The organism is Pseudomonas sp. B16(2017) (assembly GCF_002113205.1).
Taxonomy (GTDB): domain Bacteria; phylum Pseudomonadota; class Gammaproteobacteria; order Pseudomonadales; family Pseudomonadaceae; genus Aquipseudomonas; species Aquipseudomonas pharyngis.
On sequence record NZ_NEKA01000003.1, the window covers coordinates 226,968 to 284,638 of the forward strand.

The window sequence follows — 57,671 nt, forward strand, 5'->3', positions numbered from 1 at the left end:
AACACCGCCTGTTGCATCTCCTTGCGATGGATACGGATCGAACCGCCACCCAGCTCGGTGCCGTTCAGCACCATGTCGTAGGCACGGGACAGAGCGCCCGCCGGGTTGGCTTCCAGCTCTTCCGGCGAGCACTTCGGCGCGGTGAACGGGTGGTGCAGCGCCGAGAAGCTGCCGTCATCGTTCTCTTCGAACATCGGGAAGTCGACGACCCACATCGGTGCCCACTCGCAGGTCAGCAACTTGAGGTCGTGACCGAGCTTGATACGCAGCGCGCCCAGGGCTTCGCTGACGATCTTGGCCTTGTCGGCGCCGAAGAACACGATATCGCCGTCGACTGCACCGACGCGATCGAGGATCACGTTCAAGTTGGCTTCCGGGATGTTTTTCACGATCGGCGATTGCAGACCATCAACACCGGCCGCACGCTCGTTGACCTTGATGTACGCCAGGCCCTTCGCACCATAGATGCCGACGAACTTGGTGTAGTCGTCGATCTGCTTGCGCGGCATGCTCGCCCCGCCTGGAACGCGCAGTGCGGCGATACGGCATTTCGGATCGTTGGCAGGGCCGCTGAAGACCTTGAAATCCACTTCTTTCAGCTGATCGGCCACGTCGACCAGCTCCAGCGGGTTACGCAGGTCCGGCTTGTCGGAACCGTAACGGCGCATGGCTTCTTCGAACGTCATGTGCGGGAATTCGCCGAATTCCAGACCCAGCACTTCCTTGAACAGGTTGCGGATCATGCCTTCGGTCAGGCCCATGATGTCTTTTTCGTCGAGGAAGCTGGTTTCGATGTCGATCTGAGTGAACTCAGGCTGACGGTCGGCACGCAGGTCTTCGTCGCGGAAGCACTTGGCGATCTGGTAGTAGCGGTCGAAGCCGGCGACCATCAGCAGTTGCTTGAACAGCTGTGGCGATTGCGGCAACGCGAAGAACGAACCGGCGTGGGTACGGCTCGGCACGAGGTAGTCGCGCGCGCCTTCTGGCGTGGCACGGGTCAGGATCGGTGTTTCGACGTCGAGGAAGCCGTTTTCGTCGAGGTAGCGACGGATGCTGGTGGTCATGCGCGAACGCAGACGCAGCTTCTCGGCCATTTCCGGACGACGCAGGTCCAGGAAGCGATAGCGCAGGCGGGTTTCTTCGCCGACGTCGGAGAACTCGTTCAGCGGGAACGGCGGGGTTTCCGACTCGTTCAGCACTTCCAGCTCGTAGCCCAGCACTTCGATCATGCCCGACGCCATGTTGGCGTTAGTGGCACCGGCCGGACGCAGACGCACCTTGCCGGTGATCTTCACCACGTATTCGCTGCGCACGCGATCGGCGGCGGCGAAGCTCTCGGCGCGATCCGGATCGAACACTACCTGGGCCAGACCGTCACGATCACGGATATCGAGGAAAATCACCCCGCCGTGGTCGCGACGACGGTGAACCCATCCGCAAAGGGTAATTTCCTGGCCTTCCAGGCTTTCGTTCAGTTGGCCGCAATAATGGCTGCGCATCATGGTAGTGGTTCGCTTCTCGTAATTCGAAATTCGGTGGAGATCCCGCTGCACTCAAGCACTGTGCAACTTGTGGAAACTCGCGCGTGTCGTTCGACCTGGGTCTGAACCCTAGTCAGATTTGTCGCCACCGGCCAGGTTCTTCTTCGCGCCGGTCTTGAAATCGGTTTCGTACCAGCCACTGCCGCTGAGGCGAAAGCCCGGCATGGACAGCTGCTTCTTGAGTTCCGGCGCCTGGCAGGCAGGGCAATCGACCAGTGGTGCGTCGCTGATCTTTTGAATGGCTTCCAACTGATGACCACAGGAAGCACATTGGTAATCGTACATCGGCATGGGGTTGTCTCGGCAATCAGATTGCCAGCACGCGCAGGGCTGTGCGGCGAAAGGGCGGGATTATAGCCATTAAATGCGGCCTGTGCAGCCGGAAGACTGCACAGGCCGTCTCGTCAGTGACACCCCCCGTTATTGATCCCGGGAGAATCCCGCAGGCCGTGCACCACACACACCACCCGCACCAGACCGCTGAAGTTTTTCACCCCGCCATGGCGCAGGTGCACTTCACGGTCAACGCGGGACAACAGCGTGCCGACCGAACAGCAATTGTCCTCGGCCATCCGGCCCAGAATGTTCCAGTAAACCTGCTCCAGCCGCATGCAGGTCGCGAACCCGTTCAAACGTACCGATCGGGACGACGGCCGGATCAACTCCATGTCGAATCCGCCGAGAAAGGGCTCCACGATTTTCTCTTGCTGCGAACCGCCAGCGATCTCTATTCGCCTGTCTCCACCTTCCATATCGTTGACACTCCTTTGCCATTTCTGCGCTTGTTTTCAAGGCAACATCCTGTGACCTCATTAAAAGCGCAGGCGCAAAGGCAGATCCAGATGACTTTTTGACCATCCGCGTAGGATAAGCCAACGCGATACGGAGGATCATGGAGCGGTGGGGCGTCTTCCTTGCTTCCTACATTCGCGAATGACTTTTCCGGGCAAAAAAGAGAACAGCGCACGAATGAAGTGAGTCCGTGCGCCTTCCGCCGTCAGGCCTCGAGCAGTGCGCGCAACATCCACGCGGTTTTCTCGTGAACCTGCATACGCTGAGTCAGCAGGTCGGCGGTCGGCTCATCGCTGACTTTATCCAGCAGGGGGAATATCCCCCGCGCCGTGCGAGTGACTGCCTCCTGACCCTCGACCAATTGTTTGATCATGTCCTCGGCACTCGGCACCCCCTCTTCCTCTTTAATGGAAGACAGCCGCGCATAGGTCGCGTACGCGCCCGGGGCGGGAAAACCCAGGGCCCTGATACGTTCGGCAATCGAATCCACCGCCAGGGCCAGTTCGTTGTATTGCTCCTCGAACATCAGATGCAGGGTCCGGAACATCGGCCCGGTGACGTTCCAGTGGAAGTTGTGGGTCTTCAGATACAGCACGTAGGTGTCCGACAGAAGGCGCGAGAGCCCTTCGACGATGGATTTGCGGTCTTCTTCACTGATACCGATATCGATTGCCATGTTTACCCCCTAAAGGCGATTGAATTCATCCAACAGGTGTCGCTGCACTGTAGCAAGGCCATCCCCGCCCCGCAGCCCCCGCATGACCCCGATAGACGCGACAAATCGTCCGACGCCTGCCGCTGGCCGGCGTAATTTGAGTACCCGCAGGCTTTGCTGTTAAATAGGCAGTGTGTCGCTACGCCCCGTTTTCCGGGCCTGCGCATAGGCTGATGCCGGGTACGTGTCCAACGCCTCTTTATTGTTCCGAAGCGAACCGTGCGCCTTCAGCTCTTCCTTGTGAGCCGTCATAACGTGAGTCAATAAAAATGTTGAAAATCGTCCACCTGCTAATGGGCGCAGCAGCCTTGCTGCTGTCCTTCATACCTAGCCTGAAGTCCGAAGCGGTACCTTACCTGCAACAACCCGATGCACTTTACCTGGCCTTTTTCGGCCTGTTGAACCTGATCCTTGCGCCAGTCATCCCTTACTGGAACAAAGGTCCGCGCCAGCATCTGCAAAACCTGGTCAGCGCCTTGCTGGTCCTGACCGTCGTCCTGCAAACCCTGACCCTGATCGCGCCGATGCCTGTCATCGCCGGCCAGCCAGCCGTACTGTTCAGCCTGGTGATTGCACTGATTGCCGTGGTCCTGCACCTGGCCGTCAGCTTTTATAAATCCTCACCGGCCGCCGCTACGCAAAGCTACGACATGAGCAACCGCGATACCGGCACCGTCAAGTGGTTCAACACCTCCAAGGGCTTCGGCTTTATCTCCCGGGATTCCGGCGATGATATTTTCGTGCACTTTCGCGCCATCCGTGGCGAAGGCCACCGCGTTCTGGTCGAAGGCCAGCGCGTGGAGTTCTCGGTGATGAACCGTGACAAGGGCCTGCAGGCCGAAGACGTGATCGCCGCCCTGCCGCGTCGCTGATTCACGCCTCCCGGCAATAAAAAACCGCGAACAGCCTGGCTGTTCGCGGTTTTTTAATGCGCGCTTTTTTCACGGGAGCATGCCCGAACGCCTCTCAATAGTGTGGCGGCGGCGCGTCTTCCTCAAAGGATCCGATCTGGCCGACCATCTCTTCCTGACGCTTGAGTACAGCTGCCATCTGCAATTGCAGACGCTCAACCACCCGCTGCTGCTCCACCAGCACATCGTTCAATGCCTGAATGGTGTCGTCCTGAAACGCCAGGCGACTTTCCAGCTCGGTAACACGTTGTTCGAGGCTCATGACTCAGCCCTCCAGAAAGGTGAAATCTTCGTCCAGCACCAGACGCAGGCGCTCGCGGATCGCGGCCACTTGCTCGGCACTGTAAGGCTTGGCGGGGTGCTTGCCCCAGACCGGCGCCGGCCAGGCGGCATCGTCCCGTTTACGCACGATGACATGCATATGCAGTTGGCTGACAACATTACCCAGGGTCGCGACATTCATCTTGTCGGCATCGAAGGAGTCCTTGAGCACTTCGGCCAGGGCCGTGGTTTCCTGCCACAAGCGCTGCTGGTCGGCGACATCCAACTGAAACAACTCGCTGATATCGTCGCGGCGTGGCACCAGGATGAACCACGGGTAGTTGGCATCGTTGGACAACAGCAGTCGGCAGAGCGGGAAATCGCCGATGGTCAGGGTGTCCTGTTGAAGTCGTGAATCTAAAGCAAACACTGCGCGCACTCCCGGCGGTTGACCTGTTTTCAGCTTAGCGCCCCACTGCGAAAGCAGCGCGCCAAACGACTGGACGGCAGCATACCTGCGATTGTGGAGTCCTTCACGGCGAATGCGCTACTGCAAGGATTTCCAGCGCCCCGGAATGAGCCATTTGCAGCATGAGCGCACCAGTACGGAACCTGCCAATGAACACGGCGCAAGGACCGGGTCATATCGTGGCGTTTACGGCCCTTCAACCGCTCAACTGTATGAATTCAGTACAGCCATTGAAATTTTTTGCACCAAAACCGCACAGCACGTCTACGCTCAGTGCGTCGGGCATCCGCCGAATACTCACTGACGGGGTGAACCGGTAACGTTTTTGGTTGTCGCGCTGCGACTTTCAGGGAGCAACACCATGCGAAGGATGGCGTCAAGCCTGTTCGAAAGACCCTCGAACCCCCCGGTTTTATGAGGTTTTTACAGCATCAGACGAGCACCTTGAAAAAAACCGGAACAATTCAGCGGTTTGTGCACGCTTGTTGCATTCATACCCATATGGACTATAAGCGCACCACAAGAAGTGGATGCCTTGAGCCCCATAAAAACAGTGGCAGGGTTGCCCGATGGAGATTCAAGCGTTTTGCCAAGGGACTCTTTTTTACCGATGCTCAAGCTCTGTAAAACAGCGCTGAAGTTGTCAGTCCCATTGCATTTGGACTGTAAATTTGCGACATCTACCAAGCCGTTTGCGACACGCTCGTAAAGAAGCTGAAAGGTTGGATTCGCAAGTATCGCCAACATGGTCGGCGTGATATAAGTTTGCGCCGACACAAAAAGAAAGAGCCGCCCAGATAATAAAACAGGTGGGACGGCAGTACTCTTCTAAAACCAAAGGAGCAAATCACGATGCGCGTGATGAAGTGGAGCATGATCGCACTGGCAGTTGCTGCAGCAGCCAGTACTCAAATGGCTACGGCCGCCCCGTTTGTAAGTGACCAGGCTGAAGCGAAAGGCTTCGTTGAAGACGCGAAAGCTGACTTGCTGATTCGCAACTATTACTTCAACCGTGACAACAAAGACGGTGCCCGTGACGTTAAAGACTGGACCCAGGGTATCTGGGGCAACTTCAGCTCCGGTTACACCCAAGGTACTGTTGGCGTCGGCGTTGATGCGTTCGGCTACCTGGCCATCAAACTGGACGGCGGCGCCGGCACCAGCGGCTCCGGCAACATGAGCCGCAGCAACGAATTCAATGCAAACGGTTCCCGCGACCCTGACGACAGCCAAGGCAAAGCCGGCGCTGCCATCAAGTTCCGCGTATCGAAAACCGAGCTGAAAATCGGTGACATGCAGCCTAGCACCGCTCCGGTGTTCGCTGTCGGCGGCTCCCGTATCCTTCCGCAAACTGCCAGCGGTTTCCAACTGCAGAGCAGCGAGATCAAAGACCTTGACCTCGAAGCCGGTCACTTCTACTCGGCAACCAGCCAGGACCGCAACTCCCGTGAAGGCGGTCTGTACGCGACCTACGCCGGCGTTGAAGCCAACACCATCGACTACTTCGGTGGCAAGTACGGCATCACCGAAAACCTGAGCGCATCGCTCTACGGCGCCAAACTGGAAGACATCTGGAACCAGTACTACGCCAACGTGAACCTCACCACTCCGTTCGGTGGTGACACCTCGCTGAACACCGACTTCAACATCTATCGCACCACCGACACCGGTAGCGCGAAAGCCGGTGACATCAGCAACACCGCGTTCTCCCTGGCCACCGCTCTCTCGTTCCTGAAAGCGCACACCATCACCCTGGCCTTCCAGAAGGTCAACGGCGACACTCCGTTCGACTACATCGGCGTGGGCAAGAACAACCGTGGCGGCGACTCGATCTTCCTCGCCAACTCCATCCAGTACTCTGACTTCAACGCCCCGGGCGAGAAGTCTGCCCAGATCCGTTACGACATCAAGATGGCCGAGTACGGCGTTCCAGGTCTGAGCTTCATGACCCGCTACGTTAAAGGCTGGGACATCGACGGCACCCACACTCCAGCAGGCAGCGCCTACGCTGGTCTGTATGGCGAAGATGGCAAACACAACGAAACCAACTTCGAAGCCAAATACGTAGTTCAGTCTGGCCCGGCCAAAGACCTGTCCTTCCGTATTCGTCAAGCCTGGCACTTCGCTAACGCCGACGAAGGCGAAGGCGATACCAAAGAGTTCCGTCTGATCGTCGACTACCCGCTGTCGCTTTTGTAATCGCACCGAGTTAGTTGCGGTAACAAAACAAAAAGGCCCATCTTCGGATGGGCCTTTTTTATTGCCTGTCACTTGTAATAGATGCCTGACCAATAAGTCAGGCAATTAATTAGCAACCTATCATTACACTGCCGATTCCTGAACCACACGAATCACTCGTTGTGGAAAAGGAATATCAATGCCTGCAGTCTTTAAACGATCACGCGACTGTTCGTTAAACATGAACATCACATCCCAGTAATCCGCAGTTTTAACCCATACCCGCAGGGAAACAGTGATCGAACTGTCACCCAGTGTCGAAATAACGGCCTGAGGTGCCGGATCCTGCAGAACGCGCTCATCCTTGGCCAGATCCAGCAGCACCTGACGGGCCTTTTGCAGATCGGCTTCGTAATCCACACCTACATCAAACACAACCTTGCGCGTTGGCTGACGGTTGGTGTTGGTGATGATGCCGTTCGACAGGTTGCCGTTCGGGACAATGATGGTCTTGTTGTCGCCAGTGCGCAGCACGGTGTGGAAAATCTGAATGCTGTCGACGGTACCCGCCACACCCTGAGCTTCGATCCAGTCACCGATGCGGAACGGACGGAACAGCAGAATCAGCACGCCGCCGGCGAAGTTCGCCAGGCTGCCCTGCAACGCCAGACCGATGGCCAGGCCGGCCGCACCGATTGCCGCGACGAACGAGGTAGTCTCGACGCCGATCATCGACGCCACGCTGACGATCAGCAGCACCTTGAGAATGATGTTGGCCAGGCTGCTGATGAAACCTTGCAGCGCCAGGTCGGCATTGCGCAGGGCCAGCAGGCCGCCGAGCTTTTGCGTGACCTTGTTGATCAGCCACCAGCCGATGGCCAGGGTAATCACCGCCAGCAACACACGGCTGCCGTATTCCATGATCATCGGAATCCACGCCTGGGACGCCTTGACCAGGTTGTCCACCTCAGCATTCAAATCCATCTTTTATCTCCTGATTGCCGGCTTCCCGGGCTGTAAAAAACCAGCGGCAGAAAGACCGAACCGAACAGGGCTCAATCGTTTCTGCCGTCGCTTGGGCCTCGGACGCATTAAACGCCGAGAGGTTCCCGACCGAAAAGCTTAGTCGCGGAAGTTGTTGAACTGCAGTGGCATGCCAAATTCCTTGGCACGCAGGGCCGCGATGGCTTCCTGCAGGTCGTCACGCTTCTTGCCGGTCACACGTACCTGCTCGCCCTGAATGGCGGCCTGCACCTTGAGCTTGGCTTCCTTGATGTGGCCGACGATTTTCTTCGCCAGTTCCTTGTCGATGCCTTCCTTGAGGACGGCGTCCTGCTTCATCAGCTTGCCCGAGGCGAAGGAGTCTTTGACTTCGAGGCACTGCACGTCGATCTTGCGCTTGACCAGGGCCAGCTTGAGGATCTCGATCATCGCTTCCAGCTGGAAATCGGCTTCAGCGGTCAGGTGGACGGTCAGGTCCTTTTCCTTGTATTCGAAGCTGCCCTTGCCTTTCAGGTCATAACGACGATCGAGTTCCTTCACGGCGTTCTCGACCGCGTTGGTGAGTTCGTGTTTGTCCAGTTCGGATACCACGTCGAACGACGGCATGTAAGTTCTCCAATAAAAAGGCGCGCTCGTACGGGACGCGGCGCGCTTGGCTTGCGGTTAAAATCGGGCTCATTATAACGGGTCTTTTCCCACCGACACGGCGAGCCTTGCATGCCAGTACCTTACCGAGTGAAAAACTGATGTCCACCCCCTGGCACGTCCTCGGCGCCGGAAGTCTCGGCACGCTCTGGGCCACACGCCTGGCCCGGGCCGGCCTGCCGGTTCGGTTGATCCTGCGCGACATTGACCGCTTGCACGACTATGCGACGGCGGGCGGCCTGACCCTCGTCGAGCAAGGCGTGGCCAGCAGCTACGCCATCCCTGGCGAAACCCCGGACAGCCCCGAACCGATCCGCCGCCTGCTGGTGGCCTGCAAGGCCTACGACGCCGATACGGCCGTAGCCGGGCTTGCCCATCGCCTGGCACCGGACGCCGAACTGATCCTTTTGCAGAACGGCCTCGGCAGCCAGGAAGCGGTCGCCGCGCGAGTCCCGCAGGCCCGCTGTATCAGCGCCTCCAGCACCGAAGGCGCTTTTCGCGACGGCGACTGGCGCGTGGTGTTCGCAGGCCATGGCTACACCTGGCTAGGGGACGCCGGTCATCCGGTAGCACCGATCTGGCTGGACGATCTCGAGGCGGCGAAAATCCCCCATGAATGGAGCGCCGACATCCTCACCCGTCTGTGGCGCAAGCTGGCACTCAACTGTGCAATCAATCCGCTGACGGTGCTGCACGACTGCCGCAACGGCGGCTTGCAGCAACATAACTGCGAGGTCGCCACCCTGTGCGGCGAACTGACCGAACTGCTCGAACGCTGCGGGCAACCGGCCGCGGCGGACAACCTGCAACAGGAAGTCGAACGGGTGATCCAGGCCACGGCGGCGAATTTCTCGTCCATGTACCAGGACGTGGCCAGTAAACGCCGCACCGAGATCAGTTATCTGCTCGGCCACGCCTGCAAGGTTGCAGAGCGTCATCAGTTGAACCTGCCTCATCTCAAGCAATTGCAGGAGCGCCTGAGCGCTCATCTGCACAGTCTCGGATTGCCCGTCGACTGAGCAGCGGCTACGCTGGCCACTTGTTCCTTTGCTGCGATAAACCTGATGCCATTGCGCCAGCGTCTTGAAAACCTGCCGGTCGGCCAGAAATTGTTGGCCGCCCTGCTGGTGCTGTTGACCACTGTGTTGCTGGTCGCCAACCTGACCTTTATCAGCGCCGCCTATTACATCTCCCAGGAAAGTATGGCCCCCCAGGCGTTGCAGACCATCGGCCGGCTGGTGTCGAACCCGAGCCTGGTGGCCGACGCCTTGCAGTCGCCACAAAGCGCCGAGCGTTTGCTCAAGGAGCTCGACAGCTATTCCCCGCTGCGTGCCGCCGCGCTGTATGACGGCAAGGGCGAACGCTTGGCGCAGTTGCAGCACGGCGACAAACTCAACCTGCCGGAACGCTACCGGCACATCGAAGCCTGGCAACTGACCGAGTTCCGCAGCAACCAGTTGATCACCCTGCCCCGCCCCGGCACCGCACCGGGCCACCTGTTGCTGGTGGCCAGCAGTGAACTGCCGGTGGCGTTCTACACCGGCACGCTCACCGCCAGTCTGGGGATTCTGATTTTCAGTGTGCTGCTGTGGCTGGTCATCGCCCGGCAGATCAAGCGCCTGATCACCCGGCCGATCCATCAGCTCGAAGAACTGTCCCGCCAGGTCACCCGCGAAGAGAACTACGCCCTGCGCGCCTCCCGGGGCAACCATGACGAAATCGGCAGTCTGGCCGAAGCGTTCAACACCATGCTCTCGCGCATCGAGGCCCGGGAGCAGCAACTCAAGCGCGCCCGCGATGACTCGCAAGCCGCCTACGATCAGGCCCAGGGTCTGGCTGAAGAAACCCGCCACACCAACCGCAAGCTGGAACTGGAAGTCCAGGTGCGCAGCAAGATCGAAAAAAAACTCACCGGGTTCCAGAACTACCTCAACAGCATCATCGACTCCATGCCCTCGGCGCTGATCGCCCTCGACGAACAGCTCTACGTCACCCAATGGAACCAGGAGGCCAGCGCCCTTTCCGGTACCCGGCTGGACGAAGCGCTCAACCAGCCGATCTTCCTCGCGTTCGAGCCGCTCAAGCCGTTCCTGCCGCAACTCAAGCAGACCGTCGAACAGCACACGGTGGCGAAAATCGAGCGGGTGACATGGTTCAAGGACGACGAGCCCAAGCACTACGCCCTGACCTTCTATCCGTTGATGGGCGGTGCCGGACGCGGCGTGGTGATCCGCATCGACGACATCACCCAGCGTCTGTCGCTGGAAGAAATGATGGTGCAGTCGGAGAAAATGCTGTCGGTCGGTGGCCTCGCCGCCGGCATGGCCCACGAAATCAACAATCCGCTGGGGGCGATCCTGCACAACGTGCAGAACATTCGCCGACGTCTGTCGCCAGACCTGCCGAAGAACCTCGAGCAGGCCGAGCAACTGGGCATCGAACTCGATACCGTGAACCGCTACCTGCAAGGCCGGGAAGTCCCGCAACTGCTCGACGGCATCCAGCAGGCCGGTGCGCGGGCGGCGAAAATCGTCACCCACATGCTCAGTTTCAGTCGCCGCAGCAACCGCCAGATGGCGCCGTGCGACCTGCCGGCGCTGATCGATCAAGCCGTGGAGATCGCCGGCAACGACTTTGACCTGGCCATCGGCTTCGACTTCAAGGGTCAGGCTATCATTCGCCAGTTCGACCCGGCGCTGGGCCCGGTGCCCGGCACTGCCAACGAACTCGAACAGGTGCTGCTGAACCTGCTGAAAAACGCCGCGCAGGCGATCCACCAGCGCGAAGATGACAGCGAGCCAGGGCGAATCACCCTGCGCACCCGTCTCAATCCACCATGGGCCGAGATTCAGGTCGAGGACAACGGCATCGGCATGAGCGAGAACGTGCGCAAGCGCACCTTCGAACCGTTCTTCACCACCAAGGAAATCGGCCAGGGCACGGGGCTCGGGCTGTCGGTGTCGTACTTCATCATCACCAACAACCACAAAGGGCAGATGGAAGTGCAGTCGGCGCCAGGGCAAGGCACCTGCTTCACCCTGCGCCTGCCACTGGCGCAACCGGCGCCCATCGCCGCCGAAACCAATCTACTACCGAGGTAAACCATGGGCTTTCGCTTGTCGAAGATCTACACCCGCACCGGCGACAAGGGCGAAACCGGACTGGGCGACGGCCGCCGGGTACCCAAGGATCACCCGCGCATCGAGGCCATTGGCGAGGTCGATACGCTGAACAGTCAGGTGGGCGTGCTGCTGGCCGGGTTGATCGCCGAGCGCGAAGCCTGCCCGGGGCTGAATGAGTTGATCGATGTGTTGGCGCCCTGCCAGCACCGTTTGTTCGACCTTGGCGGTGAACTGGCGATGCCGGAGTATCAGGCATTGAACACAGCAGAAATCGAACGGCTGGAAGCCGCTATTGATGTCTGGAATGAAGAATTGGGGCCGCTGGAGAATTTCATTCTGCCGGGCGGTTCGATGCTGATTGCCCAGGCCCATGTCTGTCGCAGCCTGGCGCGCAGTGCCGAGCGGCGTTGTCAGCATTTGAATGCGATCGAACCGTTGGCCGGGGTTGGCCTGGCGTATATCAATCGCTTGTCGGATCTGTTGTTTGTGGCGGCGAGGTTGATTGCGCGGCGCCAGGGTATCGTCGAGATTCTGTGGCAACCGGCGGCGAAACCTTCAGAGGTGTAGCGCCGATCAGGACGCCTTCGTCGGAACGCCGCCCGGAGCAAGCCCGCTCCCACAGTTGATCGAGTTCCTCCTGCGGCAATGCAATCAACCGTGGGAGCGGGCTTGCTCGCGAAGGGACATCAGCCTCAATAAAGAATCAGGCCTCAGGCCAGAACGCTCGAATCCCCGCCACACCCTGAGCCCCGGCATTCCACGCTTGTTCACGCTCCGCCGGTCCGACTCCGCCCAGCAGAAACACCGGCTTGCTGAAACCTTCGATCAGCGTCGACGCCTGCTCCCAGCCCAACGGCTGCGCATCCGGGTGAGTCAGGGTCGGTTGCACCGGCGACAGGGTCACGAAATCCACACCCATCTGCTCGGCCAGTGCCAGTTCTTCAGCGTTGTGGCAGGACGCCGCCAGCCAGCGCTCCGCCGGCAGCGGACGCCCCGCAGCCGCATACTTGCGCAACTGTGCCGAGGTGATGTGCCAGCCGGCGGCCGGGAAATCGCCCAGCCACTCGAACGGGCCCTTGATCATCAACTGCGCCTTGCCGGCGCACAGGCCGACCGCATCCACCGCCAGATCGCGGTACTTCGGGTCATAACCATTGGGCGCACGCAGCTGGATCAGCTTGATACCGCCGGCAATCGCCTTCTGGATACCGCGCAGCAAGGCCGGGGTTTCCAGGTCTTCCGGGGTGATCAGGTATTCAGCGGGCAGACGCGCCGCCGCGACGATCGGCTGGTTGGCCGCCGGGAATTCGTAATCCGTCAGCGCTCTGGCAGAAACCCAGGCCAAAGGCTGGCCTTCGGCGCCATGAGGTTCGCCGGTGAAGCTCGACACTTCCCAGACATCCAGCAACACCTGCTTGTCCGGATAATCGTGGCGCACTTTGATCAGCGGCCGGGCAGCGCCGACAACGATGCCCAACTCTTCGTGCAGCTCGCGGGCCAGGGCGGTCTGCACCGACTCGTCGGCTTCGACCTTGCCACCGGGAAATTCCCAGAGGCCGCCCTGATGCTGGGTATCGGCACGGCGGGCGATCAGAATTTTGCCGCTGCCATCACGAATGACGGCGGCGGCGACGTGTACGCGTTTCACGACTGCAATTCCTCCAGTCCGGCCTTTTGCCAGGCCTTTAAGGCTGGCCATTGGTAGACGGTTTCAACATAGGCTTGATCATCAGCCGGCAGCTTCACCTGATAGGTGCGCAGACGCACGGCAATCGGGGCGAAGAACGCATCGGCCAGCGACACCCGACCAAACAGGTAAGGCCCCGGTTCGGTCGCGACAGCACGGCATTCGGCCCACAGCGCGAGCATGCGCTCGACATCGACCTTCACTTCCGGCGGCACCGGATTGAGCGGCGCGTCGTGGCTCAGATTGAACGGCATGTGGTTGCGCATGGCGAAAAAGCCGCTGTGCATCTGCGCGCAGGCGGATCGCGCTTGGGCTCGGGCGAAGATATCGGTCGGCCAGAGTTGCTCGGAAGGAAACTGTTCGGCCAGGTATTCGGCAATCGCCAGAGAGTCGGCGACGGTGCCACGGGCGGTTTTCAACAGTGGCACCTTGGCGGTCGGCGAATGCGCCAGCAGCCGCTCACGGGTGTCGGGCTTGCCGAGTTTGACCAGTTCTTCGGTGTAGGGCGCGCCGGTCAGTTCAAGCGCCAGCGCCGCGCGCAGGGACCAGGAGGAAAGCAGTTTGTCGCCGATGATCAGGTGAAGGCTCATGTTCGGGTCCTTTCATGGGACAGAAGAAAAGGAGGTCCGCAGACCTCCTTCTTCGGCAGGGATCAGGTGCGGTATTCGGCGTTGATCTTCACGTACTCGTGGGACAGGTCGGTGGTCCAGATGGTTTCGCTGCAATCGCCGCGACCCAGTTCGATACGGATGGTGATTTCTTCCTGCTGCATCACTGCCGAGCCCTGGGCTTCGGTGTAAGTCGCGGCGCGGGCGCCACGGCTGGCGATGCACACCTCGCCAAGGAACACGTCGATCTTGCTCACGTCCAGATCCGGCACGCCGGCACGACCAACGGCAGCGAGGATTCGGCCCCAGTTCGGGTCGGACGCAAACAGTGCCGTCTTGATCAGCGGCGAGTGGGCCACGGTGTAGCCGACGTCCAGGCATTCCTGGTGATTGCCGCCGCCGTTGACTTCAACGGTCACGAACTTGGTCGCGCCTTCGCCGTCACGCACGATGGCCTGGGCCACGTCCATGCATACTTCGAACACAGCCTGCTTCAGCTTGGTGAACAGCTCGCCTTCGGCACGGGTGATTTCCGGCAGCGCAGCCTTGCCGGTAGCAATCAGCATGCAGCAGTCGTTGGTCGAGGTGTCGCCGTCGATGGTGATGCGGTTGAACGACTTGTTGGCGCCGTCCAGGATCAGGTTGTGCAGCACGTCGCGAGAGACTTTGGCGTCAGTGGCGATGTAACCGAGCATGGTCGCCATGTTCGGACGGATCATGCCCGCGCCCTTGCTGATGCCGGTGACGGTGATGGTCACGCCGTCATGCTGGAACTGGCGGCTGGCGCCTTTTGGCAGCGTGTCGGTGGTCATGATGCCGGTGGCGGCAGCTTCCCAGTTGTTTTCCGACAGGTCGTCCAGCGCGGCCTGCAGGGCGCCTTCGATCTTCTCGACCGGCAGCGGCTCGCCGATCACGCCAGTGGAATACGGCAGGATCTGGCTGGCATCCACGCCGGTCAGTTCAGCCAGTTTGGCGGTGGTGCGCTCGGCAGCAGCCAGGCCCGGTTCGCCGGTGCCGGCGTTGGCATTGCCGGTGTTGGTCAACAGGTAGCGCACAGCGTTCTGCACGCGTTTCTTGGCCAGGATCACCGGCGCTGCACAGAAAGCGTTCAACGTGAACACGCCCGCCACGGTGGAACCTTCGGCGCAACGCATCACGACGACATCCTTGCGCCCCGGGCGCTTGATGCCGGCCGAAGCGATACCGAGTTCAAAACCGGCAACCGGGTGCAACGTTGGCAAAGGACCAAGACCAACAGCCATGAATGCGCTCCTTACTCAATGATGTCAGCACCGCCAAGCGTAGTGACGGTGGTGTAAATGGCAAAACGCCGCGACGGCTGGTGCCGGTCGCGGCGCGGGTATTTCAGCGATTGAAACGGGTTTTACTGGATCTGCCCGTGGCAATGCTTGAATTTCTTGCCCGAACCGCAGTAGCACAGTTCGTTGCGGCCCAGCTTCTGCTCGTTGCGCACCGGGGCGGTGGCGAGTGCCACGTCGACCTCTTCACCGACCAGTGCTTCCGGTTGATCCAGACCTGGCGCTTCAGCGTGTTCGAACTGCATGCGGGCGGCCAGTGCTTCGGCTTCCTGACGCAGGCGTTGCTCTTCCTCGGCCGGATCTTCGCGGCGAACCTGAACGTGCGACAGCACACGGATCGAGTCGCGCTTGATCGAATCCAGCAGCTCGGAGAACAGCGTGAAGGACTCGCGCTTGTATTCCTGTTTGGGGTTTTTCTGCGCATAACCACGCAGGTGGATACCGTGACGCAGGTGATCCATGGTCGACAGGTGGTCTTTCCACAGGTCATCCAGAACGCGCAGCACGATCTGCTTCTCGAACGAGCGCAGGGCTTCGGCGCCAGCCTGGTCTTCTTTTTCGTTGTACGCGGCGATCAGCTCGTTCATCAGCTTTTCGCGCAGGGTTTCTTCGTACAGGTGATCGTCTTCGTCGAGCCATTGCTGGATCGGCAGCTTCACGCCGAAGTCGCTGGCGATCGACGCTTCCAGACCGGCCACGTCCCACTGTTCTGGCAGCGATTGCGGTGGAATGTGTGCGCTGACGGTGGCGTTCAGAACGTCCTGGCGGAAGTCAGCGATGGTTTCGCCGATGTTGTCCGCAGCCAGCAACGTGTTACGCATGTGATAGATCACTTTACGCTGTTCGTTGTTGACGTCGTCGAACTCGAGCAGTTGCTTGCGAATGTCGAAGTTGCGGCCTTCAACCTTGCGCTGTGCCTTCTCGATGGCGTTGGACACCATGCGGTGTTCGATCGCTTCGCCAGGCTGCATGCCCAGGGCTTTCATGAAGTTCTTCACCCGGTCGGAGGCGAAGATACGCATCAGGCTGTCTTCCAGCGACAGGTAGAAGCGGCTGGAACCGGCGTCACCCTGACGGCCGGCACGGCCACGCAGCTGGTTGTCGATACGACGGGATTCGTGACGCTCGGACGCGATTACCTGCAGACCGCCGGACTCCAGCACTTGCTGGTGACGCTTCTGCCAGTCGGCCTTGATCTGGGCGATCTGCTCAGGGGTCGGGTTTTCCAGCGACGCGACTTCAACTTCCCAGTTGCCGCCCAACAGGATGTCGGTACCACGACCGGCCATGTTGGTAGCGATGGTCAGTGCGCCCGGACGACCGGCCTGTGCGATGATTTCAGCTTCTTTTTCGTGGAACTTGGCGTTCAGAACCTTGTGTTCGATGCCTTCCTTCTCGAGCAATGCGGACATGTGCTCGGAGGTTTCGATGGTCGCAGTACCCACCAGCACCGGACGGCCGGCGGCCATGCTTTCCTTGATGTCATTGACGATCGCCGCGTATTTCTCTTCGGCGGTCAGGAACACCAGGTCGTTGTAATCCTTACGGGCCAACGGCTTGTTGGTCGGGATCACGATGACCTGCAGGCCATAGATCTGATGGAATTCGAACGCTTCGGTGTCGGCGGTACCGGTCATGCCGGACAGCTTTTCGTAGAGGCGGAAGTAGTTCTGGAACGTGGTCGATGCCAGGGTCTGGCTCTCGGCCTGGATGTTCAGGCCTTCCTTGGCTTCGATAGCCTGGTGCAGGCCCTCGGACAGACGACGACCCGGCATGGTACGACCGGTGTGTTCGTCGACCAGCACGACCTGACCGTCCTGCACGATGTATTCGACGTTGCGATGGAACAGCTTGTGCGCACGCAGACCGGCATAAACGTGAGTCAGCAGGCTCAGGTTATGCGCCGAGTACAGGCTCTCGCCTTCGGCCAGCAGACCGATGCTGGTCAGTTGGTCTTCGATGAACTGGTGACCGGCTTCGTTGAGTTCGACCTGACGGGTCTTCTCGTCGACGGTGTAATGGCCTTCCTGGGTGACTTCGCCTTCGACTTCTTCGACGTGCAGCTTGAGTTTCGGGATCAGCTTGTTGATCTCGATATACAGCTTGGAGCTGTCCTCGGCCTGACCGGAAATGATCAGCGGAGTACGCGCTTCGTCGATGAGGATGGAGTCGACTTCGTCGATCACGGCAAAGTTGAGTTCGCGCTGGAATTTCTCTTCCATGCTGAACGCCATGTTGTCGCGCAGGTAGTCGAACCCGAATTCGTTGTTGGTACCGTAGGTGATGTCGGCAGCGTAGGCGGCGCGCTTCTCTTCCGGCGGCTGGAACGGCGTCACGATACCGACGCTCAGACCGAGGAATTCATACAGCGGACGCATCCAGTTGGCGTCGCGGCGGGCCAGGTAATCGTTCACGGTCACAACGTGCACGCCCTTGCCGGACAGCGCGTTGAGGTAAACGCCCAGGGTACCCACCAGGGTCTTGCCTTCACCGGTGCGCATTTCGGCAATCTTGCCTTCGTGCAGGGTCATGCCGCCGATCAGCTGGACGTCGAAGTGGCGCATGCCCATGACACGCTTGCCGGCTTCGCGGGCGACCGCAAAGGCTTCCGGCAACAGCTTGTCGAGGGTCTCCCCCTTGGCAATGCGGTCCTTGAACTCTGCGGTCTTGGCGCGCAGTTGATCGTCCGAGAGGGCGACCATCTTCTCTTCGAAGGCATTGACGAGCTGCACCGTCTTGAGCATGCGTTTGACTTCACGCTCGTTCTTGCTTCCAAAAAGTTTCTTTAACAAAGGCGCAAACATATCGGCAGGATCTTCCACACTAAAGGGATGGAGGGCGGCCCCGTGAGTCGCCCGTGCAGCCCTCATGGCCGCATGCGAACGAGCATTCTACCCGGAAACGGTGGTGAGGAAAGTGGGGATATTCCACGATGCTGGCACTGCGCTTTGACGGGGCTCACTTAAAATAGGGGCGTTTTGCTCAACTTCAAGCCGTACAGGGAAGAAGTTAGTCGTTGATTTAATGGGCAAAGCAGGGACAAAAGCAATGGGCGAGTGAAATGGGTGCCATCTGCTACCATGGCGCCTCTGTCACTTCAGGTCCTAGATCATGGCATTTCGCCCTCTCACAGCCAGAGCGCCCGCCGTTCTGCTACGCGAAGCCAGGCCGTTGAAAGCCATCCTCGGTCATGCCCAGCGTCTGGCCCATCTGCAACGTCTGCTCGAAAGCCAGCTGCAACCTGCCGCCCGCGCGCACTGCCACGTGGCCAAGTGGCGCGAAGGCGAGCTGCTGCTGATCGTCACCGACGGCCATTGGGCTACGCGCCTGCGCTATCAGCAGAAACGCCTGCAACGGCAACTGCAGATGTTCGATGAGTTCGCCAATCTGACACGGATCAAATTCGCCGTGCGGCCACCGACCCTCCAGCGCGAGGCGAACGGGCCGACGATCGACCTGTCGACGGATGCGGCGGCGACCATCCAGGCCACCGCCGACGGGATCAGCGATCCGAATCTGCGAGCGGCACTGGAACGACTGGCCGCCCACGCCAAACCTAAACCCTGAGCCTTGGTTGATCAGCGGCGTTTGCTGCCCCCGAGCAATGACCCCATCAGACCGCGCACCAACTGTTTACCCAGCGAATTCGCCGCCTGGCGCATCGCAGACTTGAGCGCCTGCCCCGCGGCCGTACCAAGGAACTCCCCAGCCTTGTCCGCCAGGCTCGGCTCCTCAATCGCCGGTTTGCCCGGCGCCGCTTCCGCCTCCGGTCCCAGCCCCTTGCGGCCCATCAGAATTTCATAGGCCGACTCCCGGTCGATCGGCTTGTCATAACGCCCCTTGAACGGCGAACCGGCAATCAACACCGTGCGTTCGGTCTCGGTCAACGGTCCGATCCGCGATTGCGGCGGTGCCACCAGCACCCGCTGCACCATTTCCGGCGTGCCCTTCTCTTGCAGCGTGCCGACCAAAGCCTCGCCGATCCCGAGTTCGGTGAGCACCGTTAACGTGTCGAACGCCGGATTCGGCCGGAAGCCATCCGCCACCGCCCGCAGGGATTTCTGTTCCTTGGCGGTAAATGCGCGCAACCCATGCTGAATCCGCAGCCCCAGTTGCGCCAGCACGTCGTCCGGCAGGTCGCCCGGCGACTGGGTGACGAAATACACGCCCACGCCTTTCGAGCGAATCAGCCGCACAACTTGTTCCAGGCGCTCCTGCAAGGCCTTGGGCGTGTCGCCGAACAACAAATGCGCCTCATCAAAAAACAATGCCAGTAGCGGTTTGTCGGCATCGCCGCGTTCCGGCAATTGCTCGAACAGCTCGGCCAGCAGCCACAACAGGAAGGTCGCGTAGACCTTCGGCGCCTCATGCACCAGACGACTGGCGTCGAGCAGATGAATGCGGCCGCGACCATCGGCGGTCGGCTGCAGAATGTCCTCCAGTTGCAGCGCCGGCTCGCCGAACAACGCCTCGGCGCCCTGCTGCTCCAGCGTGGCCAGACGCCGCAACAGCGCCTGGCTGGAGCCGGTGGTGAACAGCGCCGCGTCTTCGCCCAACAGCTGCGGATTGTCCTTGAGGTGATTGAGCAGCGCTTTCAGGTCTTTGAGATCCAGCAGCAACAGGCCTTCGCGATCCGCCACCTTGAAAGCGGCGTACAGCGCCGATTGCTGGCTGTCGGTCAGCTCCAGCAGGGCGCCGATCAGCAGCGGGCCCATTTCGCTCAGCGTGGTGCGCAACGGATGACCGGACTGACCGTGAATGTCCCACAAGGTCACGGGATACGCTTGAGGCTTGTGATTGAGCCACGGCATGCCGGCGATGCGCTCGGCAATCTTGCCCTGGGGATTGCCGGCAGCACCGAGGCCGCACAGGTCGCCCTTGACGTCGGCGGCGAACACCGCGACGCCGGCGTCGCTGAACGCCTCGGCCAGACGCTGCAAGGTGACGGTCTTGCCGGTACCGGTGGCCCCGGCCACCAGCCCGTGACGGTTGGCCAGGCGCATGGCCTGGGCGATGGGTTGCCCGGCGAGGTCGGCGCCGATTACGAGTTGCAAGGAGTCAGGCATTTGGTCACCCAATGGTTAATCTTTGTCGAGCATGGCCGATAGCTAAAGGTGACAGATGCGACTGACATCCGCATCGGAGATTTCCCTAAGGAGAAGCGGAAATACCTGCTTGTACTCATCAAGCCCACCTAGCGAGCATCTATAGAAGCACGCCCTGAATAATAAGACCTTAGCGGAACCCCAAGCCATGAACAAAAATCTGCGTTTCAGCCATAAAATTTTGCTTGCCGCCGCCCTCATCGTCATTGCCGCCTTCGCCTCGTTCACGCTGTACAACGACTGGTTGCAACGCAATGCGATCCGCGAGGACCTGGACAATTACCTCAACGAGATGGGCGAGGTCACAGCCGACAACATCCAGACCTGGCTCAGCGGGCGCATCCTGCTGATCGAGAACGCTGCCCAGAACATCGCCATCAATCCCGAGCCTGCCGCCGTCGCCAGCCTGCTGGAACAGAAAGCTCTGACCTCGACCTTCATGGCGTCCTACCTCGGCGATGCCACCGGGCACTTCACCATCCGCCCGGATGCGAAGATGCCGGACGGTTTCGATCCGCGCGTTCGCCCCTGGTATAAAGGTGCGGAAAGCAGCAGCACCTCGACCCTGACCGAACCGTACATCGACGCCGCCACCGGCCAGACCATCATTTCCATCGCCACTGCCGCGAAAAAGGCCGGCCAGAGCGTGGGCGTGGTGGGCGGCGATCTGAGCCTGCAAACCCTGATCAACACCCTCAGCGCCCGGGACTTCTCCGGCATGGGCTACGCGTTCCTGGTCAGCGCCGACGGCAAGATCCTGGTGCACCCGGACAAGGCCCTGGTGATGAAATCACTGAAGGAAGCCTATCCGCAGGACACCCCGCGCATCAGCAGTGACTTCACTGAAGTCACCGTCGACGGCAAGACCCGCATCGTCAACTTCACCCCGATCAAAGGCCTGCCGTCGGTGAACTGGTACATCGGCCTGTCGGTGGACAAAGACAAAGCCTTCTCGATGCTCAGCGAATTCCGCACCTCGGCCGTGATCGCGACCGTGATTGCAGTGGCGATCATCATTGCCCTGCTCGGCATGCTGATCCGCATCCTGATCCAGCCGCTGCATGTCATGACCCGCGCCATGGAAGACATCGCCGACGGCGAAGGCGACCTGACCAAGCGCCTGACCATTCAGAACCAGGACGAATTCGGCGTGCTCGGCACGGCGTTCAACCGTTTCGTCGAACGTATCCACGGCTCGATCCGCGAAGTGTCGTCGGCCACCGGCCAGGTCAACGAAGTCGCCCTGCGGGTAGTCGCGGCCTCGAACTCGTCGATGTACAACTCCGACCAGCAAGCCTCGCGCACCAACAGCGTGGCGGCGGCGATCAACCAGCTCGGCGCCGCCGCCCAGGAAATCGCTCGCAACGCCGCACAAGCCTCGACCCAGGCCAGCGACGCCCGTGGCCTGGCTGAAGACGGCCAGCAAGTGGTGGAGCGCAGCATCAAGGCAATGAATCAACTGTCGAGCATGCTCAGCGCATCCAGCAGCAATATCGAATCGCTGAACAGCAAAACCGTGAACATCGGCCAGATTCTGGAAGTGATCACCAGCATTTCCCAGCAGACCAACCTGCTGGCGCTCAACGCGGCCATCGAGGCAGCACGTGCCGGTGAAGCCGGGCGCGGATTTGCGGTGGTGGCGGACGAGGTGCGCAACCTCGCCCACCGCACCCAGGAATCGGCGCAACAGGTGCAGACCATGATCGAGGAACTGCAAGTCGGCGCCCGCGAATCCGTCAGCACCATGAGCGACAGCCAGCGACACAGCCAGGACAGCGTGGACATCGCCAACCTCGCCGGCGAGCGCCTGAACAGCGTGACCCAGCGCATTGGTGAAATCGACGGGATGAACCAGTCGGTGGCGACCGCGACCGAGGAACAGACTGCCGTGGTCGAGTCGATCAACGTGGATATTACCGAGATCAATACGCTGAACCAGGAAGGTGTCGAGAACTTGCAGGCGACGTTGCGTGCCTGCTCGGATCTGGAGCAGCAGGCTTCGCGCTTGAAGCAACTGGTTGGCAGCTTCCGCATTTAAAGCCGTTCTGCCGGTCGTCTTCGTCGGTTCATTGCCATCCGACGAAGACGACCGGCAATCCCTCCGAAACCGACCTTGCGCCCCACCGCGAAACCCCGACCGAACATCTATTCTTGATAAAGGTCAACCAAGGGAGATCACTGCGGAGGGACGTTCACCGTGCATATCGCTGACATCACCATGTTCTACGCCCCGGCCAGCGGCGGCGTGCGCACCTATCTGGATGCCAAGCACCGTCGGCTGGGGGTCAAGCCCGGCATCCGCCACAGCCTGCTGATCCCCGGGGCGGATTTTGGTGAGTCTGATGGCGTTTATACGGTTCCCGCCCCTGCCCTGCCCTTCGGCAAGGGCTATCGCTTTCCCCTGCGCCTGGCCCCTTGGCGAAACGTTCTGCAGGATCTGCAACCCGATCTGATCGAAGTCGGCGACCCGTACCTCACCGCCTGGGCCGCGCTCGATGCACGGCGACAACTGGATGTGCCGGTGATCGGTTTCTACCACTCGGACCTGCCGCTGCTGGTGGGCAACCGCATGGGCCATTGGGTCACGCCAAATGTCGATGCGTATGTGCGCAAGTTGTACGGCAATTTCGACCGGGTGCTGGCGCCCAGCCAGGTCATGGCCGACAAGCTCAGCAGGCTGGGGGTACGCAACGTATATGTGCAGCCCCTGGGCGTTGACCTTCAGACCTTCCACCCGGATGCCCGCGACGCTGGATTACGCGCCGAGCTGGGGATCGCCGAGGACACGCGCCTGCTGATCTTTGCCGGTCGCGGTTCCAAAGAGAAAAACCTGCCGGTGCTGCTCGATTGCATGAAACGCCTGGGGCCGCGTTATCACCTGCTGCTGGTCGGCTCGTCGATGCCGGCGTCCGTCCCGGACAATGTCAGCGTGATCGATCGGTTCTGCCCGGCCGCCCAGGTCGCGCGGTTGATGGCCAGCGCCGACGCGCTGATCCATGCCGGCGATCAGGAAACCTTCGGTTTGGTGATCTTGGAGGCCATGGCTTGTGGCATTCCGGTGGTGGCGGTGGCGGCAGGAGCGTTCGAGGAAATCGTCAGCGAATCCTGCGGCCTGCTCTGCGCGCCGAACAATGCGCAAGCCATGGCCAATGCCGTGCGCGAACTGTTCAGTCGCGGGACTGACGTACTCGGTCGACAGGCACGCCAACATGTCGAACGGTATTACGCCTGGGACACGGTGGTCGACAGCCTGCTGAGCCATTACCACGCGGTACTCGGCGATTCGGTTCCTCGGGTGGCCAATGGCTGAATTTCACGAACGTCCGGCGGTAATGCTGGTGCTGCATGACGTAGCACCCTCCACATGGGCCGATTATCGAGCCTTCGTCGAAGCCGTTGACCGGTTGGGCAATGTCCCGATGACGTGGCTGGTGGTCCCGGACTTCCATCGCCACGATGCCCTTGAGGTCCACCCCGAGTTCTGTCGAATGCTCGACCAGCGCGTCGCACGCGGCGATGAACTGGCCCTGCACGGCCACTTTCATGAGGACACCGAGCCCGGCCCGCGTACTGCTCGCGACTGGTTCATGCGCCGGGTCTACACCCATGAAGGCGAGTTCTATCAGTTGTCCCGTGAAGCCGCCCTCGCCCGCCTGCGCCCGGGCATCGATCTGTTTCGACGCCACGGCTGGCCGCTGCACGGTTTCGTGGCCCCGGCCTGGTTGATGAGCGCCGGCACCCGTCAGGCACTGCGCGAATTGCCGCTGCGCTACACCAGCGATCCACAGCATCTTTATCACTTGCCGGATTTCGCGGCGGTCGAGGCCCCCGGACTGGTGTGGAGCGCGCGCAGTGCCTGGCGTCGCGGGGTGTCGAAGATTGTCAGCGAACAGCGAGAGCAGCGCTGGCGTCAGGCGCCGGTGATTCGTCTAGGCTTGCACCCGGTGGACATGCGTCACCGCTTTTCCCGGGATTACTGGTGGCGCACCCTTGAACGACTGCTGGCGGACGGACGCGTGCCCATGACCAAAATCGACTGGCTGACACGCCAGCGCACTCAAGCCGAGCGTGCCGCTTGAGCCGCGGCATTCTGCTGATGATCGGCCTGTTGGTGGCCGTGGCGGTGCCCGTCCTGCTCGGCGGCGGTGAGACCTGGGAGCGCTTGCAGGCTTTTCCGCTGAATTGGCTGTTGATCATGTTCGCCATGGTGCTGCTGTGCTGGGGCATCAACACCTTGCGCCTGCGGCTGCTGCTCGGCGATCAGCGTGACAGGGTCACGCCCGTGAAAAGCCTCGGGGTGGTGATGGCGGCCGAATTCGCCTGGTGCGCCACGCCCGGCGGCAGCGGAGGGCCGTTGACGATCATGGCGCTGCTGGCGCGCAGCGGCGTGCGCCCGGCCCGGGGCAGCGCCGTGTTTGCGATGGATCAGTTGAGCGATCTGCTGTTTTTTCTCTGCGCCCTGAGCGGAATTCTGATCTACGCGCTGTTCCAGCATCTGAGTGATCGTATGGAATGGCTGCTGATTGTCAGCGCCGTGTCATTGTCCGGGGGCTTACTGAGCTGCATATTGGTCGCGCGCTATCACCGCCGTTTGATCCGCTTGAGCGGACGACTGCTGGCCGGGATGAACATCGAACCGCGAACTCGACGGCGCTGGGCGCGGCAGTTACTGCACTTTCTGGCAGCTTTCACCGATGCGCTGAAGTTGCCCTGGGCGACATTGATCAAGGTGTTCGTCCTGACCTGCGTGCATTGGTCGCTGCGATACAGCGTGCTGTATCTGGCGTTGCGCGGGCTGGGGACGGATGTGCAGTGGGCCTGGACTTTTCTGATCCAGATGCTTTCGCTGGGAGCGGGGCAATTCAGCCTGTTGCCGGGCGGTGCCGGTGCAGCGGAATTGACCTCGGCGGCGCTGCTGGCGCCGATGGTCGGCAAGTCCACCGCGGCGGCGGCGATCCTGATCTGGCGGGTGGTGACGTATTACTTCTATCTGCTGGTGGGTGGCCCGGTGTTTCTATTGATGCTGGGCCGGCCGTTGCTGAAAAAGCTGCTGAGCGTCAGACAGGCTTCTTGAGGTCATCCTCTTCGTCCTTGAGCTGTTCCCACAGTTCGGCAGCACCGGGAAACTCCGTGCCGTCCTCCGGGCTCAGGTCATCCGGGTCATAACGACTCAGGCAGCCTTCGCCCAGGGTGGCGGGTGCCTTGGAAGTGGCTTTGTCCAGTGGATCGCTCATCGGTCATTCCTCACGGTCCATGGATCGCTCCCACGCTCTGCGTGGGAGCGAACCTGAATCAGAACACCACGGTCTTGTTGCCGTGCACCAGCACGCGGTCTTCCAGGTGATAGCGCAGGCCACGGGCCAGCACCATCTTCTCGACGTCACGGCCGAAACGCACCATGTCTTCAATACTGTCGCTGTGGCTGACACGCACCACGTCCTGCTCGATGATCGGGCCGGCATCCAGCTCTTCGGTCACGTAGTGGCAGGTCGCACCGATCAGCTTCACGCCGCGCATCGAAGCCTGATGGTACGGCTTGGCACCGACGAACGACGGCAGGAAGCTGTGGTGAATGTTGATGACCTTGTGCGCGTATTCGCGGCACATGTCCGGCGGCAGGATCTGCATGTAGCGCGCCAGCACCACCACTTCGGCGTCGTGCTGCTTGACCAGACGCGACACTTCGTCGAAGGCCGGTTGCTTGTCCTGCGGATTGACCGGCACGTGGTAATAAGGAATGCCGTGCCACTCGACCATGCTGCGCAGGTCGTCGTGGTTGGAAATCACGCAGGATATCTCGCAATCCAGCTCGTCGCTGTGCCAGCGGTGCAGCAGATCAGCCAGGCAGTGGGATTCGCGGCTGGCCATCAGCACCACGCGTTTTTTCTGCTCGGTGTCGGTGATGCGCCAGTCCATCGAGAACTCTTCGGCGATCGGTGCAAACTTCTCGCGCAACACCTCGATACCGAAAGGCAGGGAATCGGCACGGATTTCGTGACGCATGAAGAACCAGCCGACCTGGTTATCCGAGTGGTGGCTCGCTTCAGTGATCCAGCCATTGTGGGCCGCCAGAAAGTTACTGACTTTGGCAACGATGCCAACGCGGTCCGGGCAAGAAATCACCAACCGAAAAGTGCGCATGAGGGGGAAACTCCAGAACTTCGCAAAGGCCGCCATTCTAGCGACTGCGCGGGAAAACTGCAGTATTGATGACCCACGGAGCCTCACCGCAGCCCGTCGCAGCTTTTTTGACGCGTGTAAACGCCAGAATGATGGCGTTGCAATAGCCATGCTTGAACAGAGCTGTGTGAATATCTGTGAAGACTCCATCACAATATTTAACTGAACATTCAATTCAGGGCTTTTCAACGTAACTAATTCAAATAAAAACCCCGGTTAAATGTTTACTTGATGAAACAGCCTGACTATTATTGCCGCACTGTCCCCTGCCATCGCGCACTCCCACATAAGGTAGTAATCATGTCCTTGATCAACGAATATCGTGCCACCGAAGAAGCTATCAAAGAGCTGCAAGCCCGTTTGAAGAACCTGTCGCAAGACGACAAACTGCAAGCCGAGCTGGAATTCGAAGGCAAACTGCGCACACTGATGGGCGAATATTCCAAATCCCTGCGCGACATCATCGCGCTGCTGGATCCAGAGTCCAAAACCAAGGCTCCACGTGGCGGCGCAGCCAAAACTACCGGCACCAAGCGTGCTCGCAAAGTTAAGCAATACAAGAACCCGCACAACGGCGAAGTCATCGAAACCAAAGGTGGCAACCACAAAACTCTGAAAGAGTGGAAAGCCAAGTGGGGCGGTGACGTGGTTGAAGGCTGGGCTACCCTGCTGGGCTAAGCCGCAACCCTTGTCGCAGAGCGCTTCTGTGATACAAAAAACGCCAGCGAACGCTGGCGTTTTTTTATGCCCGACATTCAAGCGCCGGACATGTTCGATTTCAAAGATTCAAACGTTTGCGCAATGCCTGGACATAGTTCTGCCATTCAACCAGCACCTCGGCCTGCATCGGCGCAGCACTAACCCGCCATTGCTCCATGGCCTCGGCAAAAGATTGCAAGGTATTAGGCGCCCCCCACTCCGGCTCGGACAGGCGTTGCCGACGAAAGATTTTCCAGCGCTCTTGCTCTTCGAAATTCAACGTATCGGGAAAGTTACGTGCTCGATATCGAAACAACAATTCAGGCAAACGTTCGTCATCGAACGGCCATTGCTCTCGCGCCAATTGAGCAGGATCGGTCGCCCTCACTTGCTCACATAAACGACGATCGCGATCACCGATAAATCCGTCGTACAACTGTTGTTCGGGATCTTCACTCGAGGTGAAATCTTCGCTGGCATAAATCGCCGAGACTTTATCTTTCCAAACTTGTTGTGCGTCACTTAGTCGCAAGGCACGTGCCTGATACAACGCCATGTCCAGACCCAGACGCTGTTGATCTTCAGCACGCAGCACCGCCAACGGCGCCACCACCGGGCACTTGTTGATGTGAATAAGTTTGAGCGGCACCGGCAACTCGTCTTCGGCCAGCTCGTCACGCCGGGTATACAGGCGCTGACGCAAAGTTTCGGCATCCAGGTCGAGCAGCCCCTGCGGATCCAGGTGCAGATCACAAACGATCAACGCGTTCTTGTTGCGTGGGTGCCAGGCCAGCGGCAGCACCACGCCGATATAACTGCGCGCGGCCGAGAAGCGGCCGGAAATGTGCACCATCGGCTGCAACAGGCGAATCTGGTCCATGACCTTCTGTTTGCTGCGCAACTGGAACAGCCAGTCATACAGCCTCGGCTGCTTCTGGCGGATCAACCGGGCCAGGGCAATCGTGGCGCGAACATCCGACAATGCTTCGTGAGCATTGCCGTGATCGATGCCATTGGCGGCGGTCAGGCGTTCGAGCTTGAGCGTCACCCGGCCTTCATCATCGGTCGGCCAGACCAGACCATCGGGGCGCAATGCGTAGGCGGCGCGCACCACATCGATCAAGTCCCAGCGACTGTTACCGCCCTGCCATTCACGGGCGTAGGGATCGAAAAAGTTGCGGTACAGGCTGTAGCGGGTCATCTCGTCGTCGAAACGCAGGGTGTTGTACCCGGCGCCGCAGGTGCCGGGAGCCGCGAGCTGGGCGTGGACCCGGGTCATGAAGTCGGCTTCGCTCAAGCCTTGCTCGGCGAGACGACTCGGCGTGATGCCGGTGATCGCGCACGCCGCCGGGTGCGGCAGGATGTCTTCGCTGGGCTGGCAGTAGAGATTGACCGGCGCATCGATTTCGTTGAGTTCATGGTCGGTGCGGATCCCGGCCACCTGCAACGGGCGGTCGCATCGGGGATTGATGCCGGTGGTTTCGTAGTCGTACCAGAAGATGGAAGTCACGGGCGGTTCCTGAACTGAAGATCGGCAAAGTCTAGGCGTTCGACCGCCGTCGCGGCCAGCACCGCATCATTCAGTCACCTTTGGTTGAAGGATGTGTATGACATAGTTATGTCGTTTCCCCCCGAGAGGCTGCTAGCATCGGACGCACTTGCATCCCGATCCGGCAACATCAGGTAGCCCATGCTCGAGACCACAGCACCGCCAAGGAAAGCACCGCTGGCCCCGCCACTGGACACGCGGCACCAGGTCGAAACGCCGGAAGGCATCGACCTGCCGCTGCGTCCCGCCGGCCTGATGGTGCGCGCCGTGGCGTTCACCATTGATCTGGGGTTGCGCGGGCTGATCCTGGGCCTGCTGCTCATGTTGCTGGCGCTGCTCGGCAAGCTTGGCATCGGCCTGGGCTCACTGCTGCTGTTCGTGGTGAGCTGGTGGTACATGGTGTTGTTCGAAGTACTGCGTCAAGGCCGTTCGCCGGGCAAGCAATGGATGGGCTTGCGAGTGGTGCACGACGATGGCACGCCGGTCGGCTGGTCGGCTTCGCTGCTGCGCAACCTGCTGCGTTTTGTCGACCTGATGCCGTTCGGCTATTTCCTCGGTGCGATCAGTTGCCTGCAACACCCGACCTTCAAACGCCTCGGCGACATCGCGGCCGGCACGCTGGTGATCTACAGCGAACGCCCTCTCAAGCGTCCGCACTTGCCCGATGCCGAACCCCGTCGTTCGCCGATCCCGCTGACCCTGACTGAACAACGCGCCCTGCTCGCCTTCGCCGAGCGCCAGGCCGAACTGTCGACGGCGCGGGTCAACGAACTCGCTGCCTTGCTGGCCCAGCCGCTGCACATCAGTGCGCCGAAAGCAGTCGGTGAACTCAACGGCATCGCTCGCGGCCTGTTGGGGCCGACATGAAGCAAAGCCTTTTCGAATCCCGCCACAAGGCCGAATGGGAGCGTTTCAGCCTCGCCCTCGAACGTCTGGAACGGGGCAAGGACACCTCGCAGGTCGCGGAATTTCCCAAGGCTTATCGCCGACTCTGCCAGCATCTGGCCCTGGCGCAGGACCGTGGCTACAGCAGTTTTCTCGTCGACTCCCTGCAACAGCAAGTACTGCGCGGCCATCAACAGCTCTACCGTCATCGCAGCCAGCTCGGCGCTAACGTGCTGGGTTTCATCCTGGCCGGTTTTCCACGATTAGTCCGCGCAGAATGGCGCTTCGTGCTGGCCGCCGCCCTGCTGTTCTTCGGCAGCCTGATCGGTTTCGGGATGCTGGTGTATCTGAGTCCCGAATTGATCTACAACCTGATTCCCGCCGATCAGGTGCGCGAGATGCAGAGCATGTACGACCCCGCCGCTGGCCATCTCGGGCGTTCGGCCGAACGCGCGGCGAGCGAAGACTGGGTGATGTTCGGCTACTACATCATGCACAACATCGGCATCGCCTTTCAGACCTTCGCCAGCGGTTTGCTGCTGGGAGTGGGCAGTGCGTTTTTCCTGTTCTACAACGGGTTGATCATCGGCGCGGTGGCCGGACACTTGAGCGAGATTGGCTTCGGCCAGACCTTCTGGTCATTCGTGATCGGACACGGTGCGTTCGAACTCAGCGCCATCGCCCTGGCCGGTGCGGCAGGACTGAAACTGGGTTGGGCGTTGATCGCGCCGGGACGCCTGACACGAATCGAAGCCCTGCAGATTGCGGCGCGCCAGAGCATCCTGCTGATCTGCGGCGTGATGCTGTTTCTGTTGATCGCGGCGTTTATCGAAGCCTATTGGTCATCGCGCACCGGGGTTTCGCCGCAGACCAAATACCTGGTCGGCGCCGGGCTCTGGCTGTGCGTGGCGCTCTATCTGCTGTTCGCCGGAAGGTCCCGCCATGCGCCTGAGTGACGCAACCGTGGCGATCCGTCCGCGTACCACCTGGGAGGCGATGGACCTGGGCGTGCTCATGAGTCAGCAGCACCGGCGTCTGCTGATGACCAGTTGGGCGATCGTCACCCTGCCGCTGTTCGCGGTGCTCAGCCTGTTGCTGTGGGATTCACCGTCACTTGCCGTGTTCATCTTCTGGTGGCTGAAACCGGCGTACGAGCGTTTGCCGCTGTACATCCTGTCCAAGGCACTGTTCGGCGAAACACCCACCTTGAAACAGACCTTGCGCCAATGGCCGCGCCTGCTCAAGCCGCAACTGCTCGCCAGCCTGACCTGGCGTCGCTTCAGCCTGAGCCGCAGCTTCCTGCTGCCCGTGCTGCAACTCGAAGGCCTCGACGGCACCGCTCGCCAACAGCGTTTACAGGTGCTGCTGCAACGCAATGCCGGCGCCGCGCAATGGCTGACGATCATCGGCGTGCATCTGGAAACGGCGCTGTGGATCGGCCTGATGGTGTTGTTCTATCTGCTGCTGCCGCAACAGGTCGAAACCGATTGGGACTGGCAAAGCCTGATCTTCGCGGCCGACTACGAATGGCGCTGGCTGGAGCATCTGACCAATGCGTTCTATGCGTTGATCCTGGTGATCTGGGGACCGGTGTATGTCGCCTGCGGGTTCAGCCTGTATCTGAACCGCCGCACCGTCCTCGAAGCGTGGGACATCGAACTGGTGTTCCGCCGCTTGCGCCAGCGTTTGAACAGCAGCGCAATCGGCTTGCTGCTGGCGGTGTGTCTGCTGTTGCCGGGGTTGCCATCAGCCTGGGCTGCCGAGCCTGCCAAAGCTCCGGATGCACCGCGTCTGTTGAACCAGCCACTGACCAGCGAGGCATCACGCGACAGCATCAAGGCCTTGCTCGAACAACCGCCGTTCAAGAACAAGGAAACCGTCACCCGTTATCGCTTCGGCGAAGATCCCGCTGCTGCCGAAAAAACCAGGGAAGGCGAGGCACCGCAATGGTTGAAAACCCTGCTTGGCTGGCTGGACGGCCGACACCTCGACGGCCTGGCCAAGGCGATCGAAGTCGTGCTGTGGGGCGCGGTGATCGCCGGACTCGGTTGGCTGGTCTGGCGTTATCGGGATCTTCTGCAAACGTTCGTCGGCCGTCGTCCGCGCTTGCCCGAACCGAACAAAAGACCCTTGCCGCAACAGGCCTTCGGTCTGGACCTGCAAAAGGAAAGCCTGCCAGATGACATCGCCAGCCACGCGGAACAACTCTGGAAAACCGAGCCGCGCGCGGCACTGGGTCTGCTGTACCGGGCATTGCTCAGTCATCTATTGCACGACTTCAACCTGAGCTTGAAACCCGCCGACACCGAAAGCGAAGTGCTGGCCCGGATCGAACAGTTGCAGCGCCCGGATCTGCTCACTTATAGCCGTCACCTCACCGCTCACTGGCAGAACATGGCCTACGGGCACCGCGTACCGGCGGCACATCTGCAACAGGAATTGTGTGATGGCTGGCGGTCCCTGTTCGGCCACGGAGTTGCCCGTTGAACCGGCGCGCACTCTGGCTTTTGGGCGGCGCGTTGATCGTCGCCCTGCTCGGTGCGCTGGGCATTTATCTGTACCTCAAGGCCACGCCGTACCAGGCCGAAGTCGATCACGGCCCGTCCCCCGCCGCACAAGCCAATCCTTATCTGGCGGCGGAGATGTTTCTGCGCGAGCGCGGGATCGACGTCAGTCATGCCGAAAGCCTCGCCGTATTGCCCGGCATCGATCCCCGCCAGCACACGCTGCTGATGTTCAACGACCGCTCGAAAATGACTCCACGTCAGGTCGACCAGGTTCTGAACTGGGCCCGGGCCGGCGGAAGGCTGGTGTTTGTCGCCGAGTCGATCTGGGATGAAAAGACCGGCCAGAGCAACGACCTGCTGCTCGACCGCGTGCAACTGCATCAACTCTTCAGCAAGGATCTCAAGGATCCGCCGCCGGATAACGCCGAAGACCCCTTCCCGAATCTGACCAAACTCTATCTGGAAGACGAGGACGCACCCGCCTACGCCGGATTCGACACCGCCTTCCATCTCGAGGACCCGAAAAACCTCGCCCAGGCCTGGGCCAACAGCGCGAAAGCCACGCACATGATGCAACTGGCTTTCGGCCTCGGCACGATCACCGTGGTCACCGATGCCGATCTGTGGAAAACCCCGGCCATTGCGCAACACGACAATGCCTGGCTGCTCTGGTATTTGAGCGCCGACACGGCCGTGACCTTGTTGTACAACACTGAACACGACAGTCTGCTGACCCTGCTCTGGCGTTATTTCCCGCAAGCCATCGTCGCCCTGCTGGCGTTGATCGGTCTGTGGCTGTGGCATGTCGGCGTGCGTCACGGCCCGGTGCAGGCGCCGTCTCCGAGTGGTCGTCGTCAGTTGATGGAACACCTGCGCGCCAGTGCCGATTTCATCCTGCGTCACAACGGCCAGCAGACCTTGCTGCAAGCGTTGCAGCAGGACGTTCTGCGCCGCGCCCGTCATCGACATCCCGGTTTCGACCAACTGAATGTCGCCGAACAATGGCTGGTGCTGTCGCGCCTGACCCGCCAACCGACCCGTGCCATCAGCCAGGCCCTGAGCCCGGCACCGAAGCGGCGCCTGTCCAGCGCCGAATTCTGCCGTCAGGTCGCCCACCTGCAAGCCTTGAGGAACACGCTATGACCGAACACATCGAACCCGGCTCGCCCAGCCACGTGGCCCAGCAACGCCAGCGCGCCAGCCAGTTGGCCCAGGCCGTGCGCGGCGAATTGCAAAAAGCGCTGATCGGCCAGAACCCGGTGATCGACGATGTGCTGACCGCGCTGATCGCCGGCGGCCATGTGCTGCTCGAAGGCGTTCCTGGCCTCGGCAAAACCCTGTTGGTACGCGCCCTGGCGAAGTGCTTCGGCGGCGAGTTCGCGCGCATTCAGTTCACCCCGGACCTGATGCCCAGCGACGTCACCGGCCACGCGGTCTACGACCTGCAAACCGAGCAGTTCAAACTGCGCAAGGGCCCGCTGTTCACCAACCTGCTGCTGGCCGACGAGATCAACCGCGCCCCGGCCAAGACCCAAGCCGCCCTGCTCGAAGCGATGCAGGAACGTCAGGTCACCCTCGAAGGCCGGGCCCTGCCGATTGCCCAGCCATTCATGGTGCTCGCCACGCAGAACCCGATCGAACAGGAAGGCACCTATCCGCTGCCGGAAGCCGAGCTTGATCGCTTCATGCTCAAGGTGCGCATGGATTACCCCGACGCCGATCAGGAGCTGGACATGGTGCGGCAGGTCAGCCGCTCGACCCGTGCCGACATGCTCGATGTGCAACCGCTGCGCACCGTGTTGCAGGCCAAGGACGTGCAAGCCCTGCAACGCATCGCCAGCGATTTGCCGCTGGACGATCAGGTGCTCGATTACGCCGTGCGTCTGGCGCGCAGCACCCGCACCTGGCCGGGGCTGAGCCTAGGCGCCGGGCCACGCGCCTCCATTGCACTGGTGCGCTGTGCCCGCGCCCGGGCCTTGCTGCGCGGTGGTGAATTCGTGATTCCCGACGACATCAAGGGCTGCGCACTGGCGGTGTTGCGCCACCGCGTACGCCTCGCGCCAGAGCTGGACATCGAAGGCCTGCAAGTCGATCAAGTCCTTCAGCAACTGCTTGACCAGATCCCGGCGCCGCGCCTGTGAAACCCTCGCGCCTGCTGTTGGTCTGGCTGGCGATCCTGCTGGCCATCGGCATTGTGCTGGGCGCGTTGCAGGCGCTGGATGTGGAAGTGCCATCGAGCCTGTTGTCGATCAACTGGGGTTTGTTGCTGGCGCTGTTTGCGCTGAGCCTGCTGGACGCGCTGCGTCTCAAGCGTCTGCCCTCGCCCCGCGTGCAACGACAGGTGCCCGGCAGCCTGGCCCTCGGTCGCTGGAGCGATATCCGGCTGGAAGTCGAACACGAGCTCGACCAGCCACTGGCCATTCAAATCTTCGACCACGTACCCGACAGCCTCGGCTACGAAAACCTGCCGCTCTCCACCGAGCTGCAACCCGGCCAGCGCAGCCTGATCGGCTATCGCCTGCGCCCGCTCAAACGCGGCCACTACACCTTCGAAACCTGCGAACTCAACCTGCCGAGCCCCTTCGGCCTGTGGTCCGGCAAACGCCTGCTGACCATCACCGACCACACCCGCGTCTACCCCGACTTCGCCCGCCTCTACGGCGGCCAGTTGCTGGCGGTCGACAACTGGCTCAGCCAGCTCGGCGTGCGTCAGCGCCAGCGTCGTGGCCTGGGAATGGAATTCCATCAGCTCAGGGAATTTCGCGAAGGCGACAGCCTGCGTCAGATCGACTGGAAAGCCACCGCCCGCCACCGCACACCGATTGCCCGGGAGTACGAAGACGAGCGCGATCAACAGATCATTTTCATGCTCGATTGCGGGCGACAGATGCGCAGTCAGGATGGGGAGCTGTCGCACTTCGACCATGCACTGAATGCGTGTCTGCTGTTGAGTTATGTGGCCTTGCGACAGGGGGATGCGGTGGGCTTGTCCACCTTCGCCAGCGATCAGCCGCGGTTCATTGCACCGGTCAAAGGTGCGGGGCAGCTCAAGGTGTTGCTCAACGGTGTTTATGACCTGGATAGCACGCGGCGTTCGGCGGATTATCCGGCGGCGGTAAATCAGTTGCTGGCGAGGCAGAAGCGTCGGGCGCTGGTGGTGTTGGTGACGAATGTGCGGGATAAGGATGATGAGGAATTGCTGAACGCCGTCAGACAATTAAGCCAACAGCATCAAGTACTCGTGGCCAGCCTGCGTGAAAGCACGCTTGAAGATAGACGGCATTCGCAGGTGCAAACGATTGAGCAAGCGCTTGAATACTGCGCAACAGTGGATTACCTGAACGCCCGATCGGTGCTCCATGAAAAATTGAGTGCCCAAGGAGTGCAAGTGATAGATGCCCCCCCAAGTGAATTGAGTACAGACGTAATTTCGCGGTATCTGAGCTGGAAAAAATCTGGAGCACTCTGCTAACACATTGTGAAATTCACACGGGAAGGCCAGATTAAAACTACGAAAAATCAAAAGCTCTAAACAATAAGCTGGCTCAGTTCACCCGAGGAGCATCACAAGCTGATGCATCTCACCAGTCGAGTAGAAATCGCTAGCCAACTAACACTCGCAGATGCCACTGCTATGCTTGTTTTTTTGCAAAAAGGAGCCTAAGAATGGCCGTTCAATACTCTCTATCAGACGTGTTGGAAAGGATGTATCAGAATCAACTCGGCTTGGAAGCCGCTCTAATGGAATTAGTACTCCTGGTCGAAGCACAGGGAATGGTGGATACCGGAAACAACGTCCGAGAAGCACTTTTTACAATCGGAGAAAACGCTGGCTTCATCAATCAAGGTTTGGCCAAGCTGAAAGGAAAACGTCCCAGCTAAAGCTTTCGGACTTTCGCCTATGTCTCCAAGATCTTTCGATGTATTTCTTCTACGGTTCGTGTCCTCTAGAACCAATAATTAACTGGGGGTTTTCTTACAGCTCGGTTCTCAAGAAAACTCCCTTTGCCTACGACTACACTAGCTCTGCCCCACGTGCAAAAACCTTCAAAAGAGATGCAAAACTGTTGTTCTCTCACTTTTTGTGGACAACAAAAAAACGGTGGAATTGAGGCTACAACACGTGACGCTTTTGCCTACATGTAAGCGCGAATCCGCCGGCTTGTGCACCTTGGCGTTGCCCCGTAACTTGATCCCCGTCGCTGCCAATCAGCGGCCGGGTTTAGTCGCCCGAGGTAAGATAGGTTTGCAAACGCATCGTCCAGTCGGGTATTCCCTATCCCTGCACTCGATGGTGGCTGTGAGCAGGGTGCCCCCGGGCACGCCGGAAAAGCCTACTTCCCCGGTCGACTAACCTGCTTACAGCTGCCACCCCCTCGTTTAGTCGCGAAGCGGTAACAGCCCAACTTATTAGGAAGTTAGGTATGTTCAAAGCTACACCAAATCCGCCTTCGGATATCGATCCAACTGACAAGACTGATCAAACCGATCCGGTCTCCCCCTACGCCTCCGTCGATTCAAAAAAACTCCACGACGCGGCCCATCGGGCCCTCGACTTTTACCTCAACCCCAAAGCTGAAAAATCACGCAACTCCGTGGATCGTGGCATGCAGATGTTCAAAGTCGATCCGGACATCAACCCGGAAGCCATCGCCATCCAGACCTACGAAACCTTTTCCTCGGTCAGCATTCTGTTGCTGGATCTGGCCGACAGCCTGGACGACAAGCCGCGGCATCTGGCGATGGCGATCTATCAGTTGAGTGAATTGGGGTTGTTGCTGGTGGAGAAGACACTGGATAACGAACGGGCGATTGCGATAAACGAGTAAGAAAAAGGGCCACAACCTTCGGCAGGTTGTGGCCCTTTTGGTTTTCAAGCCGAGGCCGGCAACGGCTGAAAGCTGAAGTACTGCTTCAACGCCTCGACCAGTTGCCCATACTCGGGCGGCGTCCGGTACAGGCTGAAGCCGGCGTCGTAGTGTCGGGGGGTCGCGTCTTCGTGGCACCACAGGCAGCACGCGGTGAGGTCGATGACCTGCTGACAGCCCTCGCCCAAGGGAATTTTCAGGCGCAGGTTGAACTCGGCACCGATCATCATCGGCAACTGGCTGATGAGCATCAAACCGTCTTCGGACACGTTGCCCAGAAAGCCGATGGGTTTGTCGGTGACGCTGTTGAATACTCGCAGAAAATACGGCAGCTGATGCCGTTCGATTCGACGGTCGGTAAACATAAGCAATTCGCCATGCAAGGCTCCATTACAGAGCCGCACTCTCGCTTCGGAACGGACCTGTGCGTCAGGTTCGCTCTCCCCGCACCCGGTGTGGCGCTCGCTACGCGCATCTCATGCCAGTCGCAGGTGTTGCGCCGGTACAGATATCGATCTGCACCGGTGTCATTCGACTATAGCTCACCCTATACAAGCAGCCAGCTTTTGTATGGCAACCGCCATCAGAACCGGGTTGGACGTACCACGGCGGCAGCGCTGCGCGTCGGGTAGTGACCCAAGCTCTGCAGGGTTTCCAGACGCGCGCGGGCGCGGTAGGCGTATTCGCTGTTGGGGTACGAGGCGATGATGAACTGATAGGTCTGCGCCGCATCGACGAACATTTTCTGCCGTTCGAGGCACTGGCCGCGCATCATCGACACTTCCGGCCACACATAAGGGCGGGCGCGGCTGGCGCGTTCGACCTTGGACAGTTCAAGCATCACCTGCTCGCAATTGCCCCGGTCATAGGCGCTGTAGGCGTTGTTCAAATGATGGTTCATCGACCAACGGGTGCAGCCCGAAGCGGCGAGGACGCTGAGGGCAAGGGCGGCAATGGGCACGAATCGCATGGGGGTTCTCCTGTCTTGTGCTCTGTATCGACCCCTGGTCGGAAATCTTCAGGCGCGTTTGTCCCAAAGTTGCCGTGTTCAATAAAGAAAGTATTAAGTAGTGCAAACGAACAATGACTACACCCTTCGAGCATAGTAGCCTTCGCTGGCGCTTGAACCTGAGGAGTCTTTGCATGTCCGTCCGTCGTACCAAAATCGTCGCTACCCTTGGCCCGGCCAGTAACTCGCCGGAAGTTCTCGAACAGCTGATTCTGGCTGGCCTGGACGTCGCCCGTCTGAACTTCTCCCACGGCACCCCCGACGAGCACAAGGCTCGCGCGAAGCTGGTGCGTGACCTCGCGGCCAAGCACGGTCGCTTCGTCGCCCTGCTGGGTGACCTGCAAGGCCCGAAAATCCGTATCGCCAAATTCGCCAACAAGCGCATCGAGCTGAAGATCGGTGACCAGTTCACCTTCTCCACCAGCCATCCGCTGACCGAAGGCAACCAGCAAGTGGTCGGCATCGACTACCCGGACCTGGTCAAGGACTGCGGCGTGGGCGACGAGCTGCTGCTCGACGACGGCCGCGTGGTGATGCGCGTTGAAACCGCCACCGCGACCGAGCTTAACTGCGTCGTGACCATCGGCGGCCCGCTGTCCGACCACAAAGGCATCAACCGTCGCGGTGGCGGCCTGACCGCGCCGGCCCTGACTGAAAAAGACAAGGCCGACATCAAGCTCGCCGCTGAAATGGAAGTCGACTACCTCGCCGTGTCCTTCCCGCGTGACGCCGCCGACATGAACTACGCCCGTCAACTGCGCGACGAAGCCGGCGGCACCGCCTGGCTGGTGGCGAAGATCGAACGCGCCGAAGCCGTGGCCGACGACGAAACCCTCGACGGTCTGATCAAGGCTTCCGACGCAGTGATGGTTGCCCGTGGTGACCTCGGTGTGGAAATCGGCGACGCCGAGCTGGTGGGCATCCAGAAGAAAATCATTCTGCACGCACGCCGCCACAACAAGGCGGTGATCGTGGCGACCCAGATGATGGAGTCGATGATCCAGAACCCGATGCCGACCCGCGCCGAAGTGTCCGACGTGGCCAACGCCGTGCTCGACTACACCGACGCCGTGATGCTGTCTGCCGAGTCCGCTGCCGGCGCTTATCCGCTGGAAGCCGTGCAGGCGATGGCGCGCATCTGTGTCGGCGCTGAAAAGCACCCGACCAGCAAGACCTCCAGCCACCGTATCGGCAAGGAATTCGAGCGCTGCGACGAAAGCATCGCGCTGGCGACCATGTACACCGCCAACCACTTCCCGGGCGTCAAGGCGATCATCGCACTGACCGAAAGCGGCTACACCCCGCTGATCATGTCGCGTATCCGCTCCTCGGTGCCGATCTACTGCTTCACCCCGCACCGAGAAGCCCAGGCTCGCGCGGCAATGTTCCGTGGCGTGTACACCGTACCGTTCGACCCGGCTTCGCTGGCACCGAACGAAGTCAGCCAGAAAGCCATCGACGAACTGGTCAAGCGCGGCGTAGTGGAGAAAGGCGACTGGGTCATCCTGACCAAGGGCGACAGCTACCACACCACCGGCGGCACCAACGGCATGAAGATCCTGCATGTGGGCGATCCGCAGGTCTGAGTGACCGGCTGCTGAAAACGAAAAGCCCCGCCATTTGAATGGCGGGGCTTTTTCATTTCAGGAGTGTTGATCGTTACTACGTTGATCGTTCCCACGCTCTGCGTGGGAATGCCTCAATGGACGCTCCGCGTCCGCTTCGGCATGGGACGTGGAGCGTCCCGGGCTGCATTCCCACGCGGAGCGTGGGAACGATCGGTGCGCGGAGTGCGGCGGCGGTCCGTGCGCGCAGTGTGGCCGCGGTCGATGCGCGGAGTGCGGGGGCGATCGATGCGCGGAGCGGTCGGCGGATATCTCAATGCCGTTTGATGAACCCGGTCAACGCCGCCAACGCCTCCGGCGAGCGCAGTTGCTGGGTGAACAGTGCGCCCTCCTCCTCGATCACTTTGCGAATCAACTCGCGATCCGGCGCGCGCATCAATTGCTTGCTGATGCGCACCGCCTCGGCCGGCAGCTCGTCAAACCGCAACGCCATCTCCCGCGCCTTGGCCAACGCGGCTTCGCCACTGCCCAGCGCCTCGGTTGCGATGCCCCATTGCGCCGCTTGCTCACCCGTAAAGCTCTCACCGAGCAGCAGCAACTCCGAGGCTTTGGCCTGCCCGAGCAAGCGCGGCAGGATCAGGCTGGAGCCAAACTCGGGGCACAACCCTAGATTGACGAACGGCATGCGCAACCGCGCATCCCGCGCCACATACACCAGATCACAATGCAGCAACAGCGTCGTGCCGATCCCCACCGCCGCCCCGGCCACGGCAGCGATCACCGGTTTACGGCATTCAAGCAAGTTGAGCATGAAGTGAAACACCGGGCTATCGAGGTCGCTCGGTGGTTGCTGGATGAAGTCGGCGATGTCGTTGCCGGCGGTGAAGCACTCGGCGCTGCCGGTGATCAGCACGGCGTTGATTTCGGGATCGTGATTGGCTTGCTTGAGCGCTTCGGCCAACTGGCTGTACATGGCCCGGGTCAGGGCGTTTTTCTTGTCCGGGCGGTTGAGGCGCAGGGTCAGCAAACCGCGTTCGCGGTGCAGCAGGATGGCGTCGGTCATGGTGTGTCTCGCGTCTGAAGAATCAGCGCTCAACCACGGCTCAGGAAGACATCGGCCAGCAGTTGATTGCGCGGCAGTCCGGCCAGGAACAGACGCTTGGCAAACGCGTCGACGCTGGCCGTCGAGCCGCAGACTAAGGCCAGGGTTTGCCGGGAAACAAGGCGCAGTTGCGCCAAAGCGCCCGGCAACTCGGCCGCCGTCCACAGCTCGACGCTGAGGTTTTCCCGCTGCGCGGCCAGTGCCTCAAGGGGTTTGGCCAGGTAATGCCCGGCGGCATCATGGGCCAGGTGAATGACGCGGATGGCGCCCCGATGATCGTGACGCAAGGCCTCACGCAACACGCCGAACAACGGGCCGAGCCCGGTGCCGGCGGCCAGCAGCCACAGCGGCCGGTCGTGCCAGTCCGGGTCGTAATGCAGCGCGCCGCCACGCAGTTCGCCGAGGCGGATCGGATCACCGATCTGCATGCGCCGCGCGGCATCGCTGAATTCACCGGGCTGGCGGCAATCGAGATGGAATTCAAGAAAACGGTCTTCTTCCGGCAGGCTCGCCAGCGAATACGGCCGCGCAATGTGGCCTGCCCACAGCACCAGATGCTGTCCGGCGCTGTAGCGCAACGGCCGCTGGGTTATCAGGCGCAAACGCAACACGCTGTCGCCGAGCCAGTCCAGCGCCTCGACCGTGGCCGGGCGACCATCAGTGACGGGATCGAAGGTGTGCACCTGCAAATCCTCGATCACCTGGCACTGACAGGCCAGCCGCCAACCCTGATCACGCTGCTCGGCGCTCAGGGCATCGGGGCGACTGTCGGCGGGCAAACCCTGCACGCATTGCACCAGACACGCATGGCAACTGCCGGCGCGACAGCTATAAGGCACCGCCACGCCGTTCTGATTGAGGGCATCAAGCAGGTTGCTGCCCGCCGCCACCGACCACTGTTGTTCACCGACCCGCAGTTCAGGCATCAATGTTCTCCCACGCGGCGGCGCAACGGTTACGCCCGTCACGCTTGGCCCGGTACAGCGCCTGATCGGCGCGCTGCAAGGCGTCGTCCAGATCATCGCCCAGTTCCAGCAGGGTCATGCCGGCGGACAGGCTCAGGTTTTTCACATTCAGGCCCACCAGTTCAACGTCCGTGAAGGCGATGCGCAGGCGTTCGCAACAGGCAGTCAGACTTTCAGCGTTGCAATCGGGCAGCAGCACCACGAATTCTTCACCACCATAACGCGCCAGCACGTCGCCGTCGCGCAGGCAGGCCCCGGCGACTCCGGCGAAGGCTTGCAACACCTGATCGCCAGCGGCGTGGCCGTGAATGTCGTTGATGCGTTTGAAGTGGTCGAGGTCGATCAGTGCCAGACCGTGCACCACGTCGGGCTCCATCGCATTCAACTCGCGGGTGGCCAGACGCAGGAAATGCCGGCGATTGAACAGCCCGGTCAGCTCGTCGGTGGCAACAAGGTCTTCGAGTTGGCGCATCATCCCGCGCAGGGTGTCCTGATGCGCCTGCAGGGCGAACCGGCGCTGACGCATGCGTTGGCGCGAGGTCTGGACGAAACGCGCATAGATCACCAGCCAGGCCAGCACGATCAGCAGGATGCAGGCCTGCAACGCGGAAAGCGCCGGATCGTGCAGACGGAAGTGGTAACCGTCCCACAGCGTGATGGCACAAAAACTGAAGAACACCAGCATCGCGCAGCGTACGAACGCCCGCTGTGACAGATGGAACAGGCCGAACAGCAGGACCAGCACATAGAAAACCAGAAACTCGCCCCGGGCCTCCTCCAGATGAGCAATCAGCCACGTCTGCCAGCCAAGGCCCAGCAGCACTTGGGCTTCGGTCAGGCTAGGGTCGGAAAAGCGCAGGTTGCAGCCGGAAAAGAACAGGGCGAACAGGACCGCCTGACTGATCACCACCAGGGCACTGCCGACGGCGACGCCGGCCAGTGAATCGTTGTAGTGACCGGTGAAATACGCCAGCCACAGCAGCAGCAAAGCCAATCCGTAGGTGGCTGCAGCGAGGGCGAAGCGTTTGAGCAAAAGACGTTGAATGGCGTTATGGGTCAATCGTTGACTCACCGTGCGATAAGAGGCTGACCGAGTGTCCTACCCTACAGACCGGCTGCCACTTTAGTGGCGCAGGCGATAAATGACCATTGATTTTCGGGCCGGGTATTTGGCGTCAAAAACCTGCAGCCATGCGACCAACGAATGACTCCCGGCAGATGTGCCCGCCCCCGAGGCGCGGTATACTGCCGCGCCTTTTTAGCGTCGCGCCAGCAGCCCCGGCGTGCCTTGAAAGGTGTCTGCGACCGACCGATGCACCCAAGCCGCAGGCACCTTATTGAATGTTCCCGTCTTTTAGAGGAGCGCGACTCATGACCGTGATCAAGCAAGACGACCTGATTCAGAGCGTTGCCGACGCCCTGCAGTTCATTTCCTATTACCACCCCGTGGACTTCATCCAGGCGATGCACGAAGCCTACCTGCGCGAAGAATCGCCAGCGGCCCGTGACTCGATGGCGCAGATCCTGATCAACTCGCGCATGTGCGCCACCGGCCACCGGCCGATCTGCCAGGACACCGGCATCGTGACCGTGTTCGTGCGGGTGGGCATGGACGTGCGTTGGGATGGCGCGACCATGAGCCTGGACGACATGATCAACGAAGGCGTGCGCCGCGCCTACAACCTGCCGGAAAACGTCCTGCGTGCCTCGATCCTGGCCGACCCGGCCGGTGCGCGTAAAAACACCAAGGACAACACCCCGGCAGTCATCCACTACTCCATCGTTCCGGGTAACACCGTGGAAGTGGACGTGGCGGCCAAGGGTGGCGGTTCCGAGAACAAGTCGAAAATGGCCATGCTCAACCCGTCCGACTCGATCGTCGACTGGGTACTCAAGACCGTTCCGACCATGGGCGCCGGCTGGTGCCCACCGGGCATGCTGGGCATCGGCATCGGCGGTACCGCCGAGAAAGCCGCCGTCATGGCAAAAGAAGTGTTGATGGAATCCATCGACATTCACGAGCTCAAGGCCCGTGGCCCACAGAACCGCATCGAAGAAATGCGTCTGGAGCTGTTCGAGAAGGTCAACCAGCTGGGCATCGGCGCCCAGGGCCTCGGTGGCCTGACCACCGTGCTCGACGTGAAGATCATGGACTACCCGACTCACGCCGCTTCCTTGCCGGTGTGCATGATCCCGAACTGCGCCGCCACCCGTCACGCGCACTTCGTGCTCGACGGTTCCGGCCCTGCTTCGCTGGAGGCGCCACCGCTGGACGCCTACCCGGAAATCGTCTGGGAAGCCGGCCCTTCGGCCCGTCGCGTCAACCTCGACACTCTGACCCCGGAAGACGTGCAGAGCTGGAAGCCGGGCGAAACCGTCCTGCTCAACGGCAAGATGCTCACCGGTCGCGACGCCGCGCACAAGCGCATGGTCGAGATGCTGAACAAGGGCGAAACCCTGCCGGTGGACCTCAAGGGTCGCTTCATCTACTACGTCGGCCCGGTTGACCCGGTCGGTGACGAAGTGGTGGGCCCGGCGGGTCCGACCACCGCCACGCGGATGGACAAGTTCACCCGTCAGATCCTTGAGCAAACCGGTCTGCTGGGTATGATCGGCAAGTCCGAGCGCGGCCCGACCGCGATCGACGCGATCAAGGACAACAAGGCCGTGTACCTGATGGCCGTCGGCGGTGCCGCTTACCTGGTGGCGCAAGCGATCAAGAAGTCCAAGGTCCTGGCGTTCGCCGAGCTGGGCATGGAAGCGATCTACGAGTTCGAGGTCAAGGACATGCCGGTCACCGTTGCGGTGGACAGCAAAGGTGAGTCGGTACACATCACCGGTCCTGCGATCTGGCAACAGAAGATCAGCGAAAGCCTGGCGGTAGAAGTGCAGTAAGCGCTTCATCGGCTTCGGAAAAAACGGGCGGTCAGCAATGACCGCCCGTTTTTTTTGCCTGCCGTCAGTCGGCACCTGTCAGATCTGACAGGTGTCACGCCCGATGCCCTCTGTTAGCGTGGAACCTCGACGTTTACAGGTTGCGCTGCCATGGTCCCTGATGCAGATGCGCTCGTCACTCCTCCCTCCATCGCCAGGACTGCGTCCATTGCCACCAACGGACGCAGTTGGGGGGAGATCGGTGTCACCGGGCAACGGTCTTACACGCTGCCGTTGCCGACCCTGGACGCGCGCAGCCTCAATCCCGAGTTGCAACTGGTCTACGACGGCAATGCGGGCAACGGGACGTGCGGCCTCGGCTGGGATCTGCCGCTGGCGGCCATCTCGCGCAAGACCAGCAAAGGCGTACCGAAATATGAAGACGCCGACATCATGCAGGCCGACGGCACGGATCTGCGACCCGAACTGACGGCTGACGACAAGATCCTGTCGACCCGACGCACCCTCGGTATTGGGAGGCGGGCCAGAGAGTTTTCGGTGGTTCGCTACATTCCTCGCCTGCAAAGTACGTTCGACCTCTACCACTTCTGTACACCTGACGATGGCAACCCCTTCTGGATAATCGCGCGTGCCGACGGCTCGCAACAGTGCTATGGCATCACGCCGGATTCGTGCATCTACGATCCTGAAATCCCGGGCCACATCGCCGCGTGGCTGCTGGTGGAAATCCGCAATGCGGTGGGAGAAAACATCTTTTTCGAGTACAAGCGCGACGACAACGAAGTTGACCCACGCTTTGATTATCGGGCCCAGCGCTACCTGCGGCAGGTCTGCTACTGCAACAAGACCGCCAGTGCCGACCTGCTGTGCCTGGACCACGCGCAACCGCAGGATCTGGAGTGGCTGTTCCGGCTGATCGTGGACTACGGAGAACGTGACACCGGGCTCGATGCGGTTCCGCCGTTCAAGGCACCGGACGAACACGCCTGGCCACTGCGCTCAGACCCTTTTCGCATGCATCGCTATGGCTTCGAGGTCGGTAGCCGACGGTTGTGCAGGCAGTTCCTGTTGTTCAACAACACGGGCCCGGAGAAGGTGCTGGTCAATCGCCTGCTGCTGGAGCATCAGGCCACGGCGTTGCTCTATAACCATCTGAGCGCCGCGCACTACATGAATTACGACGCGCAGGGGCATATCAAACACTTTCCCCCGCTGGAGTACTTCTATGAACTGTTCAAGCCCAATCCATTTCCCCAGGCCTTTCTGGCACTCGACACGATGCCAGGCCTCAATGACGGTCAGCCTTACCATTGCGTCGATCTTTACGGCGAAGGCCTGCCCGGTTTTCTCTGCCGGTACGACGGTGGCTGGTACTACCGCGAACCCTTGCGCGGCATGCCCGGCACAGACGAAATCGTCTACGGCCCCTGGACCCTGCTGCCGCTGATCCCGAATGCCGACAGCAGCAAACAGGTGGTGCAGATTCTTACCGATCTCACCGGTGACGGCCGTCTGGACTGGATCGTTGCCCAGCCCGGTGGCAGTGGGTATTACACGCTCGACCCGGATGGCAGCTGGTCATTGTTCAAACCGTTCAGCCAGTTCCCCGTGGAATATTTCCATCAACTGGCCCAGATGGGCGACTTGAGCGGCGCCGGTCTGGACGACATTGCGCTGATCGGCCCGAACAGCGTACGGGTGTACGCCAATGTGCGGGAAAAAGGATTCGCGCCCGGCAAGGATGTACCGCATACCCCGACCCCGGATTGCTTGCCGCTGTTCGGCCCAGCCCTCACCGAACTGGTGATGTTCGCCAACCTGCACGCCAGCGACCGCTCGGGACTGTGCAGGGTTCGCCACGACAAGATCGAAGCGTGGGCCAATCTGGGTCATGGCAGATTCGGCAAGGGTGTCGAGATCAGCGCTCTGCCTTTCGAATACAAGCACTTCAATGCCGATCACATTCGTTTCGCCGATCTCGACGGTTCCGGCGCGCCTGCGTTGATCAAGCTCTGTTCCGATCACTTCGAGATCTACTGGAATTACGGTGGCAACGCCTTTGCGCAAGTCCCGGAAGTCGTCCAGTGGCCCAGGGGCGTGCGCTACGACAACCTCTGCCAGGTGACCTTCGCCGATCTGCAAGGCATTGGCTGCGCCAGCCTGCTGTTTACCAAGCCGCACATGAAACCGCAGCACTGGGTGTATCACTTCGTCAATGCAAGGCCATACCTGCTCACCGGTTGCAACAACAACATGGGCTACAGCGCTACGCTGCAACATCGCAGCAGTGCGCAATTCTGGCTGGACGAGAAACGCCTGGAGTTGATGGCGCTCAGACGTCCGGTGTGCCGGTTGCCGTTTCCGCAGACGGTGCTCCGCTGCTTGCAACAACTGGACGAAATCACCGGCAATCAGCTGAGTCAGCAATTCGAGTATTTCGAGGGTAACTACGACGGTAGGGAACGTGAATTTCGCGGCTTCGGCCGGGTCTGTCAGATCGACAGCGAGCTGGAACCGGGCACGGCCGAAAGCGGCCATACGGCGCCGATGCGCGTAACGCAGTGGTTTCATACCGGCCAATACATCGATCTGCCCCTCAAGAACATCTGTGAGCTGGATCCGCAAACCACTCCCTTGGGTGCCACCGTGTATTCGCGTTTCGACGCCGTCGAAGGCACTGAGGTGACCCGCAAGCCCTACCCGGTCGACGAAAATGAAGTTGCCTATGCCCTCAGCGGCCGACTACTGCGCAGCGAAGTGTCCCAGGCTGACGACCCCGAGCCCACGCGGTTGTTTTCCCTGACCGAACATCGCTATCGGGTCCGGCAAGTCCTGGACAAACCTTCCAGCCTGCTGGTGCTGGAACAGGAAACCCGCAGCCATCAATACGAGCGCGTCATGGACGACCCGCTCTGCCAGCATGTGGTCAATATGGAGTGGGACGAGTACGGCCAGTTGACTCACGGTTTTACTGTCGCCTGCGCGCGTCGCCGCACCGAAACCGACGAACCGCCCTTCGACCAGGAGGATCAACGGCAAGCCTGGATGGATAGCCACGATGAGCAACAGCGGTGTTTCTATCTGACGGAAACCCGTGCCGGGTTCAAGCATTTGACTGAAGACGGCCATCGCCTGCTCGGCTTGCCCTGGCGCCAGCGCAGCAACGCGCTGAAGCTGCCCAAGGGTACGCTGCCGGGCGGACTGCGCCCGGAGGACATCAGTTTTGAAAGCTTCACGCGACATATGGACAGCGCCCAGTGGACAGCCGCCCGTGAACTGACTTCGCTCTCGCAGCAAACGTATCTGGAGGCCGGCGGCAAGTTCCATTTCCCGCCGCTGGCCGGGCCGACGGAACAGGCCGTATTCGACAAGAAGGCATTGTCGGCATACGACAACATCCCGCCGCCATTTGCCATTCGCACAGAATTGCAGACGATCGGATACAGGCCCATGAATGTGTTTTTTCCCGATGACCCGGTGGAGGACGGCCGGAAAAACCTGTGGTCAGCCGACCGCGGATTTTTCACCTACACCGGCGCCAACGGTTTTTACCACGTCACCGATGTGCAACAGACCGCCAGCCATGCCGTGACGCACATCACCCGGGACGAAAACCACCTGCTGACCATTGCCATTACCCTGCCGGATGGCTGCACGACGACAATCAGTCATGACCTTCACACGCTCCAGCCCCTGAGCATCACGGACGCCAACGACAACATTCATGAAGTGCTTTACGAGCCAGGTGGCCAGCCCATGGCGCACAGTTTTCATGGTACGGAAGACGGCAAACCGGCCGGCTTCCAACCATTGGCGGAGTACCCCGAGCAGACAGATCTGAGCGTCGAGTACGCCCTCGCCCATCCAAAAGAAGTGCTGGCATCCGCCGCCAGTGTGGTGCGTACAGAACTGCACAGCTGGATGCCATTGCTACCGCCCGGAACGCTGCCGCTCAAAAGAAACGAATGGATCGCCAAAGGGCTGATCCTGCCCGACGGCCATATTCGCGCCTCGGCCCTGCGCTGGCTGAACCAGCGGGAAAAGTGCACAGCCAGCGAACAGACACTGTTCGAGATCATCCGCACGGCCAAGCGGCAACCGGTGCACAGTCTCAATCTGGTTGCCGACCGCTACCACACCGACCCGCTGCAATTGATTCAGATGGTCATCGCTTACATCGACGGCTTCGGCCGCGAATTGCAAAGCAAACAACTCGTCCCGCCGGGCGATGCCTTCGTGGCCACGCATGAGGACAACCTCGAGACGGGCGCCGATGGCAGGCCGCTCGAAATGCCGGCCGTTCAACGCTGGCGCGTACAAGGTCGTGTGGAATACAACCACAAAGGCGAAACCATCCGCGTTTACCGCCCCTATTTCCTCAACACCCATCGCTACATCAATGACAGCGCGATGCGTGAGCACGGCTACCACGACCGGATGTTCTACGACGCCCTGGGGCGGCCGATCAAGACCATCAATGCCCTCGGCCATCTGGCGTTCGATATCCTGCACCCATGGTTCAAGCTCAGCTATGACTTCAACGACACCGACGACACACCGGCGAAGAAGGTCAAGCCATGAACGCCAGTGTGCATTGGCACACGCCATCGCTGGCCGTCATCGGCCCGCGCGGCGAGGCCGTCAGACAGGTCGACTACCTGCGCAGGGTGGCCGGCGAGGATGTGCAGGCGCTCATTGCCCGACAGCAATATGACGTTGCCGGCCGACTGGTTGCGCTGCGCGATCCGCGTCTGCCCACGCCCAATAGCACCATGGTTCACAGGCTGGACGGCATGGCGGTCAAAACTCATAACGTCGACGCTGGCAACGACACTGTGCTGCCAGGTCCCGGCGGTCAACTTCTGCACCATTGGGATGCCAACGACAATCACCGGGAAATGACCTACGACCCACTACTGCGTCTGCTGGCCGTCACAGAAAACGGTGCAGCGAACTTTGAAACCTTTCGCTACCTCGACGCATCGGCCGACCCGACGCTCAATCTGCGCGGGCAAATGACGGCACTGAGCGATCCATCGGGCACCCTCGCCCTCAACAGCTTCGGCATGCACGGACAGACGCTGGAAGAAACCCGCACCTTCAAGGACGGCAAAACCTTTACCAGCCGTCATGTCTTGAGTGCCGTCGGTGCACTGTTGCAAACCACTGACGCTGGCGGGCACCTGCAACAGTCGACCTATGACATCGCCGGGCAACTCGTCCAGGTGCAACTGCAACTCAACGGACAAACCTTCCAGCCGGTTTTGAAAGGTACGGATTACAACGCCGCCGGCCAGATCATCGAACAACAGCTCGGCAACGACGTGACCAACCACTGGCACTACAGAGAGGCCGACGGACGCCTGCTTCGACAGTACGCGCAAAAAGCTTCAGAGCCGGCGATTCAGAATTTCGGGTATGAATACGATTTGGTCGGCAACGTTACGCGCATTGTTGACCACACCTACACACCGACGTTTTTCCGCAACCAGCGGGTCGACGGCCAGCGCACGTTTGGCTATGACTCGACTTATGAGCTGATCCGCGCCACCGGATACAGCGACGCCCCGCCCAGAGACAACCCGGGCCGGCCTCAGCCAACCGACCCACGGGACCGGCGCAACCATGTCGAGACTTTCGAATACGACAAAGGCAAAAACCTGACCAGACTCACCCATGTCCGCGACGGCAGTTCCCATACCGCCGAAATGTTCATCGACCCGGACAACAACCGCGGTGTGCGCTGGAAAACGGGCGACCCGGCTCCCGTCTTTCCCGAATGGTTCGACCGCGCCGGCAATCAGCTAGCCCTGCAGCGGGGTCAACCCATGCAGTGGAACAGCCGCAATCAATTGGAGTCACTGACCCTGGTGGAACATGCCAGCGGTCCACCTGACCAGGAGCTGTACCAATACAGCCAGAAGGTCAGAGTCTACAAACGCCTCGAAACCCACACCCGCAAGGTCAGCCATGTCGAGCAAGTGCACTACGTGGGCAATCTGCAAATCCGCAGTAAAAGCTCGGGTGAAGAGCTGCACCGGATCACCGTAGCCATCGGCGTCGGCGAAGTGACATGCCTGCATTGGGTCGCTGGCAAACCGCCCGGCATCGACGACGATCAGATGCGTTATTGCCTGACGGATCTTCTGGGTTCAAGCGTGACCGAGCTCGATCAACTGGCACGGCTGATCAGCCAGGAAGGTTATTTCGCCTACGGCGCAACCGCATGGATGGTCGCAGAAAAACGCGTGGAAGCGGATTACAAGTTCATCCGCTACTCGGGCAAGGAAATGGATGTCACCGGCCTTTATTACTATGGCGCCCGGTATTACGCGCCGTGGCTGTGTCGCTGGATCAGCTGCGATCCTGCGGGAGATAACGACGGGCTGAACCGGTATGCGTTTGTCGGGAACAATCCGATCACTTATTTCGATAACGGTGGCACCCAAAGAAAACCCTCAGAGCAACGTCAGATGATCAATGACCAAGTAGCTTATTTATCCACTGCGCAACAGAGCCTGGACGAGGTAAACCAACAGTTTGGCGATCTGACTTCGCCGGCAAAGTTTCGATTGAAGGTACTCAAAAATTTCATTTATCTCGCTGGCCGGGCTACCGTTGGTTTCTTCTCTGGCTGGGCAGTAACCGGTCATGCGTTCAAAGAAAGTACAACTCCTGGCGAACTGCAAGGGCTGTCATTGGGAAACTTCACGGCTGACAGCGCCGTCGGGGCTTACGAAAAAATAATGGCCCCACTCAAGATGAACGCACCGATTTTGCCAAGGCATGCGAATCTGGAACCTGGCTCTATCCGGGATCAAAGCAGCGGAACGTCTCCCGGACCACTTGATGGATTCACAGTCAATCCGGAAACGTGGGAAGAACGGTCGGAGAATATCAGGACTTTGTTCAGCATCGTTCGAGACTCCGGAGGCGGTGCGATATTGCCTGGGGTATCAGAAATTTTCGAACTCATGCGCGTAGCCAAGGACGCAACCAAGGCCGAACAGCAATTGACCGCGATAGAGTTGGATGCCTATGACTCGTTACTCGACAACCTCGAAAAATCGATTGTTCAAGCGGCAGACATCGCCGAGGCCATATTTAACGAAATGGGCGTCGGGCAATTTTATGCGAACGGTCTGGATTACTTGATTGATATCGGTCTCGGCAAAGTGGGGGCAACCGATAGCAGAGCGGTCAGTCGATCCGATATAAAAAAATATCGGGAAAAGGCACTGAACAGCCTTCACGAAACCCGTACTACCGTCAAACGGTACCGCCAGTATGCGAGTATAAATTTATCCCATCGCGCTCCAAGCAACAAAGTAGTCCACTGGTGGAACAATGGCGGCAGATAGCTCAATCCACCGAAACACCCCTTCGCTCACCGTGAATGACGGACGAGGCCTGCCCGTGCGCCAGGTCGCCTATCTGCGCACGGTCGCCGACGTCCCCGTGGAAACGCTCATCACCCGCCTGCGCCACGACAACGCCGGGCGCCTGATCGAACAGCAGGACCCGCGATTGTCGGTACCCAACCTCGTGAATGTATTCGGCTTGAGTGAGCAGCCTCTCAAGGTCGACAGCGTCGATGCCGGCCCGAGCCTGACCCTGCCAGGGCTTGCCGGGGAAGAGCTGAGGCGCTGGGATGCGCGGGGCAATCTCTGGTGCACAACCTTCGATGATCAATTGCGGGCGGTGAGGCTCGATGTAAACGCGATGGCCGGCGTAGAAAAGATGACTTACGCCGATGCCACGCAGGATCCCGGTCACAACCTGCGCGGACAGATGATCGAGCTGGAGGACTCATCGGGCTCGGTGAAGTTTCACAGCTTCGCACTGACCGGCCCGGCACTGCGAGAAACCCGCACCTTTCACGATGGCAAAGCGTTTGTCAGCCGTCACAGTTACAGCCCGCTGGGCGCGGAATTGATGCAGACCGATGCCGGCGAACATCAGCGACTGTCGACATACGACGTGACCGGCCAACTCAATCGGGTGCAGTTGCAAATCAACGGACAGACCACCTGGCAAACCGTGTTGCAGGATGCGCAGTACAGCGCCTCCGGGCAGATCATCGAACAACAGGCCGGCAACGGTGTGACCAGCCACTGGCATTACCACGCCGCCGACGGGCGCCTGCATCGCCACTGCGCGCAGAAGGGCTCGGGACCGGTGTTTCTGGATTTCGAGTATGAATACGATCCGATGGGCAATATCGTCCGCATTCTCGATCACGCCTACACGCCGACCTACTTCAGCAATCAACGGGTCGATGGTCATCAGGAATTCGACTACGACACGCTGTACCGACTGATTCGCGCCACCGGCTACAGCGACGCCCCGCCCTCGGACAACATCGGACCGCCACAACCGACCGACCCCGCCGACCGGCGCAATTACGTCGAGCACTACAAATACGACCACGGCGACAATCTCGTCAAAACCACCCACGTGCGCGACGGCACCAGCCACACCTTCGAGATGTTCATCGACCCCGTCAGCAACCGCGGCGTGCGCTGGAAACCCGGCGATCCGCCGCCGGATTTCAGCCTACTGTTCGACCGTGCCGGCAATCTGCAGGCCCTGCAACCCGGCGTGCCGATGCACTGGAACGCCCGCGGCGAACTGGACAAGGTGACGCTCGTCGATCGCAATGGCGGCAGCGCAAACGACGAAGAGTATTACCGCTACAGCCAGGGCCAGCGGGTCTACAAACGCCACGACACCCACACAACGAAAGTCAGTCACTTTCATGAAGTGCGCTATTTGCCGGGGCTGGAGATCCGCACCAAGCACAACGGCGAGGAGTTGCACGTCATCACGCTCGACATCGGACCTGGCGGAGCGCGCTGCCTGCACTGGAAGAAAGATCCGGCAAACATCGGCGCCGACCAGCTGCGATTCACGCTACCGGACCACCTGGGTTCGGCTGTCAGGGAACTCGATGCACAGGCGCGACTGATTACCGACGAGCGCTACCTGCCCTTCGGCGGCACCGCTGTTTATATCCGGCAATCCGCCGTGGAGGTCGATTACAAGACCGTCCGTTACTCGGGCAAGGAAATGGATGTCACCCGGCTGTATTACTACGGCTCCCGCTACTACGCCGACTGGCTGGGGCGCTGGGTCAGTGCCGATCCGGCGGGCACTGTCGACGGACTGAATCTCTATGCGTTCGTGGGGAACAATCCGATTATCCATGTCGACAAAACGGGCAATGCGAAGGCGTTGTTTGACGTGGCGAAAGGCTTTATCGGCGTGCTCGACAAAGCGGCAACCGCAGCAAGTCAGTTGGACAACCTTGCGAGAGAATTCGACGGCCTTGTTCCCGAAGACGCCGACATCAATGAACTGCGCGAAAGCATCACTTTTGGCACATTCATGAAGTCCCGGCACGGGATCAAATCTGCCCTCTACGGCGCGATAAAAGGTGCAGGTGTCGGCGGGCTTCTGGGCACCGCTGCACCGGGTATTGGCAACCTGATCGGCACAGCCGTGGGCATGCTCGTCGGGGCCATCGCTTTTCCGCTGTTGCGTTACCACTTTTTCAAAAAAAGCCTGAAGGCCGTGGAAACCCTGCGCACACGGGAAATCGCCGCGGGAGTGACAGCTGTCGCCGATACCGCAGCCAATGTTGTGGAAGGGACGAAGAACCTGATCAACGGTGCAGGTGAACTCCAGCAGAGGATCAAGGCTGCAGCTGACAATCTCGGTTCTTATCCGCAACGGCTTCAGGAAATGTTCTATCGTCAGCTGGATGACCTGATGGGCGATCAACAACGCGAAGTCATGAAACTGCTCAAAACCGGGCTCGATCCGTTTGACGCCATTGATCAGGTATTGAGTACCGCGCACCAGCTTGTCGACTCCCCGAGCGAAGCAGACGGGGTAACGGCACGCCTGGCCGAACTTGCCCAATCGGCACAGCAAGTCAGTCATCAGCCACTGAAAAAGCCGATCCCCAAACCCAGGACAAAAATGCAGCCGCAAGTGCAACGCAGGATGAGCGAAACGTACGTCTGAGTCGCTTCGACAATACGCCGTACCGGGCGGGCACATGCTATCGTGCCCGCCCGTCCTGCCACCCCTTTGACCCAGCATGCTGCCGACTTCCCGTACCCTGCGTCTGTCGTTGTATACCCTGCTGATCATCGCTGGCGCCGCCTTCGCCGCGACGCTTGCGATCCGCCACGCCGAGCGCCAGGCACTGGAAGAAGACGCGACCCGGGCCAATCAGCAACTGGCGCTGTACGCCAACTCGTTGCATACCCTGATCGACCGCTATCGCGCCTTGCCCGCCGTGCTCGCACTGGACCCGCAATTACGGGCGGCGCTGGCCGGTCCCGTGAGCGCCGAACAGCAAACGGCGCTCAACCTGAAGCTGGAAAAGATCAACGGTGCCGCCCAATCCTCGACCCTTGAACTGCTCGACCGCACCGGCCTCGCGGTAGCCGCCAGCAACTGGCGCCTGCCCAGCAGTTACGTCGGTCACAACTACGGCTTTCGCCCCTATTTCAGTCAGACCCGCACCCAGGGCACCGGGCGTTTCTACGCGGTCGGCGTGACCAGCGGGATTCCCGGTTACTTCCTGTCCAGCGCGGTACTCGGCGACAACGGCGATTTTCTCGGGGCGATGGTGGTCAAGCTCGAATTCCCCGAACTCGAACGCGAATGGAGCCAGGGCAGCGACACCCTGCTGGTCAGCGATGCGCGCGGGATCATCTTCATCGCCAACCAGCCCGGCTGGCGCTATCGCCTGCTGCACCCGCTGAGCCCGGCCGATTACCGCGAGATCAAGGCCACCCGCCAATACGACAAACAGTCGCTGGTGCCGCTGACGCACCTGGCGCTGCGCAGTTTCGACGACAACAGTGATCTGCGCCGCGTCGAAGGCCCGCAGGGCACGGCGGATTACCTGTGGGAATCGCTGCCGCTGACCGCCGAAGGCTGGACCTTGCACCTGCTGCGCCGCCCGCAATTGTCCTTTGAAGACCAGCGCAATGCCGGGCTCGCCGCTGCCGGGGTATGGCTGGCACTGGTGTTCCTGTTGCTGTTCCTCAACCAGCGCTGGCGTCTGGCGAAGATGCGCCAGCGTAGCCGCGAAGAGCTTGAGCAACTGGTCGAGGAACGCACCCGGGATTTGCGCACCGCCCAGGACGGTCTGGTGCAGTCGGCAAAACTCGCCGCACTGGGGCAGATGTCCGCCGCGCTGGCCCACGAAATCAATCAGCCGCTGACCGCCCAGCGCATGCAGCTTGCAACTCTGAGACTGCTGCTCGATCACGGTCGGGTCGATGACGCCTACAAGGCGCTCAAACCGGTGGATGAAATGCTCACGCGCATGGCCGCCCTCACCGGCCACCTGAAAACCTTCGCCCGCAAGAGCCCCAGCGGCTTGCGCGAACGGCTGGACCTGGCGACGGTGGTTGATCAGGCCCTGCAACTGCTCGATGCGCGCCTGCGCGATGAACAGGTCAGTCTGGTGCTGCACCTGACTCGGCCGGCCTGGGTGCGCGGCGATGCGATCCGTCTGGAACAGGTGCTGATCAACCTGCTGCGCAATGCCCTCGATGCCATGCAGGGCAAGCCCTGCAAGCGTCTGGAGATCCGCCTGGAAACCGACGAGCAACTGTGGCGCCTGAGCGTCATCGACAACGGCGGCGGCATCGCCGAAGAACATCTGGGTCAGGTGTTCGATCCGTTCTTCACCACTAAACCTGTGGGTGACGGGCTGGGTCTGGGGCTGGCAGTATCGTTCGCCATCGTCCATGAATCCGGCGGGCGCCTGTGCGCCGAGAATGGCGACAACGGCGCGGTGTTCAGCCTGACTTTGCCAATCGATCTGGAGGCGCACATCTGATGCTCAACGCGGTGATGGTGGTCGATGACGAAAGCAGCATTCGCAATGCCGTCGAACAATGGCTGAGCCTGTCCGGGTTCGAGGTGCAGCTGTTCAGCCGTGCCGAGGAATGTCTGGCGGCGCTGCCCAAGCACTTTGCCGGGGTGATCCTCAGCGATGTGCGCATGCCGGGCCTCAGCGGTCTTGAGCTGCTGGCCGAAGTGCAGCGCCGGGATCCCGATCTGCCGGTGATTCTGCTGACCGGCCACGGCGATGTGCCGATGGCGGTCGAAGCCATGCGCGACGGCGCTTACGATTTCCTGGAAAAACCCTTCAGCCCCGAGACCCTGCTCGGCAGCCTGCGCCGGGCGCTGGACAAGCGTCGGCTGGTGCTGGAAAACCGCGCCCTGCACGAGCAGGCCGACAACCGCGCCAAACTCGATGCAACGCTATTGGGCGTGTCCCGTGGTTTGCAGACCTTGCGCCGACAGGTGCTGGACCTGGCGACGCTGCCGGTCAACGTGCTGATCCGTGGCGAGACCGGCAGCGGCAAGGAACTGGTTGCCCGTTGCCTGCACGACTTCGGCCCGCGTGCCGACAAGCCGTTTGTGGCGCTGAACTGCGCGGCGATCCCCGAGCAACTGTTCGAAGCCGAGTTGTTCGGGCATGAGAGCGGCGCGTTCACCGGCGCCTCCGGCAAGCGTATCGGCAAGCTGGAATACGCCGATGGCGGCACGCTGTTTCTCGATGAAATCGAAAGCATGCCGCTGGCCCAGCAGGTGAAACTGCTGCGGGTGTTGCAGGAACAGAAACTGGAACGGCTGGGGTCAAACCAGAGCATTCGCGTGGACTTGCGGATCGTCGCCGCGACCAAACCCGATTTGCTCGACGAAGCGCGGGCCGGGCGTTTTCGCGAGGATCTGGCGTATCGCCTGAACGTCGCCGAATTGCGCCTGCCGCCATTGCGTGATCGTCGTGAAGACATCCCGCTGTTGTTCGAATCCTTCGCCCAGAGCGCCGCCCAGCGTTTGGGCCGGACTTTTCCGCCGCTCAGTGGCGCACAGTTGAGCCACCTGCTCAGCCATGACTGGCCGGGTAATGTGCGCGAGTTGGCGAACGTCGCCGAACGTCAGGTGCTGGGGCTGGATGAACCGATGCAGGGGATTGATCCGGGCCAGTCGCTGGCGGCGCAGCAGGAGGCGTTTGAGGCGCAGTGTCTGCGGGCCGCTTTGACACGGCACAAGGGC

At 60.6% G+C, this 57,671-nt stretch carries 48 protein-coding genes and 1 pseudogene (2 of these 49 cut by a window edge); 27 read left to right on the plus strand and 22 right to left on the minus strand.

The genetic code is table 11. The features are described 5' to 3' along the window. The 4 genes from aspS to CAG25_RS06370 form a co-directional block, all read right to left on the minus strand. On the minus strand, positions 1-1,502 hold the 5' portion of the coding sequence (aspS, locus tag CAG25_RS06355) for an aspartate--tRNA ligase (RefSeq protein ID WP_064599001.1). The gene continues 274 nt to the left of window position 1, outside the view; the window shows 1,502 of its 1,776 coding nt (coding positions 1-1,502); its start codon is at positions 1,500-1,502; the stop codon falls past the left edge of the window. 108 nt (positions 1,503-1,610) lie between these two features. Beyond that, on the minus strand, positions 1,611-1,832 hold the full coding sequence (locus CAG25_RS06360) for an FmdB family zinc ribbon protein (protein WP_007951210.1): 222 nt from the start codon (positions 1,830-1,832) through the stop codon (positions 1,611-1,613). 113 nt (positions 1,833-1,945) lie between these two features. Continuing rightward, a complete protein-coding gene (locus CAG25_RS06365; RefSeq protein WP_085610809.1) occupies positions 1,946-2,293 on the minus strand; it encodes a ribbon-helix-helix domain-containing protein in 348 nt (115 codons plus the stop codon). A 245-nt stretch (positions 2,294-2,538) separates the two neighbouring features. Then, the gene (locus CAG25_RS06370) at positions 2,539-3,009 is read right to left on the minus strand and encodes a Dps family protein (protein WP_007951212.1); all 471 of its coding nucleotides are present in this window, start codon (positions 3,007-3,009) and stop codon (positions 2,539-2,541) included. Positions 3,010-3,317: 308 nt separating this feature from the next. Here CAG25_RS06370 and CAG25_RS28980 point away from each other — a divergent pair, with 308 nt between their 5' ends. Continuing rightward, on the plus strand, positions 3,318-3,920 hold the full coding sequence (locus tag CAG25_RS28980; protein ID WP_064599005.1) for a cold-shock protein: 603 nt from the start codon (positions 3,318-3,320) through the stop codon (positions 3,918-3,920). A gap of 94 nt (positions 3,921-4,014) precedes the next feature. On the opposite strand, the gene CAG25_RS06380 is transcribed toward CAG25_RS28980, so the two are convergent. From CAG25_RS06380 to CAG25_RS28250, 3 genes are all read right to left on the minus strand, one after another. After that, positions 4,015-4,221 (minus strand): SlyX family protein, encoded by a 207-nt coding sequence (locus tag CAG25_RS06380; protein WP_039766003.1) that lies wholly within the window; start codon positions 4,219-4,221, stop codon positions 4,015-4,017. A gap of 3 nt (positions 4,222-4,224) precedes the next feature. Further along, the gene (locus tag CAG25_RS06385) at positions 4,225-4,650 is read right to left on the minus strand and encodes an HIT domain-containing protein (protein WP_041475414.1); all 426 of its coding nucleotides are present in this window, start codon (positions 4,648-4,650) and stop codon (positions 4,225-4,227) included. Between the two features lie 462 nt (positions 4,651-5,112). Beyond that, on the minus strand, positions 5,113-5,466 hold the full coding sequence (locus tag CAG25_RS28250; protein WP_143492867.1) for a hypothetical protein: 354 nt from the start codon (positions 5,464-5,466) through the stop codon (positions 5,113-5,115). A gap of 75 nt (positions 5,467-5,541) precedes the next feature. Between CAG25_RS28250 and CAG25_RS06390 the strand changes: the two genes are divergently transcribed. Beyond that, positions 5,542-6,888 (plus strand): OprD family porin, encoded by a 1,347-nt coding sequence (locus CAG25_RS06390; protein ID WP_085606620.1) that lies wholly within the window; start codon positions 5,542-5,544, stop codon positions 6,886-6,888. 123 nt (positions 6,889-7,011) lie between these two features. Here CAG25_RS06390 and CAG25_RS06395 read toward each other — a convergent pair whose 3' ends face one another. Together CAG25_RS06395 and CAG25_RS06400 are read right to left on the minus strand one after the other, a co-directional pair. Next, positions 7,012-7,851 (minus strand): mechanosensitive ion channel family protein, encoded by an 840-nt coding sequence (locus tag CAG25_RS06395; RefSeq protein WP_064599011.1) that lies wholly within the window; start codon positions 7,849-7,851, stop codon positions 7,012-7,014. Between the two features lie 138 nt (positions 7,852-7,989). Further along, the gene (locus tag CAG25_RS06400) at positions 7,990-8,475 is read right to left on the minus strand and encodes a YajQ family cyclic di-GMP-binding protein (RefSeq protein ID WP_011335651.1); all 486 of its coding nucleotides are present in this window, start codon (positions 8,473-8,475) and stop codon (positions 7,990-7,992) included. 140 nt (positions 8,476-8,615) lie between these two features. Between CAG25_RS06400 and CAG25_RS06405 the strand changes: the two genes are divergently transcribed. The 3 genes from CAG25_RS06405 to CAG25_RS06415 are packed head-to-tail and all read left to right on the plus strand — an operon-like array spanning position 8,616 to position 12,203. Beyond that, positions 8,616-9,533: a putative 2-dehydropantoate 2-reductase gene (locus CAG25_RS06405; protein ID WP_085610810.1), complete on the plus strand. Its 918-nt coding sequence runs from the start codon at positions 8,616-8,618 to the stop codon at positions 9,531-9,533. A gap of 45 nt (positions 9,534-9,578) precedes the next feature. Next, positions 9,579-11,615 carry a HAMP domain-containing sensor histidine kinase gene (locus tag CAG25_RS06410; protein WP_085610811.1) on the plus strand — a complete coding sequence of 679 codons (2,037 nt, stop codon included), beginning with the start codon at positions 9,579-9,581 and terminating at the stop codon, positions 11,613-11,615. Positions 11,616-11,618: 3 nt separating this feature from the next. Beyond that, a complete protein-coding gene (locus tag CAG25_RS06415) occupies positions 11,619-12,203 on the plus strand; it encodes a cob(I)yrinic acid a,c-diamide adenosyltransferase (protein ID WP_085610812.1) in 585 nt (194 codons plus the stop codon). 136 nt (positions 12,204-12,339) lie between these two features. Here CAG25_RS06415 and CAG25_RS06420 read toward each other — a convergent pair whose 3' ends face one another. The 4 genes from CAG25_RS06420 to secA all read right to left on the minus strand — a co-directional run bounded on the left by CAG25_RS06420 (position 12,340) and on the right by secA (position 18,054). Further along, the gene (locus CAG25_RS06420; RefSeq protein WP_085610813.1) at positions 12,340-13,284 is read right to left on the minus strand and encodes a Nudix family hydrolase; all 945 of its coding nucleotides are present in this window, start codon (positions 13,282-13,284) and stop codon (positions 12,340-12,342) included. Next, entirely contained in the window at positions 13,281-13,913 is a 633-nt protein-coding gene (locus CAG25_RS06425) for a glutathione S-transferase family protein (protein WP_085610814.1), read from the minus strand. Before CAG25_RS06425 ends, CAG25_RS06420 begins: the two co-directional genes overlap by 4 nt. Positions 13,914-13,975: 62 nt before the next feature. After that, a complete protein-coding gene (gene argJ / locus CAG25_RS06430; RefSeq protein WP_039765981.1) occupies positions 13,976-15,193 on the minus strand; it encodes a bifunctional glutamate N-acetyltransferase/amino-acid acetyltransferase ArgJ in 1,218 nt (405 codons plus the stop codon). A 122-nt stretch (positions 15,194-15,315) separates the two neighbouring features. Continuing rightward, complete coding sequence (gene secA / locus CAG25_RS06435; protein WP_085610815.1) at positions 15,316-18,054, minus strand: preprotein translocase subunit SecA; 2,739 nt, start codon at positions 18,052-18,054, stop codon at positions 15,316-15,318. A 307-nt stretch (positions 18,055-18,361) separates the two neighbouring features. Here secA and CAG25_RS06440 point away from each other — a divergent pair, with 307 nt between their 5' ends. After that, positions 18,362-18,817, plus strand: a complete 456-nt coding sequence (locus CAG25_RS06440) for a DUF721 domain-containing protein (protein WP_085610816.1) — start codon at positions 18,362-18,364, stop codon at positions 18,815-18,817. Between the two features lie 11 nt (positions 18,818-18,828). Here CAG25_RS06440 and CAG25_RS06445 read toward each other — a convergent pair whose 3' ends face one another. Then, entirely contained in the window at positions 18,829-20,316 is a 1,488-nt protein-coding gene (locus CAG25_RS06445; RefSeq protein ID WP_085610976.1) for a helicase HerA-like domain-containing protein, read from the minus strand. A 187-nt stretch (positions 20,317-20,503) separates the two neighbouring features. Here CAG25_RS06445 and CAG25_RS29070 point away from each other — a divergent pair. The 5 genes and pseudogenes from CAG25_RS29070 to CAG25_RS06465 all read left to right on the plus strand — a co-directional run. Continuing rightward, positions 20,504-21,535: pseudogene (locus CAG25_RS29070) on the plus strand (cache domain-containing protein); the annotation flags it as partial. A gap of 93 nt (positions 21,536-21,628) precedes the next feature. Further along, entirely contained in the window at positions 21,629-22,393 is a 765-nt protein-coding gene (locus CAG25_RS29075) for a methyl-accepting chemotaxis protein (RefSeq protein ID WP_371855245.1), read from the plus strand. Between the two features lie 159 nt (positions 22,394-22,552). Then, on the plus strand, positions 22,553-23,665 hold the full coding sequence (locus CAG25_RS06455; protein WP_085610818.1) for a glycosyltransferase family 1 protein: 1,113 nt from the start codon (positions 22,553-22,555) through the stop codon (positions 23,663-23,665). Further along, the gene (locus CAG25_RS06460) at positions 23,658-24,434 is read left to right on the plus strand and encodes a DUF2334 domain-containing protein (RefSeq protein ID WP_085610819.1); all 777 of its coding nucleotides are present in this window, start codon (positions 23,658-23,660) and stop codon (positions 24,432-24,434) included. The genes CAG25_RS06455 and CAG25_RS06460 overlap by 8 nt, the downstream gene beginning before the upstream one ends. Then, on the plus strand, positions 24,431-25,429 hold the full coding sequence (locus CAG25_RS06465; protein WP_085610820.1) for a lysylphosphatidylglycerol synthase transmembrane domain-containing protein: 999 nt from the start codon (positions 24,431-24,433) through the stop codon (positions 25,427-25,429). The genes CAG25_RS06460 and CAG25_RS06465 overlap by 4 nt, the downstream gene beginning before the upstream one ends. On the opposite strand, the gene CAG25_RS28605 is transcribed toward CAG25_RS06465, so the two are convergent. Both CAG25_RS28605 and purU read right to left on the minus strand, forming a co-directional pair. Further along, positions 25,413-25,589, minus strand: coding sequence for a hypothetical protein (locus CAG25_RS28605; RefSeq protein WP_007951232.1), 177 nt, complete (start codon positions 25,587-25,589; stop codon positions 25,413-25,415). The two genes, CAG25_RS06465 and CAG25_RS28605, sit on opposite strands and share 17 nt — an antisense overlap. A 58-nt stretch (positions 25,590-25,647) precedes the next feature. Next, positions 25,648-26,496 (minus strand): formyltetrahydrofolate deformylase, encoded by an 849-nt coding sequence (gene purU, locus CAG25_RS06470; protein ID WP_011335666.1) that lies wholly within the window; start codon positions 26,494-26,496, stop codon positions 25,648-25,650. Between the two features lie 339 nt (positions 26,497-26,835). On the opposite strand from purU, the gene mvaT reads away from it, so the two are divergent. Beyond that, positions 26,836-27,213 carry a histone-like nucleoid-structuring protein MvaT gene (gene mvaT / locus CAG25_RS06480; RefSeq protein WP_007951234.1) on the plus strand — a complete coding sequence of 126 codons (378 nt, stop codon included), beginning with the start codon at positions 26,836-26,838 and terminating at the stop codon, positions 27,211-27,213. A gap of 100 nt (positions 27,214-27,313) precedes the next feature. On the opposite strand, the gene sbcB is transcribed toward mvaT, so the two are convergent. Continuing rightward, positions 27,314-28,744: an exodeoxyribonuclease I gene (gene sbcB / locus CAG25_RS06485; RefSeq protein WP_085610822.1), complete on the minus strand. Its 1,431-nt coding sequence runs from the start codon at positions 28,742-28,744 to the stop codon at positions 27,314-27,316. 180 nt (positions 28,745-28,924) lie between these two features. Between sbcB and CAG25_RS06490 the strand changes: the two genes are divergently transcribed. The 8 genes from CAG25_RS06490 to CAG25_RS06525 all read left to right on the plus strand — a co-directional run bounded on the left by CAG25_RS06490 (position 28,925) and on the right by CAG25_RS06525 (position 37,004). Further along, the gene (locus tag CAG25_RS06490; protein WP_085610823.1) at positions 28,925-29,650 is read left to right on the plus strand and encodes an RDD family protein; all 726 of its coding nucleotides are present in this window, start codon (positions 28,925-28,927) and stop codon (positions 29,648-29,650) included. Beyond that, positions 29,647-30,624: a stage II sporulation protein M gene (locus tag CAG25_RS06495; protein WP_085610977.1), complete on the plus strand. Its 978-nt coding sequence runs from the start codon at positions 29,647-29,649 to the stop codon at positions 30,622-30,624. The genes CAG25_RS06490 and CAG25_RS06495 overlap by 4 nt, the downstream gene beginning before the upstream one ends. After that, on the plus strand, positions 30,611-32,155 hold the full coding sequence (locus tag CAG25_RS06500) for a DUF4129 domain-containing protein (protein ID WP_085610824.1): 1,545 nt from the start codon (positions 30,611-30,613) through the stop codon (positions 32,153-32,155). The genes CAG25_RS06495 and CAG25_RS06500 overlap by 14 nt, the downstream gene beginning before the upstream one ends. Continuing rightward, complete coding sequence (locus CAG25_RS06505; RefSeq protein ID WP_085610825.1) at positions 32,152-33,318, plus strand: DUF4350 domain-containing protein; 1,167 nt, start codon at positions 32,152-32,154, stop codon at positions 33,316-33,318. Before CAG25_RS06500 ends, CAG25_RS06505 begins: the two co-directional genes overlap by 4 nt. After that, positions 33,315-34,316 carry a MoxR family ATPase gene (locus CAG25_RS06510; protein WP_085610826.1) on the plus strand — a complete coding sequence of 334 codons (1,002 nt, stop codon included), beginning with the start codon at positions 33,315-33,317 and terminating at the stop codon, positions 34,314-34,316. The genes CAG25_RS06505 and CAG25_RS06510 overlap by 4 nt, the downstream gene beginning before the upstream one ends. Then, complete coding sequence (locus tag CAG25_RS06515) at positions 34,313-35,647, plus strand: DUF58 domain-containing protein (protein ID WP_085610827.1); 1,335 nt, start codon at positions 34,313-34,315, stop codon at positions 35,645-35,647. The genes CAG25_RS06510 and CAG25_RS06515 overlap by 4 nt, the downstream gene beginning before the upstream one ends. Positions 35,648-35,841: 194 nt before the next feature. Further along, positions 35,842-36,057 (plus strand): hypothetical protein, encoded by a 216-nt coding sequence (locus CAG25_RS06520; RefSeq protein ID WP_041475416.1) that lies wholly within the window; start codon positions 35,842-35,844, stop codon positions 36,055-36,057. Positions 36,058-36,599: 542 nt separating this feature from the next. Further along, on the plus strand, positions 36,600-37,004 hold the full coding sequence (locus CAG25_RS06525; protein WP_011335674.1) for a DUF6124 family protein: 405 nt from the start codon (positions 36,600-36,602) through the stop codon (positions 37,002-37,004). 44 nt (positions 37,005-37,048) lie between these two features. Here the strand turns inward: CAG25_RS06525 and CAG25_RS06530 are convergent, their stop codons facing one another. Continuing rightward, positions 37,049-37,408, minus strand: coding sequence for a PilZ domain-containing protein (locus CAG25_RS06530; protein WP_007951248.1), 360 nt, complete (start codon positions 37,406-37,408; stop codon positions 37,049-37,051). Between the two features lie 218 nt (positions 37,409-37,626). Further along, complete coding sequence (locus CAG25_RS06535; protein ID WP_011335675.1) at positions 37,627-38,013, minus strand: tol-pal system YbgF family protein; 387 nt, start codon at positions 38,011-38,013, stop codon at positions 37,627-37,629. Positions 38,014-38,186: 173 nt separating this feature from the next. On the opposite strand from CAG25_RS06535, the gene pyk reads away from it, so the two are divergent. After that, entirely contained in the window at positions 38,187-39,638 is a 1,452-nt protein-coding gene (gene pyk / locus CAG25_RS06540; protein ID WP_007951250.1) for a pyruvate kinase, read from the plus strand. Between the two features lie 292 nt (positions 39,639-39,930). On the opposite strand, the gene CAG25_RS06545 is transcribed toward pyk, so the two are convergent. Genes CAG25_RS06545 through CAG25_RS06555 form a run of 3 tightly spaced genes read right to left on the minus strand, consistent with a single transcriptional unit; the run spans position 39,931 to position 42,744 of the window. Beyond that, a complete protein-coding gene (locus CAG25_RS06545) occupies positions 39,931-40,680 on the minus strand; it encodes an enoyl-CoA hydratase-related protein (protein ID WP_085610828.1) in 750 nt (249 codons plus the stop codon). 29 nt (positions 40,681-40,709) lie between these two features. Then, positions 40,710-41,645, minus strand: a complete 936-nt coding sequence (locus CAG25_RS06550; RefSeq protein ID WP_085610829.1) for an iron-sulfur-binding ferredoxin reductase — start codon at positions 41,643-41,645, stop codon at positions 40,710-40,712. Continuing rightward, positions 41,638-42,744, minus strand: coding sequence for a diguanylate cyclase (locus CAG25_RS06555; protein ID WP_085610830.1), 1,107 nt, complete (start codon positions 42,742-42,744; stop codon positions 41,638-41,640). Before CAG25_RS06555 ends, CAG25_RS06550 begins: the two co-directional genes overlap by 8 nt. A 311-nt stretch (positions 42,745-43,055) precedes the next feature. Here CAG25_RS06555 and CAG25_RS06560 point away from each other — a divergent pair, with 311 nt between their 5' ends. The 6 genes from CAG25_RS06560 to CAG25_RS06585 form a co-directional block, all read left to right on the plus strand. Further along, positions 43,056-44,579: a fumarate hydratase gene (locus tag CAG25_RS06560; RefSeq protein WP_007960181.1), complete on the plus strand. Its 1,524-nt coding sequence runs from the start codon at positions 43,056-43,058 to the stop codon at positions 44,577-44,579. 150 nt (positions 44,580-44,729) lie between these two features. After that, on the plus strand, positions 44,730-49,160 hold the full coding sequence (locus CAG25_RS06565; RefSeq protein ID WP_085610831.1) for a SpvB/TcaC N-terminal domain-containing protein: 4,431 nt from the start codon (positions 44,730-44,732) through the stop codon (positions 49,158-49,160). Next, complete coding sequence (locus CAG25_RS06570) at positions 49,157-51,940, plus strand: RHS repeat-associated core domain-containing protein (RefSeq protein ID WP_085610832.1); 2,784 nt, start codon at positions 49,157-49,159, stop codon at positions 51,938-51,940. The genes CAG25_RS06565 and CAG25_RS06570 overlap by 4 nt, the downstream gene beginning before the upstream one ends. Positions 51,941-51,995: 55 nt before the next feature. Next, positions 51,996-54,608 carry an RHS repeat-associated core domain-containing protein gene (locus tag CAG25_RS06575; RefSeq protein WP_256575314.1) on the plus strand — a complete coding sequence of 871 codons (2,613 nt, stop codon included), beginning with the start codon at positions 51,996-51,998 and terminating at the stop codon, positions 54,606-54,608. A gap of 76 nt (positions 54,609-54,684) precedes the next feature. Then, entirely contained in the window at positions 54,685-56,445 is a 1,761-nt protein-coding gene (locus CAG25_RS06580) for an ATP-binding protein (RefSeq protein WP_085610834.1), read from the plus strand. Beyond that, positions 56,445-57,671, plus strand: partial view of a sigma-54 dependent transcriptional regulator gene (locus tag CAG25_RS06585; RefSeq protein ID WP_085610835.1) — the 5' portion only. It continues 102 nt past the right edge of the window; 1,227 of the gene's 1,329 nt are visible here — the first part of the coding sequence; its start codon is at positions 56,445-56,447; its stop codon lies off the right edge, out of view. The genes CAG25_RS06580 and CAG25_RS06585 overlap by 1 nt, the downstream gene beginning before the upstream one ends.

Bases quoted from the DNA above. Each gene is read 5' to 3' on its own strand.
- CAG25_RS06360 (WP_007951210.1), bottom strand. From the start codon at position 1,832: ATGCCGATGTACGATTACCAATGTGCTTCCTGTGGTCATCAGTTGGAA.
- CAG25_RS06365 (WP_085610809.1), bottom strand. From the start codon at position 2,293: ATGGAAGGTGGAGACAGGCGAATAGAGATCGCTGGCGGTTCGCAGCAA.
- CAG25_RS06370 (WP_007951212.1), bottom strand. From the start codon at position 3,009: ATGGCAATCGATATCGGTATCAGTGAAGAAGACCGCAAATCCATCGTC.
- CAG25_RS28980 (WP_064599005.1), top strand. From the start codon at position 3,318: ATGTTGAAAATCGTCCACCTGCTAATGGGCGCAGCAGCCTTGCTGCTG.
- CAG25_RS06380 (WP_039766003.1), bottom strand. From the start codon at position 4,221: ATGAGCCTCGAACAACGTGTTACCGAGCTGGAAAGTCGCCTGGCGTTT.
- CAG25_RS06390 (WP_085606620.1), top strand. From the start codon at position 5,542: ATGCGCGTGATGAAGTGGAGCATGATCGCACTGGCAGTTGCTGCAGCA.
- CAG25_RS06395 (WP_064599011.1), bottom strand. From the start codon at position 7,851: ATGGATTTGAATGCTGAGGTGGACAACCTGGTCAAGGCGTCCCAGGCG.
- CAG25_RS06400 (WP_011335651.1), bottom strand. From the start codon at position 8,475: ATGCCGTCGTTCGACGTGGTATCCGAACTGGACAAACACGAACTCACC.
- CAG25_RS06405 (WP_085610810.1), top strand. From the start codon at position 8,616: ATGTCCACCCCCTGGCACGTCCTCGGCGCCGGAAGTCTCGGCACGCTC.
- CAG25_RS06410 (WP_085610811.1), top strand. From the start codon at position 9,579: ATGCCATTGCGCCAGCGTCTTGAAAACCTGCCGGTCGGCCAGAAATTG.
- CAG25_RS06415 (WP_085610812.1), top strand. From the start codon at position 11,619: ATGGGCTTTCGCTTGTCGAAGATCTACACCCGCACCGGCGACAAGGGC.
- CAG25_RS06425 (WP_085610814.1), bottom strand. From the start codon at position 13,913: ATGAGCCTTCACCTGATCATCGGCGACAAACTGCTTTCCTCCTGGTCC.
- argJ (WP_039765981.1), bottom strand. From the start codon at position 15,193: ATGGCTGTTGGTCTTGGTCCTTTGCCAACGTTGCACCCGGTTGCCGGT.
- secA (WP_085610815.1), bottom strand. From the start codon at position 18,054: ATGTTTGCGCCTTTGTTAAAGAAACTTTTTGGAAGCAAGAACGAGCGT.
- CAG25_RS06440 (WP_085610816.1), top strand. From the start codon at position 18,362: ATGGCATTTCGCCCTCTCACAGCCAGAGCGCCCGCCGTTCTGCTACGC.
- CAG25_RS06445 (WP_085610976.1), bottom strand. From the start codon at position 20,316: ATGCCTGACTCCTTGCAACTCGTAATCGGCGCCGACCTCGCCGGGCAA.
- CAG25_RS29075 (WP_371855245.1), top strand. From the start codon at position 21,629: ATGTACAACTCCGACCAGCAAGCCTCGCGCACCAACAGCGTGGCGGCG.
- CAG25_RS06460 (WP_085610819.1), top strand. From the start codon at position 23,658: ATGGCTGAATTTCACGAACGTCCGGCGGTAATGCTGGTGCTGCATGAC.
- CAG25_RS28605 (WP_007951232.1), bottom strand. From the start codon at position 25,589: ATGAGCGATCCACTGGACAAAGCCACTTCCAAGGCACCCGCCACCCTG.
- purU (WP_011335666.1), bottom strand. From the start codon at position 26,496: ATGCGCACTTTTCGGTTGGTGATTTCTTGCCCGGACCGCGTTGGCATC.
- mvaT (WP_007951234.1), top strand. From the start codon at position 26,836: ATGTCCTTGATCAACGAATATCGTGCCACCGAAGAAGCTATCAAAGAG.
- CAG25_RS06490 (WP_085610823.1), top strand. From the start codon at position 28,925: ATGCTCGAGACCACAGCACCGCCAAGGAAAGCACCGCTGGCCCCGCCA.
- CAG25_RS06495 (WP_085610977.1), top strand. From the start codon at position 29,647: ATGAAGCAAAGCCTTTTCGAATCCCGCCACAAGGCCGAATGGGAGCGT.
- CAG25_RS06500 (WP_085610824.1), top strand. From the start codon at position 30,611: ATGCGCCTGAGTGACGCAACCGTGGCGATCCGTCCGCGTACCACCTGG.
- CAG25_RS06510 (WP_085610826.1), top strand. From the start codon at position 33,315: ATGACCGAACACATCGAACCCGGCTCGCCCAGCCACGTGGCCCAGCAA.
- CAG25_RS06520 (WP_041475416.1), top strand. From the start codon at position 35,842: ATGGCCGTTCAATACTCTCTATCAGACGTGTTGGAAAGGATGTATCAG.
- CAG25_RS06525 (WP_011335674.1), top strand. From the start codon at position 36,600: ATGTTCAAAGCTACACCAAATCCGCCTTCGGATATCGATCCAACTGAC.
- CAG25_RS06530 (WP_007951248.1), bottom strand. From the start codon at position 37,408: ATGTTTACCGACCGTCGAATCGAACGGCATCAGCTGCCGTATTTTCTG.
- CAG25_RS06535 (WP_011335675.1), bottom strand. From the start codon at position 38,013: ATGCGATTCGTGCCCATTGCCGCCCTTGCCCTCAGCGTCCTCGCCGCT.
- pyk (WP_007951250.1), top strand. From the start codon at position 38,187: ATGTCCGTCCGTCGTACCAAAATCGTCGCTACCCTTGGCCCGGCCAGT.
- CAG25_RS06545 (WP_085610828.1), bottom strand. From the start codon at position 40,680: ATGACCGACGCCATCCTGCTGCACCGCGAACGCGGTTTGCTGACCCTG.
- CAG25_RS06550 (WP_085610829.1), bottom strand. From the start codon at position 41,645: ATGCCTGAACTGCGGGTCGGTGAACAACAGTGGTCGGTGGCGGCGGGC.
- CAG25_RS06560 (WP_007960181.1), top strand. From the start codon at position 43,056: ATGACCGTGATCAAGCAAGACGACCTGATTCAGAGCGTTGCCGACGCC.
- CAG25_RS06565 (WP_085610831.1), top strand. From the start codon at position 44,730: ATGGTCCCTGATGCAGATGCGCTCGTCACTCCTCCCTCCATCGCCAGG.
- CAG25_RS06570 (WP_085610832.1), top strand. From the start codon at position 49,157: ATGAACGCCAGTGTGCATTGGCACACGCCATCGCTGGCCGTCATCGGC.
- CAG25_RS06580 (WP_085610834.1), top strand. From the start codon at position 54,685: ATGCTGCCGACTTCCCGTACCCTGCGTCTGTCGTTGTATACCCTGCTG.